At 63.2% G+C, this 53,167-nt stretch carries 46 protein-coding genes, 1 pseudogene and 1 riboswitch (1 of these 48 running past the window's edge); of the genes and pseudogenes, 29 read left to right on the top strand and 18 right to left on the bottom strand.

Going from position 1 to position 53,167, the window contains the following annotated elements:
- Together HV770_RS38225 and HV770_RS23360 are read left to right on the top strand one after the other, a co-directional pair.
- The coding region (locus tag HV770_RS38225; protein WP_217468637.1) for a hypothetical protein at positions 1-208 on the top strand (208 nt) is incomplete at its 5' end.
- A gap of 134 nt (positions 209-342) precedes the next feature.
- Entirely contained in the window at positions 343-1,287 is a 945-nt protein-coding gene (locus tag HV770_RS23360; RefSeq protein WP_175163398.1) for a flagellar brake protein, read from the top strand.
- A 35-nt stretch (positions 1,288-1,322) separates the two neighbouring features.
- Here HV770_RS23360 and HV770_RS23355 read toward each other — a convergent pair whose 3' ends face one another.
- The 4 genes from HV770_RS23355 to cobW are packed head-to-tail and all read right to left on the bottom strand — an operon-like array spanning position 1,323 to position 8,046.
- Positions 1,323-1,949: a vWA domain-containing protein gene (locus HV770_RS23355; RefSeq protein WP_246291107.1), complete on the bottom strand. Its 627-nt coding sequence runs from the start codon at positions 1,947-1,949 to the stop codon at positions 1,323-1,325.
- Between the two features lie 56 nt (positions 1,950-2,005).
- Positions 2,006-3,118, bottom strand: a complete 1,113-nt coding sequence (locus HV770_RS23350; RefSeq protein ID WP_175163396.1) for a magnesium chelatase ATPase subunit I — start codon at positions 3,116-3,118, stop codon at positions 2,006-2,008.
- Positions 3,115-6,945, bottom strand: a complete 3,831-nt coding sequence (gene cobN, locus HV770_RS23345) for a cobaltochelatase subunit CobN (RefSeq protein WP_175163394.1) — start codon at positions 6,943-6,945, stop codon at positions 3,115-3,117. Before cobN ends, HV770_RS23350 begins: the two co-directional genes overlap by 4 nt.
- Positions 6,946-6,951: 6 nt before the next feature.
- Positions 6,952-8,046 carry a cobalamin biosynthesis protein CobW gene (gene cobW, locus HV770_RS23340; RefSeq protein ID WP_281366227.1) on the bottom strand — a complete coding sequence of 365 codons (1,095 nt, stop codon included), beginning with the start codon at positions 8,044-8,046 and terminating at the stop codon, positions 6,952-6,954.
- Positions 8,047-8,255: 209 nt separating this feature from the next.
- A riboswitch (cobalamin riboswitch) is annotated at positions 8,256-8,535 on the bottom strand.
- A 640-nt stretch (positions 8,536-9,175) separates the two neighbouring features.
- On the opposite strand from cobW, the gene HV770_RS23335 reads away from it, so the two are divergent.
- The 8 genes from HV770_RS23335 (at position 9,176) to HV770_RS23300 (ending at position 19,483) form a co-directional block, all read left to right on the top strand.
- A complete protein-coding gene (locus HV770_RS23335) occupies positions 9,176-10,576 on the top strand; it encodes a TolC family outer membrane protein (protein ID WP_175163390.1) in 1,401 nt (466 codons plus the stop codon).
- Between the two features lie 10 nt (positions 10,577-10,586).
- Positions 10,587-12,305, top strand: coding sequence for a type I secretion system permease/ATPase (locus HV770_RS23330; protein WP_175163388.1), 1,719 nt, complete (start codon positions 10,587-10,589; stop codon positions 12,303-12,305).
- Positions 12,230-13,687: an HlyD family type I secretion periplasmic adaptor subunit gene (locus HV770_RS23325; protein ID WP_246291105.1), complete on the top strand. Its 1,458-nt coding sequence runs from the start codon at positions 12,230-12,232 to the stop codon at positions 13,685-13,687. The genes HV770_RS23330 and HV770_RS23325 overlap by 76 nt, the downstream gene beginning before the upstream one ends.
- Before the next feature lie 13 nt (positions 13,688-13,700).
- Entirely contained in the window at positions 13,701-14,495 is a 795-nt protein-coding gene (locus HV770_RS23320; protein WP_175163386.1) for a hypothetical protein, read from the top strand.
- Positions 14,496-14,688: 193 nt separating this feature from the next.
- Positions 14,689-15,384: a hypothetical protein gene (locus HV770_RS23315; protein WP_175163384.1), complete on the top strand. Its 696-nt coding sequence runs from the start codon at positions 14,689-14,691 to the stop codon at positions 15,382-15,384.
- 85 nt (positions 15,385-15,469) lie between these two features.
- Positions 15,470-16,030, top strand: coding sequence for a hypothetical protein (locus HV770_RS23310; protein WP_175163382.1), 561 nt, complete (start codon positions 15,470-15,472; stop codon positions 16,028-16,030).
- Positions 16,031-16,036: 6 nt separating this feature from the next.
- Positions 16,037-16,663 (top strand): hypothetical protein, encoded by a 627-nt coding sequence (locus HV770_RS23305; protein WP_175163381.1) that lies wholly within the window; start codon positions 16,037-16,039, stop codon positions 16,661-16,663.
- Positions 16,664-16,789: 126 nt separating this feature from the next.
- On the top strand, positions 16,790-19,483 hold the full coding sequence (locus HV770_RS23300) for a hypothetical protein (protein WP_175163379.1): 2,694 nt from the start codon (positions 16,790-16,792) through the stop codon (positions 19,481-19,483).
- A 231-nt stretch (positions 19,484-19,714) separates the two neighbouring features.
- Here HV770_RS23300 and HV770_RS23295 read toward each other — a convergent pair whose 3' ends face one another.
- Positions 19,715-20,065, bottom strand: a complete 351-nt coding sequence (locus HV770_RS23295; protein ID WP_175163377.1) for a hypothetical protein — start codon at positions 20,063-20,065, stop codon at positions 19,715-19,717.
- A gap of 648 nt (positions 20,066-20,713) precedes the next feature.
- Here HV770_RS23295 and cobA point away from each other — a divergent pair.
- From cobA to bluB, 5 genes are all read left to right on the top strand, one after another.
- Positions 20,714-21,559, top strand: a complete 846-nt coding sequence (gene cobA, locus HV770_RS23290; RefSeq protein ID WP_246291118.1) for a uroporphyrinogen-III C-methyltransferase — start codon at positions 20,714-20,716, stop codon at positions 21,557-21,559.
- On the top strand, positions 21,556-22,110 hold the full coding sequence (locus HV770_RS23285) for a cobalamin biosynthesis protein (protein WP_175163375.1): 555 nt from the start codon (positions 21,556-21,558) through the stop codon (positions 22,108-22,110). The genes cobA and HV770_RS23285 overlap by 4 nt, the downstream gene beginning before the upstream one ends.
- Complete coding sequence (gene cobO, locus HV770_RS23280) at positions 22,107-22,709, top strand: cob(I)yrinic acid a,c-diamide adenosyltransferase (RefSeq protein ID WP_175163373.1); 603 nt, start codon at positions 22,107-22,109, stop codon at positions 22,707-22,709. The genes HV770_RS23285 and cobO overlap by 4 nt, the downstream gene beginning before the upstream one ends.
- Before the next feature lie 171 nt (positions 22,710-22,880).
- Positions 22,881-24,155: a cobyrinic acid a,c-diamide synthase CobB gene (locus HV770_RS23275; protein ID WP_246291117.1), complete on the top strand. Its 1,275-nt coding sequence runs from the start codon at positions 22,881-22,883 to the stop codon at positions 24,153-24,155.
- Complete coding sequence (gene bluB, locus HV770_RS23270) at positions 24,139-24,798, top strand: 5,6-dimethylbenzimidazole synthase (RefSeq protein WP_175163369.1); 660 nt, start codon at positions 24,139-24,141, stop codon at positions 24,796-24,798. The genes HV770_RS23275 and bluB overlap by 17 nt, the downstream gene beginning before the upstream one ends.
- Before the next feature lie 8 nt (positions 24,799-24,806).
- On the opposite strand, the gene HV770_RS23265 is transcribed toward bluB, so the two are convergent.
- From HV770_RS23265 to HV770_RS23230, 8 genes are all read right to left on the bottom strand, one after another.
- Positions 24,807-25,400, bottom strand: coding sequence for a DUF4136 domain-containing protein (locus tag HV770_RS23265; protein WP_175163367.1), 594 nt, complete (start codon positions 25,398-25,400; stop codon positions 24,807-24,809).
- A 30-nt stretch (positions 25,401-25,430) separates the two neighbouring features.
- Positions 25,431-27,929, bottom strand: a complete 2,499-nt coding sequence (locus HV770_RS23260) for a CHASE2 domain-containing protein (protein ID WP_175163365.1) — start codon at positions 27,927-27,929, stop codon at positions 25,431-25,433.
- 66 nt (positions 27,930-27,995) lie between these two features.
- Positions 27,996-29,432: a FecR family protein gene (locus tag HV770_RS23255; RefSeq protein ID WP_175163419.1), complete on the bottom strand. Its 1,437-nt coding sequence runs from the start codon at positions 29,430-29,432 to the stop codon at positions 27,996-27,998.
- A 14-nt stretch (positions 29,433-29,446) separates the two neighbouring features.
- Positions 29,447-30,184, bottom strand: coding sequence for a response regulator transcription factor (locus tag HV770_RS23250; RefSeq protein ID WP_175163363.1), 738 nt, complete (start codon positions 30,182-30,184; stop codon positions 29,447-29,449).
- Between the two features lie 832 nt (positions 30,185-31,016).
- Positions 31,017-34,511 carry a DEAD/DEAH box helicase gene (locus HV770_RS23245; RefSeq protein WP_175163361.1) on the bottom strand — a complete coding sequence of 1,165 codons (3,495 nt, stop codon included), beginning with the start codon at positions 34,509-34,511 and terminating at the stop codon, positions 31,017-31,019.
- 543 nt (positions 34,512-35,054) lie between these two features.
- A complete protein-coding gene (locus HV770_RS23240) occupies positions 35,055-35,594 on the bottom strand; it encodes a cytochrome b (protein ID WP_175163359.1) in 540 nt (179 codons plus the stop codon).
- Entirely contained in the window at positions 35,591-36,682 is a 1,092-nt protein-coding gene (locus HV770_RS23235; protein WP_175163357.1) for a catalase family peroxidase, read from the bottom strand. The genes HV770_RS23240 and HV770_RS23235 overlap by 4 nt, the downstream gene beginning before the upstream one ends.
- A gap of 110 nt (positions 36,683-36,792) precedes the next feature.
- Complete coding sequence (locus HV770_RS23230; RefSeq protein ID WP_175163355.1) at positions 36,793-37,065, bottom strand: DUF4148 domain-containing protein; 273 nt, start codon at positions 37,063-37,065, stop codon at positions 36,793-36,795.
- Between HV770_RS23230 and HV770_RS23225 the strand changes: the two genes are divergently transcribed.
- The 4 genes from HV770_RS23225 (at position 37,064) to HV770_RS23210 (ending at position 39,599) form a co-directional block, all read left to right on the top strand.
- The gene (locus tag HV770_RS23225) at positions 37,064-37,288 is read left to right on the top strand and encodes a hypothetical protein (protein WP_175163353.1); all 225 of its coding nucleotides are present in this window, start codon (positions 37,064-37,066) and stop codon (positions 37,286-37,288) included. The two genes, HV770_RS23230 and HV770_RS23225, sit on opposite strands and share 2 nt — an antisense overlap.
- An 81-nt stretch (positions 37,289-37,369) precedes the next feature.
- Positions 37,370-38,095 (top strand): anti-sigma factor family protein, encoded by a 726-nt coding sequence (locus HV770_RS23220; RefSeq protein WP_175163351.1) that lies wholly within the window; start codon positions 37,370-37,372, stop codon positions 38,093-38,095.
- A 164-nt stretch (positions 38,096-38,259) separates the two neighbouring features.
- Complete coding sequence (locus HV770_RS23215) at positions 38,260-38,778, top strand: RNA polymerase sigma factor (protein WP_175163349.1); 519 nt, start codon at positions 38,260-38,262, stop codon at positions 38,776-38,778.
- Positions 38,775-39,599, top strand: coding sequence for an anti-sigma factor family protein (locus HV770_RS23210; protein WP_175163347.1), 825 nt, complete (start codon positions 38,775-38,777; stop codon positions 39,597-39,599). The genes HV770_RS23215 and HV770_RS23210 overlap by 4 nt, the downstream gene beginning before the upstream one ends.
- Positions 39,600-39,613: 14 nt before the next feature.
- Here the strand turns inward: HV770_RS23210 and HV770_RS23205 are convergent.
- Positions 39,614-39,724: pseudogene (locus tag HV770_RS23205) on the bottom strand (IS110 family transposase); the annotation flags it as partial.
- 545 nt (positions 39,725-40,269) lie between these two features.
- Complete coding sequence (gene ribA, locus HV770_RS23200) at positions 40,270-40,920, bottom strand: GTP cyclohydrolase II (RefSeq protein WP_175163417.1); 651 nt, start codon at positions 40,918-40,920, stop codon at positions 40,270-40,272.
- A 278-nt stretch (positions 40,921-41,198) separates the two neighbouring features.
- Between ribA and HV770_RS23195 the strand changes: the two genes are divergently transcribed.
- A complete protein-coding gene (locus HV770_RS23195; protein ID WP_175163344.1) occupies positions 41,199-41,642 on the top strand; it encodes a CBS domain-containing protein in 444 nt (147 codons plus the stop codon).
- 372 nt (positions 41,643-42,014) lie between these two features.
- Here HV770_RS23195 and HV770_RS23190 read toward each other — a convergent pair whose 3' ends face one another.
- A complete protein-coding gene (locus HV770_RS23190; protein WP_175163342.1) occupies positions 42,015-42,356 on the bottom strand; it encodes a DUF4148 domain-containing protein in 342 nt (113 codons plus the stop codon).
- A gap of 289 nt (positions 42,357-42,645) precedes the next feature.
- Positions 42,646-43,275, bottom strand: coding sequence for a DNA-3-methyladenine glycosylase (locus HV770_RS23185; RefSeq protein ID WP_175163340.1), 630 nt, complete (start codon positions 43,273-43,275; stop codon positions 42,646-42,648).
- Between the two features lie 445 nt (positions 43,276-43,720).
- On the opposite strand from HV770_RS23185, the gene HV770_RS23180 reads away from it, so the two are divergent.
- Both HV770_RS23180 and HV770_RS23175 read left to right on the top strand, forming a co-directional pair.
- Complete coding sequence (locus HV770_RS23180) at positions 43,721-44,071, top strand: BON domain-containing protein (RefSeq protein ID WP_175163338.1); 351 nt, start codon at positions 43,721-43,723, stop codon at positions 44,069-44,071.
- Between the two features lie 430 nt (positions 44,072-44,501).
- A complete protein-coding gene (locus tag HV770_RS23175; RefSeq protein ID WP_175163336.1) occupies positions 44,502-45,584 on the top strand; it encodes a calcium:cation antiporter in 1,083 nt (360 codons plus the stop codon).
- A gap of 37 nt (positions 45,585-45,621) precedes the next feature.
- On the opposite strand, the gene HV770_RS23170 is transcribed toward HV770_RS23175, so the two are convergent.
- Complete coding sequence (locus tag HV770_RS23170) at positions 45,622-46,515, bottom strand: LysR substrate-binding domain-containing protein (protein ID WP_175163334.1); 894 nt, start codon at positions 46,513-46,515, stop codon at positions 45,622-45,624.
- Positions 46,516-47,075: 560 nt separating this feature from the next.
- On the opposite strand from HV770_RS23170, the gene HV770_RS23165 reads away from it, so the two are divergent.
- The 7 genes from HV770_RS23165 to HV770_RS23135 form a co-directional block, all read left to right on the top strand.
- The gene (locus HV770_RS23165) at positions 47,076-48,170 is read left to right on the top strand and encodes an ABC transporter substrate-binding protein (protein WP_175163333.1); all 1,095 of its coding nucleotides are present in this window, start codon (positions 47,076-47,078) and stop codon (positions 48,168-48,170) included.
- A 5-nt stretch (positions 48,171-48,175) separates the two neighbouring features.
- On the top strand, positions 48,176-49,129 hold the full coding sequence (locus tag HV770_RS23160; RefSeq protein WP_425497469.1) for an ABC transporter permease: 954 nt from the start codon (positions 48,176-48,178) through the stop codon (positions 49,127-49,129).
- A complete protein-coding gene (locus tag HV770_RS23155) occupies positions 49,126-49,998 on the top strand; it encodes an ABC transporter permease (RefSeq protein ID WP_175163329.1) in 873 nt (290 codons plus the stop codon). Before HV770_RS23160 ends, HV770_RS23155 begins: the two co-directional genes overlap by 4 nt.
- Before the next feature lie 34 nt (positions 49,999-50,032).
- Entirely contained in the window at positions 50,033-51,103 is a 1,071-nt protein-coding gene (locus HV770_RS23150) for an ABC transporter ATP-binding protein (protein ID WP_175163327.1), read from the top strand.
- A 76-nt stretch (positions 51,104-51,179) separates the two neighbouring features.
- The gene (locus tag HV770_RS23145; RefSeq protein ID WP_175163325.1) at positions 51,180-52,004 is read left to right on the top strand and encodes a transporter substrate-binding domain-containing protein; all 825 of its coding nucleotides are present in this window, start codon (positions 51,180-51,182) and stop codon (positions 52,002-52,004) included.
- A gap of 42 nt (positions 52,005-52,046) precedes the next feature.
- The gene (locus HV770_RS23140) at positions 52,047-52,793 is read left to right on the top strand and encodes an amino acid ABC transporter permease (protein WP_175163323.1); all 747 of its coding nucleotides are present in this window, start codon (positions 52,047-52,049) and stop codon (positions 52,791-52,793) included.
- A 2-nt stretch (positions 52,794-52,795) separates the two neighbouring features.
- Positions 52,796-53,167, top strand: the 5' portion of a protein-coding gene (locus HV770_RS23135; RefSeq protein ID WP_175163321.1) for an amino acid ABC transporter permease. The gene runs 285 nt beyond the window's last position; only the first 372 of its 657 coding nucleotides appear in the window; it begins with the start codon at positions 52,796-52,798; its stop codon lies off the right edge, out of view.

Genomic DNA, 53,167 nt, shown 5'->3' with positions numbered 1-53,167 from the left:
CGCCCACACTTATCGGCTGTTAATTTTTAAAGATCGATCCGCTCACGCACAGCGCCCACTTCAACCACCCGGCACCGCGTCGTTCTGCGTCGCTGCATCAGCAGCAGAGAAGCGAGATTATGGAGACCGGCCGCCATGGCGTCAAGCCCCTTCGGTGAATTTTCTTCTGGCCAGCAAAGTCACGCCTCCGGGCACAGCGAAAAATTAGTTAGTTATCCGATTTTATCGAACACCCCGTTTGGAACCGCCGACGCGTAATCGACCGCAATAGCCTCGCACTAAAGTTTTCACTCCCGCCGCCGTCAACCAAGATATCCCGCCACTTAAAATAAACGTCCGACTATGGATGATCCTGTCGAGGAACACGTCGTGGAAAACTCGCCCGTCGCGCTATCTCCGGTGCTTGCCCCGGATGCGGTGCCGGTCGGCACGCCCCTCGCCTGGCCGATCGTCGACAGCGACGGCACACTGCTGTTCGCCAGCGGCACTACTCTCGCGAACACGGACGAGCGCAACTTCCTGTTCGGCCACTTTCACCCGCAGCGCGGTAATTTGCCGGGCACGGCTAGCCAACCGCCGCCCACGGCAGCACCATCCGCGGACTCCGCCGGCGAACTGACGCTCAAGGACATGCACCTCGAAATAGGCGCGTTGATCGGCGTGCGTTCACAACTCGGCAGCGGCGCGCCAATGCATCCATGCCGCATCATCGGTTTCGCGCCGAATCACACGCTCTTCGTCACGCCGCCGTTGCAGCAAGGCCGCCAGCTATCGCTCGGGCCGGGCGAAAACATCGAGATCGTCGCCATCGCCAGCCAGGCCGTGTTCCGCTTCGTCTGCACGGTCGAAGCGGTCTGCCGCGCGCCGTTCGACTACGTCGTGCTGTCGAAGCCCGGCGTCGTGCGTCGTCTGCGCGAGCGCAAATCGATCCGCGTTCAGGCGCATCTGGCGGTACGTTTCGGTATCGGCGAAACGGGCGATACATATGAAGGACTCGGTCTGGCAAAGGGCATCAGCGCGCTCGGCATGTCGTTGAGTGCCTCGTGGACCCTCGGCGCGGTCGGCGAACGGTTGCGTATCGCGTTCCGCCTGAAGTCGGCGGAATTCGATACGCAGATCGAGACCAGCGCCATCATCCGCAACGTGCAGAAAGGTAACGCGCCGGGCGCCCCGTCGAACCACGGGCTCGAGCTGGATCGGCTCGACGCGTCCCAGCAGATGGCGATGAAAGTCTTCGTATTCGACCGGCAGGACGACGTGCAGCACTGGTCGAACGGCCTGAAATAAGCGTATCGAAGCGGACGCACAGACGCACGCGCAGCTCAGCCGATCAACTCTTCGGGCCTGACACGCCGCGCTCCCCAGGCATCCGCGAGTGCCTCACAACGGCCGAGCCGTATCGGCCCCTGCTCGAAATCGACGAATATGACTTCGTCCGCGTCGAGCGGGCGCGTGGGTTCGTCGCGCGTGCGGCCATCGGTGAAAATCCACAGCCAACGCTGCTGGGCGGGCTTCACACGCGCACTCTGCGCGAGCAACTGTGCGGCGCGCCGGATGCCGGACATGAGCGGCGTGCCGCCGCCACCACCCACCGGCCGGAGCCAGCGCTCGTTCCACCAGCGCGGCACGGCCGGGCCAAAACGCACGTCCGCATCCGTGCCGCCGAAACAGATCAGCGCAGCTTCGGCGCGCGCGGCGCTCGCGCGGTCGAACAGCGCGATCAGCAAGCCCTTCGCGAGCGGGAGACGCTGCCCGGCCAGCATCGAGCCGGAACAATCGAGCACGAAACAATGCAGCACGCCGCCGCGCGGTGCCTCGCGCACGAAGCGCAGATGCTCCGCACGCAGCGGCGCCGCGCGCTTCGCGGCAAGCGTTAGCGGCCAGGCGATGCACGTACCCGACTTGCCGCGCGGATCGCTCCGCAGATGACTGCGCGAATTCGCACCCACGCCTTGTCGCCATCGAAAACCGCTGCGCGAGTCAGCGGCGGCGCCCTTCCGATGGCTCAGCGTTTTTTTGCGCCAAGCGGTATGACGCCTTTGACTTGCGTGGTCGGGGCCGGCTCGGGCGGCAGGTAGCCCCAGTCGTTCTCGTCGGCGCCGGGAGACGCCGACGCCGCATCCGCACCGGACCCTGCCGGTCGATCCGCAGCGCCGCCCGCATCGGCTTGCCGCTGCGCTTCGCTCTCATACGCATCGCCACCTGCCTGCCCATCACGCTGATGACGCCGATGAATCAGCACCGCCCCGGCGACCCGGTCGACATGCTCCGCCGTTACCGCGACCGCCTGCTCCAGCGCGGCCAACGCCCGCGCCGCGCGCAGCATCACGAGATCGGCGCGCAGACCATCCACGGCCGCTTCGATGCACAACGCGCTGACGTGCGCGTGCACGGCATCATCGAACGCGAGCTGCGGCAGCGCTTCGCGCGCGGCACGAATCCGCTCGACGTACGCCGCCTGCCGCCCCGCATAGCCCGCGCGAAAACCCTGCGGGTCGAGATCGAACGCGAGCCGCGCCTTCACGATCGCCTGACGCATTGCCGGCTCGAAACAGTTCTGCAACTCGAACATCAAGCCGAAACGGTCGATCAATTGCGGCCGCAGTTCACCCTCTTCGGGATTCATCGTGCCGATCAGCACGAAGCTCGCGTCGTGGCTATGCGAAACGCCATCGCGCTCGACGGTGTTCACGCCGCTCGCCGCGACGTCGAGCAATGCATCGACGAGCGCATCGGGCAGCAGATTGACTTCATCCACATACAGCACGCCGTGGTGCGCTTTCGCGAGCAGGCCCGGCGAGAAGCGCACTGAGCCGTCGCGCAGCACGGTTTCGATATCGAGCGTACCGATCAGACGGTCTTCGCTCGCGCCGAGCGGCAAATTCACCAGTTGCCCTTGCGGCAGCAACTCGGCGAGCGCGCGCGCCGCGGTCGACTTGGCCGTGCCGCGCGGCCCGGCGACCAGCACGCCGCCCAGCCCCGGATCGATCGCGGCCAGCAGCAGCGCCTGCTGCAACGGCGCCTGGCCGATCAACGCGGCAAACGGAAACGCGGGCCGCTGATCAGGCCGCGGATCCCCGGCCGCCTGGTGGCTCACTGCTGGTGTCGCTGCATTCATGTCTGCATTCCTTCGATCTGCTGCTCGCTCGCGAGCAGATGCCCTTCGACTTGCGCGCGGTATTCGCCCGGCGCCTGCCACAACCCCCGCTGCATCGCTTCGAGCAGACGCTCGCAGACCGAATGCAATGCATGCGGGTTGTGCCGCTGCAAGAACTCGCGGGTATTAACGTCGTTCAGATAAGCATCGGCGACGAGCGCATATTGATGATCGGCGATCACCCGCGCGGTCGCATCGTAACCGTACAGATAATCGACGGTTGCGGCGATCTCGGCCGCGCCCTTATAGCCGTGGCGTTTCACGCCATCGATCCACTTGGGATTGACGACACGCGAACGAATCACGCGCGCGATTTCCTCATGCAGCGTGCGCACTCGCGGCGCGCTCGGGTTGCTGTGATCGGCGTGATACACGCTCGGCTGAGTGCCGGTCAGATGCCGCACCGCCGCGACCATGCCGCCCTGGAACTGATAGTAGTCGTTCGAATCGAGCAGGTCGTGCTCGCGGTTATCCTGGTTCTGCAGCACCACGTCCAGCGCGGCGAGGCGCGCACCGAACGCATCGCGCGCTGCTTCGCCCGAGTGCTTCTGCGTGTACGCGTAGCCACCCCAGGCCTGATACGCGTTCGCGAGATCGGCGTCGGTCTGCCACTGCTGCGAGTCGATCATGTCCTGCAGACCCGCGCCATACGCGCCGGGCCGTGCGCTAAACACGCGCCAGCCGGCGCGCCGGCGTGCCTCGGCAGCATCCATGCCGCGCGCGATCAGCGCATCGCGCTCGCGCCGCACGCGCGCACGAATCGGATTCAGCGCTTCGGGTTCGTCGAGTTCGGCAACGGCCTGCACGGCGGCGTCGAACAGGTGCATCACGTTCGCAAAGGCGTCGCGGAAAAAGCCGGACACGCGCAACGTGACGTCGATACGGGGACGGTCGAACGCTTCGATCGGCATGATCTCGAAGTCGGTCACGCGATGGCTGCCCGGCGCCCACTTCGGCCGCACGCCGAGCAGTGCGAGCGCCTGGGCGACGTCGTCGCCGCCGGTGCGCATCGTCGCGGTGCCCCATACCGAGAGCCCGATCGCGCGCGGATAATCGCCCTTGTCCTGCAGATGCCGCTCGAGCAACTGCTGCGCGGATTTCAGTCCGAGCGACCACGCGGCTTGCGTCGGCACTGCGCGCGTGTCGACCGAATAGAAATTTCGGCCGGTGGGCAGCACGTCGGGCCGCCCGCGCGACGGCGAACCGCTCGGCCCCGGCGGCACGAAGCGCCCTTCGAGGCCGCGTCTCAGATGCAGCATTTCCTGTCGACCGCAGGCGTCGAGCCTCGGCAGCACGTCGTCGCGCAAGCGCTCGATGACCTGCTCCGCTTGCGGCAGCGTACCGGCTGGCGTTATCGCGCGTGATATTCCGCCGTGCAGCTCGCTCAGATCGCCCCGGTCGCCACACACGCCGCTCAACATTTCCGCCGCCAGCAACTCGAGCCGTTCGCGCGTGTCGCCGCCATGCCGCCACGGCGCATCGCTCACCTGCTGCAACACATCGGGACGCGGGCCGTCCCACACCGCCGACCAATCCACGGACAGCGGATCGAACAGATGATCTATGCGCAGATCGCGCGCCAATGCGTCGATCAAGCCGGCCTTAGCGCCTTGCCCGTCGCCGACAGGAAAGCGCCCCAACGCCAGCAACGTGTCACGCCGTTGCACGCCGTCGGGCGATTGCCCGAACGTATGCAAGCCATCGCGAATCTGCGCTTCCTTCAGTTCGCACAGCCACGCGTCGACGCGCGTGAGCAGCGCGTCCTCGTCATCCTCGCCGCTCGGCTCCGCGAGACTCAGCTCCTCATGCAGCTTGTGCTCGACGATCGTCGCCAGAATGCTGCGCCGTAGCAGCTTCGAGCGGCGCGGATCGACCATCAGCGCTTCATAGTATTCGTCGACCTGACGCTCCAGATCCTGCAACGGCCCATAACTTTCGGCGCGCGTGAGCGGCGGCATCAGGTGATCGATGATGACCGCCTGGGCGCGCCGCTTGGCCTGGCTGCCCTCGCCCGGATCGTTGACGATGAACGGATACAGATGCGGCATTGGCCCGAGGATCAGATCGGGCCAGCATGCGTTGCTCAACGCGACGCTCTTGCCTGGCAGCCATTCGAGATTGCCGTGTTTGCCCACATGCACGACCGCGTCGATACCGAACTGGTGACGCAGCCAGAAATAGAACGCGAGGTACGCATGCGGCGGCACCAGATCGGCGTCGTGATAGCTCGCATAGTCGCCTTGCTCGCGCGAACGCGAAGGCTGGATGCCGACGAACACCTGCCCACACCGCCAGCCCGCGATCATGAAGCGGCCGCGCCGCAGCGTCGGATCCTGCTCGGGCGTGCCCCAGCGCGCATTCAGTGCTTGACGCGCGCCGGCCGGCAACGCGTTGAAATGCCCGAGATAGTCGTCGAGCGCGAGGCTTTGCAGCGCGGGCCGCAGATCGCGCATCACCGGATCGTTGGTTACGCCTTCCGTGAGCTTCTTCAGCAGCGCATCGCCATCGGCGGGCAATTCGTCCGCGAGACGATAGCCCTCGTCGCGCAGCATCGCCAGCATGCCGACCACCGACGCGGGCGTGTCGAGTCCCACGCCATTGCCGATGCGCCCTTCGCTCATCGGATAGTTGGCGAGAATCAGCGCGAGTTTTTTGTCCGCGTTATCGAGTGAACGCAGACGGCACCAGCGGCGGCTCAGTTCGGCGAGAAAGCCCACACGTTCAAGGTCCGGCTGATAACGCACCACGTCGACCTGGGTGTGCGCACAGCGATACGCGAGCCCCTTGAAACTGATCGCGCGCGTGATGATGCGCCCGTCCACCTCCGGCAGCGCGACATGCATGGCGATATCGCGCGAATTGAGGCCGTGGTTGTCCTTGAGCCAGTCGTCGCGATTGCCGCCGCTCAGGATCACCTGGAACACCGGCGCGTCGCCGGCCAGCGCGAGCGGCGCGGGGTCGTCGATCGCGGACGCGGCGAAGGCCGTCGTGTTCAACACCAGCGCGACCTCGTGTTGCGCGCATAGTGTCTGCACGACGTCGCGGCTCATCGCATCTTTCAGCGACGTGATCGCGATCGGCAACGGATTGAGGCCCTGCGCTTCGAGCGCGTCGATCAGCGCGTCGAACACCGCCGTGTTGGCCGCCTGCAGATGCGCCTTATAGAACAGGATCGCCGCGACCGGCGCGCCGGCTTGCCAGCGCGCCTGCCAGTCGGCGACGCTCGGCACGTCGTGCCGCGGATGATAGAGCGCGGCGGCCGGCAACGCGCGCGGCGGCGCAGGCTCGCGCGCCCAGCCGAACGCGCGGTGCGCGATGCAGCGCAAAAACGCCTCGGCGTTTTGCGGCCCGCCTTCACGCAGATAGCGCCAGAGCTGATGACACAGATCGGCGTCGGCGGTGCTGCGCGCGAGCAGGTTCGGATCTTCCTGCAAGTCGCCGGAAAACATCGCGAGCGTCTGCTGTTTACGCTCCGCCAGCGCGACCACCTGCTCGATCCCGTACGGCCAATACGCTTCACCGCCCAGGTGATCGACCACCACCACGCGCGCGTGCTGCAGCACATCCTCGAGATAGAAATCGACCGAGGCCGGTTGCCGCAGATACGTGACGTTCGCGAGCCGCACGCTGGGGAAGCCCTCCCCCAGCCGCGGAAAAACACTCGCGAGCAGCGACAGCGTGGTGTCGGCGGAACTGAGCACGACGATGTCGGCGGGCTGCTGATCGATACGGATCACGCCCTGCGTATCGTCGACGAAACCGCCCGGCGTCGTGCGCAGCAGATGCATGAGCGCTTACGCCTCGCTGGCCGCGGCGCTCGACGACACGACGCCGAGCGCCGCGTCGAACGCGCGTTGCAACGCGGCCTGGTCGAGGTCTTCGCCGATCAGCACGAAGCGGCTTTGGGTCCCTTCGCCGGGCTGCCAGCGCCGATCGAAATAGCTGTCGAAGCGCCGGCCCACCCCCTGGATCACGAGACGCATCGGTGCGCCCGGCAATGCAGCGAAGCCTTTCACGCGGTAAATCGTGTTCGCTTCGACGAGCGCTTGCAGCGCGGCGATCACCGCTTCGCGCGACGGCGCGCTCGCCTGCACCACCACCGAATCGAATTCATCATGGTGGTGATTGGCGTCCTCGGCGGAACCGTGATGATCGTGGCGCAAGTGGATCGTTTCCTCCGACGCCGCTTCGAGACCCAGCAGCGTATGGAGATCGAGCTGGCCCAGCTGCGCGCGCACGATCTTCACCTGCGGTGCAATCTCTTCGCGGATCACCGCTTCGACCGCGCCTTGCTGCGCGTCGTCGAGCAGGTCCGTCTTGTTCAGGATCACGAGGTCGGCCGCCGAGAGTTGATCTTCGAACAGTTCGTGCAGCGGCGACTCGTGATCGAGATTCGGATCGGCCTTGCGCTGCGCGTCGACGGCCACGGGGTTGTCGGCGAACTGGCCGCTGGCGGCAGCCGGGCCGTCGACGACCGTGACGACCGCATCGACGGTGAAGCTGTTCCTGATCTGCGGCCAGTTGAACGCCTGCACCAGCGGCTTGGGCAACGCGAGACCGGAGGTTTCGATCAGCACGTGATCGATCTGCTCGCGGCGCTCGACGAGCCTTTCCATCACGGGAAAGAACTCTTCCTGCACGGTGCAGCACAGGCAGCCGTTCGCGAGTTCATACAGTTGCCCTTCCGTTTCGACGCCGTTTTCATCGCAACCGACGCCGCAGCCTTTGAGGATTTCGCCGTCGATGCCGAGCTCGCCGAACTCGTTGACGATCACCGCAATGCGCTTGCCGCCCGCATGCTGAAGAATATGCCGCAGCAGCGTGGTCTTGCCGCTGCCGAGAAAGCCCGTGACGATGGTGACGGGGATCTTGCGCATTTGAGTTTGCATTGTGAGGTCCATCCGTAGGCGTTGCACGGGGCCGTCGGTACGTTCGCGCGTCTGTCTGCATGGCCCGGCCGGGCGCACACGCACGAGGCGCACGCGCTGCCGAAGCCGGCTCGATCACAACACACGGGGACGAACGGCGGCGTTGCCGCGACAACAGTAAACAGAAAGCGGGTGTGAGGTCATGAACGCACCGTCGCATCCCCGCGACGGGCGTCCTGCGTATTCTGGCCGGTATCCGGGCTGGCGAAAGCGCCGCTTCCCCTTCCCGGACGAGTGATTTCTCGCCCAGTGGTGATATGCCGACGCGGCCTTGCGCGTGGACATCGAAGCCGGCTCCGCAGCGTCGGTCAATCCAGCCGACGCCACTTTTCGCTTACCGTTGCGGGGGCAGCACAGGTTGACCCGGTCCAATGCAGGCGGGCACCCTGTTTCCCGTTTAACTGCATGCGCACGAGCGCGCACACGAGCACCAAAGTGCGTGCGAGTGTAGGCCCGCGGCCCCGCGCAGTCAAGGAAACGCCGGCCGCAGGCGCTTATCGGACCGGGTGCCATGTGCTAACGTATGCGCGCGTTTGGTACCCGCACATGCGTTCGCGTGTGCAGTTAAGCGGGAAACAGGCAGCGCGTCATGTGCTCAACCTGTGCTGCCCCCGCAACCGGCATTTTACGTGAGAACCCCTATCGGAAGCCTTGTCAGGCAAGGGTTGCAGCCAGATGTGTTGGAGCCCTGTGGGGCGACTGCCTTGCCGTGGGGAGCGAGTGGGGAAGTTGCGGGATGTTTGCGGAAAGAACCCCAGCCGTCTGGGGAAATTCGTAAGGACCACTTGTCATTGGCGGCGGTTATGAGGCTGGGTCACCGGACACGCGCGAACGACACAGCGGGAACGCACTCACTCGTCATCATCTACCCGGCGAGGCCAGTTGACGGACGGCGGACGATTTTCCGGTTTCACAATTACCGGACGCAAGACAACTCCCGGACTCTTCTCGGCTTCGACAACATCGGCATTTGCATTTCAGATTCGTCCGACTCTTAAAAAGGGGACGAAGCAGTAGCCTCTTGGTCAATTGTCCAGGAGGAAATTTAGCGAATGCCAACGAATCAAATCAGCGTCGCCGTGAGCCTGTGATGGTCACCAGGAATTGTTCACGATGTCGTCTGACCAGACAGACCGCGCGTCTGTCGAAAAACTGTGCGATTTTGCTCGGCCTCCTCACGCTACTGTCTGGCAGCGTGCCAACGTATGCGGCAGGCCTGCTGCAACTGGCCGACGACGCATTCGCCAACGACGCCAAACTTGCGAGCGCCGAAGCGGCCTATCGGGCAGGACTTGAAAAGGAACCCGAGGCGCGCGGCGCGCTGCTGCCTCATCTCTCCTTCACGGAATCCACATTCAGGAACACCGTCAATGTCCCCGGCCAGCCTGCGGCCGGCTATTCGACGGTCGGGTCAACGCTGTCGCTGAACCAGTCTGTTTTCAAGTGGGACGACTGGCAAATCTATCAGCAAAGCACCCTATCCGTGATGGCGTCCGGCCTCGCCTTCGCAAGTGCAAAACAGGATGCGACACTTCGTGTGTCGCAGGCATACTTCGACGCGCTGGGCGCAAAGGACACTTTCCTGCTGGCCCAGGAGCATCAGCGTTCAGTCGCCGAACAACTGGCGCTCACACGACGAACATTCTCGCTAGGCGCTGCCACCGTCGTTGACCTTGATGAAGGACAGGCAGCCGCGGACGCTGCCGTGGCTGACCTTGCACATGCACAAGGCGACCTCGCGACCCGATACGCCGCCCTGCAAAAGATAGTGGGGCATCCTGTCGATGGCCTGGACCCACTCAATGACGATGCGGCGTTATCGCTTTCCATACCTCAGCCAGTTGAGAACTGGGTGTCGGATGCCGAAACGTCAGGGCTGGACGTCAGACAGCAGCAGATCGCCCTTGAGATTGCACGACGCGAAGTCTCGAAGGTCAATGTGGGATTCATGCCGAGCATATCGATTGTCGGCAATGTCAGTCACGGTAATGCGGCATTCATCAACGGACAGACAAACTTCAATACCGGCGCGAACCGGGCAACGTCCGGCGAAGTGGGAATTCAGATCAGCATTCCCCTGTTCGACGGATTCTCCACGACGAGCAGAAAGCGCGAGGCGCTCGCACTGCGCGACAAGGCAGACCACGATCTTGAAGACGCGCGCCGTTCGGCTGCGCTGGAAGCACAACAGGCGTTCTTTGGTGTACGTGATGGACTGGCGCAGGTTTCCGCGCTTCGCACCGCGCAGCGGTCGGCTGAGACCGCCCTGCGTTCGAATCGCAAGGGCTTCAAGGTGGGTGTGCGGATCAATGCAGATGTCCTGAATGCCGAGGACAAACTGTTCAGCACCCGGCGCGATCTTTCAAAAGCGCGCTACGACACGCTGATGCAATTTCTCCATCTCAAGGCAAGCGTGGCCCAGCTCGACGGCACGACGCTCGCGCAACTCGTCGGCAGCAGCGACGGACAACCCGACCAGCCAAACAAATAAAAAGACCTTCATGTTTCATGCAATCAAGCGACACGCGTGGTTTGCCGCGCTGTTCGGTGTTGCCAGCAATCTGCTGGTTCTCGCCCCCACGTTGTACCTCTTACAGGTCTATGACCGCGTGTTGCCAAGCCGAAGCCTGGAAACACTCGCCATGCTGATGGTCTTTATGGTCATCGCATTGCTGATGATGCTGGCCGTCGATGTGGTGCGCAGTCGCCTGTTGAGCGACCTCGGCCGGCAGCTTGCTGACCGCCTTGACCGGCTCTCACTGGCCGCGCGAATCGAAGCGCATGCGCGGCGCGTTCAATCGCTCGACGTTGCAACGGCGCAGGACGTCGCTGCATTGCGGGCTTTCCTCTCCGGATCAGGGATCACGGCGTTTCTGGATATGCCGTGGCTTGTCGTTTATCTCGTTCTCATGTTCCTGTTTCACTGGTCGCTTGGCCTGATTGCGATTGCGAGCGCGGTGCTGCTTGTGAGCGTGGCGCTGCTCAATGACCGGCTGACGAAAAACACCGTGCGCGCCTACACCGCACATCAGCGCGAGACAGACCAGCTATACACACAGATCAACCGTAACGCGGAAATCGTGACGGCGCTCGGCATGAATACGGCCGTGCTCGATGCGTGGTCGTCGCGTCGGCGCATCGATCTCGACGCGCAGGCGCAAGCGGCCGACACTTCAGCCCTTAGCCGGAACATCAGCAAGACGCTACGTCAGGCGATTCAGGTCGTGATGATGGCGGCCGGTGCATGGCTAGTCATTAACCAGATTGCGACGGGCGGCGTCATGCTCGCCACCACCATCCTGTTAGGCAAGGCGCTCGCGCCAGTCGAGCATATGCTTGGGAGCTGGAAGCAGTTTATTGAGGTGCGTCAAAGCTGGAAGCGGCTCGACGCGCTCTATCGTCGCCCACCGGTAACGCGACCAGTTGAATTGCCGCGACCTCAGGGACGGCTCACGGTCGAGTCACTAACGTTCAACAGTCGCGGCGTGGGTGATCCGCGTGGGCGCATGTTACTCAGGGGTATTCATTTCGCGCTGACTCCGGGGCAACTTCTGGTGATCGTCGGTTCAAGCGCGTCTGGAAAGTCAACGCTCTTGCGGTTGCTTGCCGGCTTGTGGGCACCACAGTCGGGCACGGTTCGCCTTGACGGTGCTGATATCGCGCAGTGGCCGCGTGAATCACTCAGTCGCTTTCTCGGTTACGTGCCTCAGGACGTGGAACTGTTCTCCGGGACGGTTGCAGGCAACATCGCCCGCGACCCCGATCTGGCGAAAGCGGACGCGGGCGCTATCGTTCGTGCGGCGCAGCGGGCGCGCGTTCACGAGTTGATCCTTACCTTGCCAAATGGCTACGAAACGCAGATTGGCGAGGCGGGAGAGACCTTGTCAGGCGGCCAGCGCCAAGCCGTTGCCCTCGCCCGCGCGCTCTATGGCGAACCCCGGCTTGTGCTTCTTGACGAGCCGAATGCCAATCTCGATACCGACGGCGAACGGCTATTGAACAATGCCGTGCTGCAACTGAAGCGGGACGGCGTGACGGTCGTCGTGGTGAGTCACCGGCAGACCGTCCTGTCGATTGCCGACCGCGTACTGGTGATGCGCGGCGGCCAGATGGAGTGTTTCGGAACCCGCGAGCAGGTCGAAGCGTGGATGCGATCACGCACAAATCCGGCTGGACCACCTGCCGACAGGCCGCAACTCCGAAAGGCTCCGACGTCATGAAACTAGGAACAGCTATCCAGACCGTTTGCGCCAGACTGACGCACCCTTTTACCAATGTGTCCGACCTTCATCCGTTCGACGATGGCCCGCGCTTGCCGCGCAGGACGATTACGGCTGGTTGCATTGTGCTGGTCGTGGGAATGGGCGCACTCGGTCTGTGGGCCACGCTTGCGCCGCTATCCGGTGCGGTCGTCGCCGAAGGCGTCGTGCGGGACGATGGTGAACGCAAGACCGTCCTGCATCAGGAAGGCGGCATTATCAAGGCGATCCATGTGAAAGACGGTGATCGCGTCAAGGCTGGCGACCTGCTGATAACGCTGGACAACGTGCGCCCCGGCGCGGAAGTGGCCGCATTGCAGTCGCAACTGGATGACGACGAAGCGAAAGCGGCACGGCTCACCGCCGAGCGCGATATGAAAAACGCCGTCACGTTTCCGGCCCGCTTTACGGACAACTCCTTGAAGCAGGGTATTGCAGAGTTGATGCAGCGGGAAAAGACGCTATTCGACTCCGAGCGCAAGGCGCTGGCAGACCAGCTGGCGTTGCTTCATGAACAGGCGGCACAGACGCGTCAGGAGATTACCGCTGTCAGTGCACTCGTGAACACCAGTGAACAAAGCCTGGGCATTTCAAGGCAGGAATTGCAGGTCAACCAACAGCTACGCAGCGAGGGTTACGTCACCGAGACCAAGATGATGGAATTGCGTCGCGCTGCGGCCGACTATCAGTCGCGTCAACAGTCGGATGCGGCGGAACTGATTCGCGCAAGGCAGAAGCAGACCGATCTCGATCTGAAGATTGCCACGTTGCGCAACGACTATGTGAAATCAGCCGATGGTCAGTTGAAGGACACCACGGCGAAAATCTTGCAGATTACGGAGCAATTGCGCCCCGCACAGGACACCGATGCACGTACACGCATCACGGCACCGGTAGCTGGCGAGGTCGTGGGGCTTCGGCTGCATACGCTTGGCGCGGCTATCGGTCCACGCGAGCCGATCCTCGATCTGGTGCCAACAGACGCGCCGCTGATTATCGAAGCGAAGATCAAGCCCGACAACGTGCGGGAGATCATCCCGAACAGTCATGCCGATGTGAGGCTGACTGCGTATAACCCGCGTACCTCGCCAGTGCTGGAAGGCACGGTGACCTATCTGTCCGCCGATTCGCTGAATGACAAGGAGACGCGACAGCCGTTCTATCTGGCGCATATCGAGATTCCGCCCGATGCGGTGGCCCGTGCAAACCGGATCGCGAAAGAACCGATAGTGCTTGGGCCGGGGCTGCATGCGCAGGTCTTTATTAAAACCCGGCCGCGCAGCGCGTTCGATTACCTGTTCGAGCCGGTATGGGATGGTATTCAGAAATCAATGCGGGACTGAAAAATAGAAACATATGAAATACAAAAAAACTGCTTTTTCAATTGTACTTGCCAGCTTATTGGTCGTTGCCTGCATCCACGTGTCGGGCACAAACAGAAAGATTGATCCCAATTCGCCGACATTCGGCAAACTGAATGGTATGCCGATGGCTGTTCCGGTGAAATACCAGTTCTTCCCCATTGAGTACGAGGGTGATGATATCTGGAATGCCGAATGGCTGAGGAAGAATCGCAATCGCGTCCCGACACCCGACATGAAGATTCGTACCTTTTCATTACTGCTGCATCTCCCGGACTATGCGCCGTTCAATTCTGAAAATGGAGATAGCTGGCATCATCAGAAAAACCGTTACGGGTTCAATCAGGACTGGATTACGGTTGGCATTATGTGGAATAACAACAGGGGGAAAATACATGAAAAAGGCTGGTTCAAGCATTACATTGACGACGTCAGGGAAAGCAATGTCAAATTTTCTTCAGCCGCATCTCACTATGAAATCGCACAAAATATTTACGGTCTCCACCATGAAGTGATGGTCGGGGCTTCCTCAAATGATCGCCAATTTTCCTGGCAATCAATGCATAAAGATTTTTACGCTGATATTCAAGACCAGTCGGCCAAAATTGAATGTGAACAAATGGTCGTTCCGCCCTATGTGCCGACAACCTGCGAACAAACATTCATCATTCCGGAATTGGATTCCTTTGTCGATATAAAGTACAACCCACAACACCTAAAAGATTGGAGGCAAATACAAAAACAAGTAACTTCGATGGTAAAAACATTTGCATCCTCGGGTATTTATTAAAACGCGGTCGCGTAGCGCTTTAGGTTAACTGTTCGAGCCGGTATGGGATGGCATTAAGAAATCAATGCGGGATTAAAAGAACCTAAATTTATGAAATACAGAAAGACAGTCCTCTGTATCGTGCTTACCTGCGCACTGGTCGCCGCCTGCATTCACGCGTCGGGGACAAAAAAAAAGATTTGATCCTGATGCCATGGCACTCGGCAATCTGAACGGAATAACGATGGCCATTCCGGCAAAATATCGGTTCTTTCCCGTCGTGTATGAAGGGGACGATATCTGGAATGCCCAGTGGCTTGAAAAAAATCGCGATCGCATCGCGACACCGGCCATGAAAATCAGTAGTTTTGGGGTGCTCTTGCATATGCCGGATTACGCACCTCGCAGCGGTGAGAATCTGGACAGTTGGTTTCACGAGAAAAACCGCTATGGATTCAATCAGGACTGGATCTTGATCGGCATTCGATCGAATAACCATGAGGCGAAAATCGGGGAAAAAGGCTGGCTCAGGCATTACATCCATCGGGTGAAGGAAAGCAATTCGAGCTATCCAGCAGCCGCGTGGCACTACGAGATTACGGACCAAAATATATATGGCTTGCGGCATGAGGAGCTGGTTGGCTCGACGCCAAATGAAGCCAGTTTTATTGCTCAGTCAGGCCATAAGGACCTTTACACCGACACGTCTGAGTGGACCACAAAAATCGAATGCCATCGGATGATTGCGCCCCCATATGTACCAACCCAATGCACACAAATCTTTGTCATGCCAGATCTGGATTCCTTCATCGAGATGACATACAACCCGCAACATCTCAAAGATTGGAGGGAAATGCAAAAACAAGTAACTTCGATTGTAAAAACATTTGCATGCACGGATTTTTATTAAAACGCGGTCGCGTAGCGCTTCAGGTTACTGTTTGAGCCGGTGTGGGATGGCATCCAGAAATCAATGTGGGACTAAAGGAGTGGAAATGCGAAACATCACCATTACTGCCATTGCAACCCCTTTCGTTTGCGCTTCAAGTGTTGGCTGCGCACAGTTGTCTGCGGAACAAGATGAACTTGCGCATGTTCACTGGCTTTACGGGATAAAAGAAATTGTCCGGACGGGAGATTTTTCTGATTATAAAAATGTTGCGAGCAAATTAAATTTAACTTTGGAAATCCAACCCCCGTCGCAGGTTAAAGATTTGAAGGATGTAATCACGGGCGAGGATTTTGAAGTGGAAACGGTTCCACGCGTCAATAGTTCCTTGCGTCAGAAAATTAGATTTCGCTATGGCATCTATGTGCCCAACGATCAATCCTATCGCAGAGTCATCATTTTAGTGCGCAATATTGCTTTGCATGAGTGCATCACGGAATCTGAGTTATTCAAAGAATTCGGCTACGTCAGAAGAACAACATATGCCCACGCGCCCGTTTACAGTGTTAATTACCACTTCAAAGGGGCTAATGATATCGAGTTAATTTTCCGATTTGATGGCCTCGATGCGAAATGCACAAATGAAATAAACATTTTCCAAGTTTGAGCCGGTATGGGATGGCATTCAAAAATCAATGCGAGACTGGGAATTCATTCAACCAAAAAATTTCACGAAAAATTTATGTTTAGAAAGCTCATTAACATCATCGCCTCGACTGGTTTCGCGGGGTTTATCGCAGCCTGCGCAATTGTTTCCGATAATGGGGAAAAAATAAATTTTGGGCCGATTAGAAATGGTGGCGACGCGGCGGGCAAATGCGCGATCGATAGAAAACCACTTGATAGCTTCCGGCCTAAACGAGGAATTATCGAAGGAAGCAGTTCCTTCTTAACTCCGGCGTGGGACATGTACGTAGTCGATCTGGATGCCGGAAAGCTTTCAAAAGTTGAAAGCGTTTGGACTTTCGAATCGGGAAAACCAGTAAGCAAACCGGCTAAGGCTGAGTCGATAACCCTAAATTTTGAAGAACTGCAATCCGTTGTTGCGCCAGCTAATGCCATGTGGGCGAGTCCCGAAAAAAACCCGAGTCTATCGGCTACTGATGTCGCCTGGCACATCGAACTTGTTGATGGGGCCGAGAAGCGCTGCGAAACCGGTTTAGGGCGAGCAGCGGGAAACGGTGATTTGCTGAGCAAAGCTATTTATAGGATTTGGAAATCTCACAAAAATACAAGATGAAAATCGCAACATGCTGAAAAGTATTCACCAGAAATCTCATGGGAGGGGAATCTATGACCTGATCGGGCGTAGTGACAATTATCCTTGGTACTAATAGCGTAAACGTAATTTTTCTAGGATTTATATATGGCAAATTCCACCACCCTTACCGGCAATGAAGCCTTTTGGGGCAATGTCAAAATCACGCCACAAGCCCTCGCGCTCATTAACAAAAGCCCAACCTTGGTGGCTGAGCTGCAAGCCTATGGAGCTGCGGTCATCGCCGGAACGATGGGAGCGATGCAGCAGGGAACGACCGGAGCTATCGCATTTGAGCCTAATGGCGTGGTTTTCGCAAACAACTATCAGAGTTGGACGCCAGAAATCCTAGTCGGAAACCTTGCCCACGAAATCGGTCACTTCATGAATGCCGGAGCCGATGCCGCATTTCGCGCCGAATACACCGTTAGTCCGGGTGATCCAAATGCGTACGGACTTAACGCGATGATCGGATTACATCAAGAAGGCGAGGCCGCCTACAACAATTGGGTCGTTCAAAACGAAATCAAAAGTAACGGCGGCTCGCAAATCTATCTTGCGGGACAGTGGGCCACAGATTCAAACGGCAATACTTTAAGCACAGGACTGCAAGAACTTCTCGACAAACAACACGCGCTCGATTTAACTGGAGGTGTCGCGAGCAGCGCGGATAAGCAATGGATGATTGAAGACGCGATGGGGGTATTTGCGACCATTCCCAACAGCGTCTCCGGGGAGAACTACTTTACCTATTACGGCGAAGCCAACGGCGCTAAACCTCCAGCTCCGGGAGACCTAACAGGCGCTACGTTTGGTGATGCAAACGGAACCGGAAATATCGGGTCCATCCGTGAAACATTTTCCTCCGGCGATTCTGCGACACAATACTTTAGCGGATCAACCATTACCTCCTCTGTGACCACAGATCAGTTCGGCAACGTTCTGACTCAAACTGTTTATAGCCATAACGCTGATGGCAGCTACGTTGCCAATATTTACGATGCCCACGGCGATCCGACAGGCCAGGAGCAGTTTCATAGCGACGGTTCCGAGACTGCCGTTCAGTTCAATAGGGACGGCTCGCAAAACGCAACTGTTTATGACTCTCACGGCAATAAGTCGGAGTATGCGAGTTTCGGCACCAACGGCAAGATCACGCAGGATATTCTCTATGACGCCACGACCGGCCGCGAGACGCAGGAAATCGACTGGAACGCGGACGGTAGCTGGACCACTCACCTGTTAAACGCCAATGGCTCGGAGAACGCAATCGCGTACGATGCAGCCGGCCGCGAAACCGAGTACGCAACGTTCGGCACTAACGGCAAGATCACGCAGGATACCTTCTATGACGTCGCGACTGGCCGCGCGACAGAGCGGGATGACTACAACGCGGATGGCAGCGCGGTGGCGAACCTGTTCCATGCCGATGGCTCGCAGGACCAGGTTTACTTCAACGCTGCGGGTCACCAGACGGAACAGGCAAGTTTCGGCACCAACGGCAAGATCACCCAGGATATTCTCTATGACGCCGCGACCGGCCGCGAGACACAGGAAAGGGACTGGAGCGCGGACGGCAGTTCAGTTGCGCACCTGTACAACAGCAACGGCACGCAGAACGCAATCGCGTACGATGCAGCCGGCCGCGAAACCGAGTACGCAACGTTCGGCACCAACGGCAAGCTCACGCAGGATACCTTCTATGACGTCGCGACTGGCCGCGCGACAGAGCGGGATGACTACAACGCGGATGGCAGCGCGGTGGCGAACCTGTTCCATGCCGATGGCTCGCAGGACCAGGTTTACTTCAACGCTGCGGGTCACCAGACGGAACAGGCAAGTTTCGGCACCAACGGCAAGATCACCCAGGATATTCTCTATGACGCCGCGACCGGCCGCGAGACACAGGAAAGGGACTGGAGCGCGGACGGCAGTTCAGTTGCGCACCTGTACAACAGCAACGGCACGCAGAACGCAATCGCGTACGATGCAGCCGGCCGCGAAACCGAGTACGCAACGTTCGGCACCAACGGCAAGCTCACGCAGGATACCTTCTATGACGCTACGACCGGCCGCGCGACAGAGCAAGACGACTACAACGCGGACGGTAGCGGGACCGCGCATATCTTCAACGCGGACGGCACGCAGAATTCCGCCATGTTTGATCCGTCTGGACATGTCTCCGAATACGCAACGTTTGCAGCGAACGGCGCGCTGACTTCGGATGCCTTTTTCGACAAGAACGGCCGGGAGACCGAACTAATCGAGTTTTCAGGCAATCAGCAGATTGTCCACCTGTTAAATGCCGACAATTCGCAGACGGCGATTGTCTACAACGGCAATGGTCAGGAAGTCGAATACGCAAGTTTCAATACGAGTGGCCAGAAGACCGATGACTGGTTCTGGGACGGGCCATCGGGCCGGCTGATCGAATACGATCAGTACGGCAGCAACGGCAGCATGACCGCGCATCAGTTCAACGCCAATGGTACGCAGGACGCCATCATCTTCAATGGCAATGGTCAGGAAATGGAGTACGACTCTTACGACACCAACGGCAACCTGACGGGATTCACGCAGTTCACCTATGGCGTGGGCGGCGGTTATAACGCGGTCGCATATGGTCCGACCGGATATGAGACAGGATGGGCCGACTACGGCAGCAATAACATGCTTGTCTCGTCGGGTGGCAACCAGTACAACTTCACCCTGGACGACAGTTACGACAGCGGAAGTGACGACTACGACTTCGGATGGTTTGACGACATGTCCTACTCGAACGAATACGGGTTTTACATTTAGCTGTATTTATTAGTAGTCCGTTGTAAGTAACATCCTACATCCGGTCTATTTTGTAGTACGAGGTTCATTGCAATGGAAAGCAAAAAAGGCGCGATGGAAATCGCGCCTTTTTCATCAGGACAACGGGTGTCGCGTATCGGTCAGTGGGGGGGTCGCTGACCTTGAATCTGCTTTCGCGCGGGACGGTCGGCGCGGCGCGACTCTATCGACTGCATCGCTTTCTGAAGCGCTTCACACAGCATCGGACAGCAGGCTAGCCGTATCACGGGCCGTGATACGGCTGTGCGCCACGCCCTTGGCATCGAGCGCGATGACCTGGAACAGTTCACTATCGCACTCGTTGCTCCGCTGATCCGCCTCGCCCGTATCGACCAGCAGTTGCAGCAACGTCCGCTGTTTCGCCCTTTCTTCGTTCGTTACAGCGGGGCTCCAGCATACGGACGCCGCGAGCGTGACCAGCTTGTCGAGTTGTTCTCTCTGCCGGTCGCACAGACGGAAAGCCGCGAGCGCGAGCTTTTCGTATTGAAGGGCATCAACGGCCGGGCGCGAGGTGCATTGCGAATGCTTGCTGGCATCGGTCATGTGCGATTACCTTATCAGCGTTTTCTGGATCGCCCGACACTCGCCTGGTAGGCGGATCGAGTCAAGCAGTTCTCGTGTGATGACGATGCGTTGCATAATGCTGTTCCTTCTGGTCGCCTTGCGGGAGCCCCATGGGAAACCGTGGGAAACCGCGGGGCGTTGCCATACGTTGCATTGCGGTGCCATACGCTGATAACCCTTTGATTTAAAAAGATATACGTTGTTATATGTCACCCATGCGCGGTATGCTAATTACCCCCAACGGTAAGCGACCTGCGGCGCGCTGTTCGATCAGCCCTGCCGCGCATGCGTATTTTCGATGCCACTGTCCGGCGAATACTGCACGGGAAGGCAAAGCGCATGAGGCCGCCAGCCCGGATACCGGCCAGACACAGAGGCGGCGCACGTCACGCCGCCAGCCGCCGGAATCCGCGAGGGACGGATATGAAGGCGCTGAAGCACGACGTGACGCGTCCATTCGCGTATTCCGTATGAGCCGTACTCTCGCTGGATTCGCCAAGAACCAGCCGCGTTTTCACCGAGCCCGAATCCGTTGCACCGCATGATTTCAATCTCCGCCATGGGACACCGCTGCCCGCTTCCCCCCTTCCCGCCGGTTACGACATGGCGCGCGTCGTGCCCGCCGCGATGAGCCGCGCGTGGCTGATCGGCGCGGGCCCCGGCGACGTCGAACTGATGACGCTGAAGGCCACCCGCGCGCTGGCGCAAGCCGACGTGGTGCTGGTCGACGACCTGGTCAATCCCGACGTGCTGCAATTCGCACGCGATGACGCGCTGGTCGTGTACGTGGGCAAACGCGGCGGGCATCCGTCCACGCCGCAAGCCGGCATCGTCGCGCAGATGCTCGGGCACGCGCGGGCCGGACGCAGTGTGGCGCGGCTCAAAGGCGGCGATCCGTTCGTGTTCGGCCGCGGCGGCGAGGAACAGCAGGCGCTGCATGAAGCGGGCATCGAGGTCGAAGTGATCAACGGCATCACGGCGGGGATTGCCGCGCCCGCGGCAATCGGCATCCCGGTCACACATCGCGATTACGCACAGGGCGTCGTGTTCGTCACGGGACACGGCGCGGGCAGCGGCGAGCCGGATTGGGCCGTACTCGTCGCTACACGGATGACGCTGGTGATTTATATGGGCATGCGGCGCCTGAACGAGATCGCCGCCGCGCTGCTCGCGGCCGGCATGCGCGCCGACACGCCGTGCGCGGCGATCGAGTCGGCTACGCGTGCCGAACAGCGTCACGTGCTGGCGCGGCTCGGCGGATTCGTGGATGCTGTCGCCCACGCGGGGCTTGGCTCGCCAGCGATTGTGGTGATTGGCGGGGTGGCGTCGCTGGCGCTGGCTCGTATGGCGGCGGAGACGGACATGGCTCATGCGGCGGCGGCTGCTCGCAGGGGCGGCTCCGACGCTCAGGGCGATTCTGTTGCTGGTGCCGCTACCGCCGCGGCCTCGACTCCCGGAACGGACCCCCAATGAAAACGCTGAGCGTCGGCATTGGTTGCCGCCGGAACACCTCGCCCGCGCAGATCGAAGCGGCCGTGCGCGCCGCGCTCGGCCCACATGCAATCGAACGGATTCGTGCGATCGCTTCAGTCGACACCAAAGCTGACGAGCCGGGTCTGCTCGAATTCTGTGCGCGTCACGCGCTGCCGTTGCTGCTCTTCAGCCGTGAGCAGATCGCGGCAATCACCGTTGCGACACCGTCGGACGCCGTGCGCGAGCATCTCGGCGTGGACGGCGTCTGCGAACCGTGCGCGCTGCTAGCGGCGTCGTGTGAGCCTGCCGCGCTTGTAGCGGCGACTGTGCGTGGCGCATGCGCGGCGCACACCGCACCGGACGCAATACCGCCTGCCGCTCCTGCTACGTCCGCCGCACGTGCCGTACCCATTGCACCGACTGCTCCCACCGCCCGCCTCCTCGTCTCCAAAACGCACCACGGTGACGTCACCGTGGCAATCGCCACGGCCGCAACCGCCGCCAGCGTCGAACCACCCGACCACGCCCCTCACCGACAGGACCTTCGATGAAGACCGACCCCGAATCGCATCAACGCATGACCGAGCGCCGACGCGAAGGCCACGAGAAGAAGCAGGCCAACGCGACCGTCGAAAAAGGCCTGCTGATCGTCAACACCGGCACCGGCAAAGGCAAGACCACCGCCGCGTTCGGCATGGCCGTGCGGGTGCTCGGACACGGCATGCGCCTCGGCGTCGTGCAGTTCATCAAAGGCGCGCTGCATACGTCGGAGCGCGATTTCCTCGGCGCGATCGCGAACTGCGATTTCGTCACGATGGGCGACGGCTACACCTGGAACACGCAGAACCGCGACGCCGACATTGCCACCGCCCGCAAGGGCTGGGACGAAGCGCGCCGGATGATCGAAAGCGGCGACTACCAGATGGTGATCCTCGACGAGTTGAACACCGTGCTGAAGTACGAATACCTGCCGCTCGACGAAGTACTGTCGGTGCTGAATGCGCGCCCCGCGATGCTGCACGTGGTGGTCACCGGCCGCCACGCACCGGACGCGCTGATCGAGGCCGCCGACCTCGTCACCGAAATGCGCATCGTCAAGCATCCGTATCGTGAGCAAGGCGTGAAAGCGCAGCGCGGCGTGGAGTTCTGAGCGATGTCCGAGCGGCTCGACGGCACTTCATCAGGAGCGGCCCAACAGGGCGATGCCTGCGCTTCGCACGGGGCGCCCTCCCAGGGAACGTCTACCGGGGCGTCCGCTCAGGAGACTTACTCCGGAGCGCGCCCGAAGGAGAGTTCCTCGCGCGCCTGCCCCGCACTCTTCATCAGCGCTCCCGCTTCGGGCCAGGGCAAAACCACGATCACTGCCGGTCTCGCGCGCTATCACCAACGCTTGGGACGGCGCGTACGCGTGTTCAAAACCGGCCCGGACTTTCTCGATCCGATGATCCTCGCGCGCGCGAGCGGCGCACCGGTTCTGTCGCTCGACCTGTGGATGGTTGGCGAAGCCGCGTGCCGCAATCTGCTCGCCCAGGCGGCGGCCGAAGCCGATCTGATCCTGATCGAGGGCGTGATGGGTCTGTTCGACGGCACGCCGAGCAGCGCCGATCTCGCAACGGTCTTCGGCGTGCCGGTGCTCGCAGTGATTTCCGCGAAGGCGATGGCGCAGACCTTCGGCGCGGTCGCCTTCGGCCTCGCGCACTTTCGCCCGCAGGTACCGTTTCATGGCGTGCTCGCGAATCGCGTCGGTTCGGCGCGGCACGCGCAGATGCTCCAAGAGGCATTGCCCGCCGGGCTGCGCTGGTGCGGATATATCGCAGCCAGCGATGAAATCGCATTGCCCGACCGCCACCTCGGGCTGCACCAGGCCGCCGAGATCGACGATCTGGACGCGCGTCTGAACCACGTCGCCGACACGCTCGCCCAGACCGCGCTCAGCGCCTTGCCGCCGCCGGTCGACTTCGGCGCGCCGGTGCCGCAAGCGTTGCCGCGTCTGCTCGACGGGAAGCGCATCGCGATTGCCCGCGACGCCGCGTTCTCGTTCATCTATCCGGCCAACGTCGCGCTGCTGGAAGCGCTCGGCGCGCGGCTCGACTACTTCTCGCCGCTCGCCGACGAGGTCTTGCCCGACGACGCCCACGCGCTCTATCTGCCCGGCGGTTACCCGGAACTGCACGCCGCGACGCTCGCCGCCAGCACACGCAGCGCCGCGTCGATCCGCGCGCACGCGGCGGCGGGCAAACCGCTGGTGGCCGAATGCGGCGGCATGCTCTACCTGCTCGAGCGGCTGACCGACACGCACTGCGTCACCACGCCGATGCTCGGCCTGCTGCCCGGCCATGCGACGATGCAAACCCGCTTCACCGCGCTCGGCATGCAGCAGATCGACGGCCTGCATGGGCCGCTGACCGGTCACACGTTTCACTATTCGAAGCTGATCAGCCCCCTCACGCCACTGCGCTTGGCCACCCGGCCGAACGGCGACGGCCCCGGCGAGGCTATCTATCGCGCGGGCTCGATCGTGGCGACCTACATGCACGCTTACTGGCCCTCCAACCCGGCCTTCACGGCCGCCCTGTTCCATGGCGAAGCCTTTTAACGACTCCGAGCGCGACGCCGTCTATCGCGCGATTTACGAACGCCGCGACATGCGCCACTTCGTGCGCGATCCGGTCGATCCCGCCGTGCTCGCGCGTCTGCTCGACGCGGCGCATCACGCGCCGAGCGTCGGCTTCATGCAGCCGTGGCGAATCATGCGGATCACCGATTCCGCGCTGCGCACCGCCTTGCATGCGACGGTCGAAAGCGAACGGCTCGCCACCGCCGACGCGCTCGGCAAGCGCCGCGAAGAGTTCATGAAGCTGAAAGTGGAAGGCATGCTGGAGTGCGGCGAACTGCTGGTGATCGCGCTGATGGACGGGCGCGAACGCCATATCTTCGGGCGCCGCACGTTACCGGAGATGGATCTGGCATCGGTGGCGTGCGCGATCCAGAACATGTGGCTCGCCGCGCGCGCCGAAGGGCTCGGCATGGGCTGGGTGTCGCTGTTCGACGTCGACGCGGTTCGTACGCTGCTGCACATGCCCGAGGGCGCGCGGCCGGTTGCGATACTGTGCCTCGGTCATGTCGACCAGTTCTACAGCGAGCCGATGCTGGAAACGGAGCGCTGGGCGACGCGCCTGCCGCTCGCCGATTGCGTGTTCGACAACCGCTGGCCGCAAGCCGACGCGCCGCCGCAATAACGCGCCCGTTACTGCGCCAGCGGCTTCACCGAAATCACGACCGGCACGCCGCGCGCCTTGTCCTGCCGGAGCTTGACACGCCAGTCGGACGCATCGAATGGAAACTTCGCCAGCGCGCTTTTCACGAGCACCGGCATGGCGTGCAGCGCGTTCGCATCGCGATCGGCGATCACCGCGCGAACCTTGTAGCGCTCTTCGCCGCTCGTGCGCTCGAAAAAGCGCAGCGTCAGCGAATGCCGGTAAGCGGTGCCGCCGAACAGTGCGAACGGCGCGTCGGCTTTGGCGCAGTCGCTCGGCGCGCAATCCTTGCCGCCGACGCCGACCGTGGCCGGCCGCGTGTCGTACGCAATCGACAGCAGATAATGCGCGGCGTTGCCCGTCGCGGCGGCGAAGCCGCGTTTGGCCAGTTCGTCGCGCAGCAGCGCCTCGAATTGCGGATGATCGGCGCTGGCATCCTGCGACGGCATGCGCGTGATCGTATAAGTCGGCTCGCCCGGCAGCCCCGCCGCCGGATTCGCGCTGTGCACGTCTGCATTCAGCCCCGCGCATCCGCAGAGGCTCACCGCGGCCAGCGCGGCACACATCAGAGTGGTTGTGTCCATCTTCTCTTCCGAACATTGCGTGTTGGTCCGTCATGAACGTGACGTGACGGATGCGTCGAGCTGCGCGTCGTCGAGCGCCGGCAGCCAGATCGTAAAAGCCGTACCCTCGCCCGGCGCGCTGATCACGTCGACGTCGCCGCCATGGCGCGTCACGACGGTCTTCACGAAGGCCATGCCGAGCCCCGCGCCGCCCACCTCGGGCCGCTCGCTCGCGTGAAAGCGGCGAAAGCGCTCGAACAGCCCCGCCTGCTGCTCCTTCGGAATGCCGTAGCCCTGATCGCGGATCGTGCACGACACGCGCCGCGCCGCGCCCGGCACGATCGCCGGCGTTTCGCTTCCGACGCTGCACACGATGCGCGTATCCGGCGGACTGTACTTGACCGCGTTGTTCAGGATGTTGACGAGCGCGCGCGTCATCAGCGACCGGTCGACGCAGATCCAGTGGCCGTCGTCCTCGTGGCCGCCGCCGGTGTCCGTCTGCAGCGTGATGCGCTTCGCGTGCGCCTGCGGCCAGACTTCGTCGCTCGCGTCGATGATCAGCTCGGTCAGGCTCACCGGTTCGAGCACATAGGCTTGCGATTCGGCGCGCGCGAGTTGCACGAAGTCGTCGGCGAGCGTGAGCGCGCGTTGCGCATAGCGCTCGATGCGCCCCAGCAATTCGCGCGCAAGCGTGGGCTCCGTGCGGGCGCGCTCGATCTCGACCAGCGCCAGAATCGACGCCTGCGGCGAGCGCATGTCGTGCGACAGCAGCCGCAACGCGTCTTCGCGCTGACGCTCGGCTGCATGCAGCGCCGACACGTCGACGAGACCCGCGATCCAGCCGGTCGGCTCGCCTTGCGCGTTGGTGCAGGTCGCGTAGCGTAGCAGATGGTCGCGCCCGTTGGCGTCGCGCACCTCGACGCCGTGCTCCATCAGCGCGGCGAATTCGGCGCGCGCGGGATCGAGCAGCGCCGGCCAGTGCGCATGCGCGTACTGATTGTGCTCGGCGTCCGAGCTTGCGTCGCCGTCGATCGTCTTGACGAGCGTCAGGCCGTCCAGCACCGCCTGCATGTGCCGCCCTTCGGGCAGCGGCGCGCCGAGCCGCGCGAAATGCGCCTTGGCAGCATGGTTCGCGATCAGCACGACGCCGTGCACGTCGCTGACCAGGATCGGCTCGGGCATGCTGTTGAGGCTGTCCCAGACGAAGCGCTTCATGTCCTGCACCCGCTGCGCGGCCTGCGCCATCAGCGCCATGTGCTGCTCCAGCACATCGCCGCTGAACTCGCGGCCGCGTTGCGGCGTTTGCGGCAAGAGATGAGGCTCGTCGGCGAGGCGCTGCAGTTCTTCGCGCAGATAAGCCATCGTCATTTCGAGTCGCCGCCAGTTCCAGATCGGATACACGACCACCAGGCCGATCATGGCCGGCGCCGGCGACATCCAGAACCGCGCGCCGTACAGCCACCCCGCGCTGGCGGCCGCCGAGAGCAGCACGAGGCCGACCGTCAACAGCAATGAACGACGCGGCGACAGCACCAGAAAGCCGGCCAGCAGCATCGCGAGCGGCAGCAGCGACACCGCGAACACTATCCAGCGCCCGGCCGGCTGGATCTCGCGGCCGGTGAGCAATGTGTCGAGCACGTTCGCGTGGATGTACACACCGGGCAACGGTCCGAGCTCACCGGACACCGGCGTAGCAAAACGGTCGTACAGACCGGACGCGGTCACGCCGATCACCACAACGCGTCCGCGCAACTGGTCGGCCGGTACCTTGCCGGCGAGCACACTCGCGAAGCTCAGCCTCGTGTAGCTCTGCGCGTTCGGGCCGAACGGGATCAGGAAGCGGTCTTCGCCGCCGTCATCGCGGGCAGCCAGGTTCGCGGCCGCACTGACCGGCGCTTGCCGTGGCGGCCGCCCACTCAGGTGCACGGTGTCTCGCCTGACCGCATCGGCGAGCGTCACCATCAGTTGCGGCCAGCGCGAGCCGGCGTCCCCCTCGAACTGCGCGACGCTGCGCACGATGCCGTCGCGGTCCACTTCGAAATTGATGTGGCCAAGGCCGGCCGCCGCCTGCGCGAGCGGCGCGACGGGCTCGACCGCCACACGGCGCCCCGAGGCGTCGGGCGCGGTGAGCAGCACCGGCAGGTAGGTCGGGCTCAGCGCGAGCGCGTGGGCCAACTGGGCGTCTTCAGGATTGGCCTCGGTGAACAGCACGTCGTAAACCACGGCGGCGGGTTTCGCCCTGGCGATCTGTTCGAGCAGCGCCGCATGGACGCTGCGCGGCCACGGCCAGCGGCCGAGTTGCGCGATGCTCGCGTTGTCGATTTCGACCACGACGATGTCGGGCAGCGAAGGCTGCGCGCGCGCACTGAGAAAATAGTCGTAGACCAGCAGATCGACGCTCGCGCTCAGCCGGCCGAGCGAAGCAAGCAGAATCACCAGAATGCCGAGGCAACCGACGCTCACCCATTCGATCAGGAAGCGCAGGCCGGCGCGCCTGCCAAGACGGGCACGCGGGTCGACGAGGCTCAAGCGCGTAGGAGTGGTCGGCAAATGGGTGCGGGGTGAGGGGCCAGAGAATGGGCCGGCACGCGGGCCGGCCTCGCCAATCTATCAGCGTCAGCGCGCGATCGTAAACGAGCGCACCGCGCTGCCCGTTTCGTAAAGGCGGCCGTTCTGGAACTGCTCGGCGATGATCGTCCAGTAATAGACGCCGGCCGGCAAATCGCTGACGACGAATTGGCCGCCCGACAGATCGGTACGGTCGACCACCGGCTGACGCAGATCGGGCGTCTTGCCCAGCACGAAGCGAAAACGCGTGTCGACGCGCGCCCGGCTGACGAACCAGCGGAACTCGTAGTCGTGACTGTTGGCACGCGGCCCGGCCGACGCCTCGAGCCCCACCTGACGCCGCTCGAATGCGTACACCTGCGGCAGACCGTCGAGCCCGTTGGCGGCGGTCGCGGCGATCCGTACGAAATACGTGCCGTCCGGCAGATCGCCGAAGTCCGCATGCGGCGCGCTCACGCGCAGATCGCGGATCAGGTCGAGCTGATCGGCGTCGCGCGCGATCTGCACGCGGTAGCCGACGGCGTGGTCGGCCGGAACGAGATCGAACGCGACCGTCTGGCCGTCCTGCACCCGTGCCGGCTGGACTAGCGCCGGCGCCGGCAGCAGTTCGACCGGACCACCGACTGCGCTGCCCGAACGCGTGACGTTACCGAAGCGCGCCTTCACGAGCTGCTCGGACGCCTGCAGTGCCGCGCCGGGCGGCGGTGCGGCGTCCCGGCCGTTCTGCGCGGCCGGATCGACGCCGACTGCGCCGTCGAACACCGTCACCATGGTGGTCTGCGCGTCGCCGCTGTAGGTCACCTTGAAACGTGTCCCGCGCACGCCCGCCACCACCGATGGCGAACGGATCTGGAAGCGGTCGTCCGGTTTCTTCGCATGCGTGACCTGGCTCTCGACCTCGCCGTGACGCAGATCGAAGACGCGGTCGCCCGCGCCGGTGAGCGTGGTGCGCCGCAGCTTGCCGATGTCGAGCTCGCCATCCTGCGAGACGGTGACGAACGACCCGTCCGGCAACTCCAGCGTGACGAAGCCGTTCGGCCCGGTACGGATGCGGTCGCCTTCGACCAGCGTCGCGTCCGGTCTGAGCGGCGCATAGGGGTTCTTGCCGAAGGCGCGCTCGGCCGGACCGCTGGTCGCCACCACGTGAGCCGTCTCCCAATCCTGCTTCAGGCGGTCGGCGGGCAGGCGCAATACGATGCCGGCCGGCATGCGGCGTGGCGCGGGCACGTGGTTCAGACGGCTCAGGGTCGCCCAGTCGGCGGTGCCGTCCAGATAACGGTTGGCGATGCCGTACAGCGAGTCGCCTTCGCGCGTCGTGTACCGCACGTAAGCCGGCGCCGTGGCCTTGGCGCGCGGATTGAGCGTGCGGGGTCCCGCCGGCCCGGCCGATGCAGACCCGCACCAGCTCATTGCAATCAGGCCGGCCATCAACAGCCAGCCGGCGGCACGACGGCCCGGCACGGGTACGCTGCAGCGTACCGTCATAGTCGGGGAAAACATCACGCCTGCCCCGCTTCCGGCGTTTCGTCCGCGGCGGCCGGCGGCTCGTTGGTCTCGATCCGTTCGAGCCGGTAGCCATAACCGTAGATCGGCGTGAGACGATAACCGCTCTCCGGCCGCAGCCCGAGCTTGCTGCGCAGCATCGACACGTGGGTGTCCATCGTGCGCGAAGGGATGTCGGTGGCCTGCTTCCAGATCACGTCGAGAATGTGAGCGCGCGACAGCGGCCGGCTCAAGTGCTGGAACAGCAGCAGCGCCAGTTCAAATTCCTTCTGCGTGACGGCGACCGGCGTGCCCCGCACCGTCACGTGCTTGGCACCCAGATCGAATTCGAATTCGCCGAATACTTCTTTCGCCGCCGGCGGCTTCAGGTAGTAGGCACGCCGCAGCAGCGAGCCGACCCGCGCCAGCAATACAGCGGCCGATACCGGCTTGACGAGATAGTCGTCGGCGCCCGTGTTGAGGATCGACGTGATATCGGTTTCGCGGCCACGGCTGGTCATGAACAGAATCGGCAAGCGCTCGGAGAGGCTCTCGCGCACCCAGTGCAGCACCTCTTCTCCCGACATGTCAGGGACATTCCAGTCGAGCACGAGCAGATCGAAAGTCTGGCGCCGCAACTGCCGCACCAGTTCCCGCCCCGCGCCGTATGCGTGACAGATATGGCCCGCCGCCGACAGCGTTTGGCAAACCAGATCGGCCTGAGCCGAATCGTCATCCAGAACTGCAATTCTCATAAAACCCCGCAACGCGAAATCGTTCTTCGTAACCGGTGGCCGGCTAGCCGGCAGACGACCGGGATGGCGGTGCTCGCACCGGCGATCCGGCTTCCCATTCGATCTGGCCGCAGCTTTTCGACTAGTGGTTCTTCCTCGCCCCCGTTTTCAGCATTGCCTCGGCCGGTTCCGAAACAACGCTTATAGCGACCGACTTTATCCTACAGATTATTCAGAACAGGTCATCATAATCGAAACCGCCATGCGTTTTTCGGACGCAGTTCAGCCGCTATCCGTGGCGACTTCCGATTGAGTGCCGCTTTCACCTGTTTTCTTGAAGTCTCTCCGGCCCCGCCGACTGTGGATCGCGTCCGCGGCCAATCGGCGCTCACATCGGCTGGTCTCGCTCGCGCGCCGATTGGAGCGGGTCTGCCTGTGATTGCAGATTGATCCGTACTCGCCGCTCACCGATTTAACAATTTTCGAGTGAGTATAAGAATGATCTCAAAATAAATCGTTTAAACATTGTCAAATCGCGACAAAAGGCAAGCGGGAACGGATTGATTGGGGGTATCCGGCCGTTGTTGTCAGCGAGCGAGCTTTATCTCAAAAAAGATCGCATTTGGCGACTATGGCGACTACGCCCCACTTTTATTGAGATAGCAATGCGGCCCAATAAAACCCGGCGTTGAGGTTGAAGTGGGCTGGCTGCGCAAAAAAAAGCGGCGTCACCTGACAGAGGCCGACGCCACTCAGAACAGACTACGCTCGCCGGACTACAGCCCTCACTTGCCGGCTTTGAGATGTATCCCGCGACAGTGCGGCCACAGCGCGCCCACGCGCCCAACGAGGGTCACCTCTCGCCTTCAATTTCCGGCATCGGCGCGAACAGCGCGTCGAGATCGTCATCCGAAAACTTGGCGGCGCCCGCCGCGTCTTCAGAGAGGATGCTGTCGGCAAGTCCCGCCTTCTGCTCCTGCAACTCGACGATCTTTTCCTCGATACTGCCCGCGGCAATCAGCTTGTAGACGAACACCGGCTTCTCCTGCCCCAACCGATGTGCGCGGTCGGTCGCCTGGTTTTCGGCGGCCGGATTCCACCAGGGGTCGTAGTGGATCACCGTGTCGGCGGCAGTGAGGTTCAGGCCGACGCCGCCCGCCTTGAGGCTGATCAGGAACAGCGGCACCTCACCCTGCTGGAACCGTTCGACGGGTGTGATGCGATCGGCCGTGTCGCCGGTCAGGATCACATAGGGAATCGCGGCTTCGTCGAGCGCTTCGGCGATCAGCGACAACATGCCGGTGAACTGCGAAAACAGCAGCACGCGACGGCCTTCCTCGATCAACTCGGGCAGCATCGACAGCAGCAGATCGAGCTTGGCCGAACGCATCGCGCGTGCGCCCTTTTCACCTTTCTCGATTTTTTCCCTGTCCGGCCTGGCGGAATTTCCAGCCGCCTCATCGTCTGCCTGCGCCGCCGCACCGTTTGCCTTCAACATCCTGACAAGCCGCGGATCGCAACAGACCTGGCGCAGCTTCAGCAACGCATCCAGCACGATGATGTGACTGCGCGCGAGCCCCTGAGCGCTGACCGCGGCGCGCACCTTCTCCTGCATCGCCGTGCGCACCGTTTCATAGAGATCGCGCTGCGCGCCCTCCAGATCGACCGAACACACGATGGTGGTCTTGGCCGGCAACTCCTTCGCGACCTCGTCCTTGCGACGGCGCAGCATGAACGGCCGGATGCGGCGCGCCAGCAGCGCGCGGCGCACATTGTCGCCGTTCTTCTCGATCGGATTGCGCCAGCGCCGCGTGAAGTCTTTCTGAGTGCCGAGGAAACCCGGCAGCAAAAAATCGAACTGCGACCACAACTCGCCGAGATGATTCTCCAGCGGCGTGCCCGTCAGGCACAGCCGATGTCGTGCGCGCAAACCACGGATCGCCTGCGCGGCCTTGGTGGTCGCGTTCTTCACGTATTGCGCCTCGTCGAGAATCAGCAGGTGATACTCATGCTCGGCGAGCACCTTCTGATCGCGCCATAGCAGTGCGTAGGTGGTCAGGATCAATTCGTGTTCGCCGATCTGCTCGAAGCGCTCCTTGCGCTGCGGGCCATTGAGCACCAGCACCTTCAACTCCGGAGCGAAGCGCCGCGCCTCCTCGCGCCAGTTGTGCACGAGCGTGGTCGGCACGACGATCAGCGCGGGGCGGCTCAGACGTCCCGCTTCCTTCTCGACGAGGAGGTGCGCGAGCGTCTGCACAGTCTTGCCGAGCCCCATGTCGTCGGCAAGCACGCCGGCGAGATCCTGTTCGCGCAGAAACTGCATCCAGTTGAGGCCTTGCTGCTGATACGCGCGCAGCTCCGCCTTCAGACCGCGCGGTACCGGCACTTCGCGCAGGCCCGGACCGGCTTGCAGACGCCGCGCGAGCTGACGGATCGAATCGTCGCCGCGGAATTGCCAGCGGCCGGTGTCGTTCAACGCCTCCAGCCGGCCGGCGTCGACCGACGGCACGCGCAGCGGCGCGCCTTCGGCGAGCGTGCCGCCGAGCGAGTCGAACAGATCGACGAGCACCCGCACCACCGGCTTCAGACGATCGGCGCGCAGGCGCAGCCGCTTGTTTTCCTCCGTCTTCAGTTCGATCGGCTCATGGTCGGCGATGCTGTCGAGCCCGCCGTTCAACCAGCGCCGGTCGCGCCGGAACAGATCGGCGAGCAGCGGTTCGAGCCGCACATTGCGCTCGCCGACCCGGATGCCCATCTCCAGATCGAACCAGCCGTCGCCGGCCTGATGGGCGGTGCCGTCGATCGCATCGATCTCGATCACGTTGTAGCGGAACGCCGGCGCCATCGTCACGCGCCAGCCTTGCCGCACGAGTTCCGGCACGGCATCGTTGACGAAGGCGGACCACGCGTCGGCGTCGGGCAGGCCGAGCATCGTGTCGGGCAACAGCCGCGACGCGGAGACCCGGCTGGTAGGGACTTTCTGCAGGCCGGTCTTGCGCAGTTCGAGCAGACGCTTCTTCTCGGCCTCGTAGCGCCGGCGGATATGGATCACGTCGCCGCCCGGCATCGGCACCAGCGTGACGCTGCTGTCGACGTTGATGCTCACGCCGTCGTAGTCGAAGCTCACGCCTGCCAGTTCGACCGCCTGGAGGTTGCGCTGCTCGCCCTTCCTCGCGGACGGCAGCGCGTGGCTGTTGAGCGTGAGCACCGGCACCGGCTCGACGTCGATCACGCGGATCGCGGACGCGTCATGGGTGGGCGGCAGCGGCAAGTCGGGCGCGATCTCGCGCAGCACCGATGCGACGAGCGGCGCTTCGGCCAGCGAGATCGGCGGCATCGCGAGGTAATCGGGCAACTGCTGGAACGGCAGCGACGACTGCACGATGCCCGCTTCGTTCGCGACGCCGTCCACGTACCAGACCGGCTCGGTCGGCAGGACCATCGACGCACGCGGTTCGGTGCACAGCACGGGCCGCAGACGCTGGTCGGCGAGCGGCTCCCATTCGATCCGGCCGGGGCGGTCGGCGGCGCGCGACAGCGGCACCGGCCCGGCGCCGCCCGGCGCGGCTTTGAAGTCGAAGAACAGGCGTCCCGTCGCGATCAGCTTCTGCAGCATCTCCGCGCCGTTGGTGCCGCGCAGGATGAATTGGCCGAAGTCCTCGCGCGAGCGGCCAAGCCAGAGGCCGCGCAGGATCGACAGGTCTTCGTCGGAGACGAATTTCGGTTGCTTGAGGAGCGCGGCTTCCACGTTGTCCCAGGGTTCGTCGACTTCGACGACCATGCCGTCCGGATTGCAGCGCGCGCGGTACAGCACGACCTCGTGGCGCATATGAAAGTTCGACCAGTTCAGCCGGTACGCAAGCGTCTGAGTGCTCCCGGCGCCCGTTTTTTGCGTGATCGCGTCGGCGGCCTCGGCGCGGGCACGAAAACGCTCCAGCCAGCTCACCAGTTCAGGGCGCACGCCGGCCGGCCGGGCCAGGTTCGCGAGGGGTTGCGGCGGCTGGCTGCGTGGCGGCTCGCCGTCGTCCGTCTCTTCGTTCGGCTCGATGTCGATGATGTGGTCCATCTCGTCGTGATACTCGAGTTCGGCGAGCAGCAGCGCGGCGACGTGCTTGCAGTCGCGGCCGACCGGGCAGGTGCAGTCGCTTTGCGCCCACGGCGAAGCGCCATCGGTGCGAAATCGCACTCGCGTTCTGTACGGCCGCGGCTGCGTGCCCTGGACGTCGCCGCTGAGCGTGGCGCCCTGCCACTGCACATGAGTGACCGCGCCCACCGAGCGCGCTTTGGCCATGGTCCGATCACCGAGCCATTCCGCAATCCGTTCCCGATCAAAGAAAACTGACGACATCAGCGTCCATTCCTATTCAAGCCGGCCGAGGCAATCGCGCGTGGATCGTGAGGCTCGCCGGAGCGTGCGTCGATGCGGGTGTCGGCGATGGTCCGCGCGGCTGCGATTGCATGTGATAGCCGGCCATTTTACGCGTTGGAGGGGATTGGCTGTGGGGGGCGGAGTTGGGGCTTGGGGCTTGGGGCTTGGGGCTTGGGGCTTGGGGCTTGGGGCTTGGGGCTTGCGGCTTGCGGCTTGCGGCTTGGGGCGTGGGGCTTCGGGCCTCGGGCTTCGGGCTTCGGGCTTCGGGCTTCGGGCTTCGGGCTTCGGGCTTTGGGCTTCGGGCTTTGGGCTTCGGGCTCACGGCTCGCGGCTCACAGCTTCGGACCAGTGGGCGTTCAGACTCCGGCTTCCGGCTCGGAGCCGCCGAGGTTCGGAGTGTCACGCCGTAACCCCGCTACGCGTAGCGAAGGCCGCATATCAAAGCACCATGCGCGGCGCGCCCCGTATCACCAGCCATCTTCCGGCGGCCCCCTCACATCAGCAGGCCCCAGTCACAAACCACTACCGCCCTCCACGCGCCATACTCGAAAACACTCCATCCCGCCGGATCAACCCATGAAACAGCGCAGCGGCCAGATGCAGCAACACGGCCGCAAACAGCGCGAACGCCAGCCACGTGTGCAACGCACGCAGCACCGCGAACAACTCGACGTTATGCGGCGTGATCGGCGGCAAATGCAGCGGTCCGTATAGCGTGACGGGATACCCCGCCGCGGACAGCATCGCCCAGCCGATCAACGGCATCGCCGCCATCAGCCCATACAGCACGAGATGCGAGGCCTTAGCCGCGATGCGCTGCGGCGTCGCCATGTCGGCGGGCAGCGGGGGGCTGCCACGAGTGAGACGCACGCCCACGCGCAGCACCACCAGTAGCAGCAACGCAATGCCGAGCGGCTTGTGGATGGCGATCAGCGTGTTGTGGGCGCGCGAAACGCTCGCCACCATCCCCACGCCGATGAACAGCATTGCGACGATCAACGGCGCCATCGTCCAATGCAGCAGCCGTGCGAGCGGACTGAAATGGGTAGGCGTCGGGCTCATGAGCGATCTCCGTGGGTCTGTGTTTGATGAACGGCGGGATGCAGCGTCTCTTCGCGCGTGCGTCGCTGATACGACAGCGCATACGCCGCCGAACGCGCGGCGAGCAACGGATCGTCCGATGACGCGATGCCCGCCGGCAGGATCGTCGGATCGAAGTTGATGTCGCGGCACGCGCCGTCTTCCTGCGAGCTGGCGCGCTCGAGCACCAGTGTGCCCGCATCGACCTGCTGCCGATCGTCGGGCCATTGCAGCGTGGCGTCGTCGGTGGGGTCGCCCGGTTGCGCGACCGTCAGGATCAGATGCCAGCGCAACGGTCCCTTCCCAAGACGTTCATCGAGATCGGCCTGGAGGAAATTCTTCGCGGCCTTTTGCGCATCGGTGATCGGCGCGTACCGCGTCTCGGGCACCATCGCCCAGCGCACGGCGCGCGTCGTGTTGGAACCGTCGGTGAAACGGAATGCGTTGATGCCATAGTAGGCGGCATTCGCGAGACTCGACGAAGGCGGATGCGCCTTCACCCAGTTCTGGAACGGCACAGTCTCGGGATTGGCCGCATAGAACGCCTTGAGTTTCGCCGGGTCCGCCTTGCCGGTCGCCGGGTCGGGCCGCGCGGCGAGCAGCTGCTGATAGAACTGCGCGGGCGTGTGGACCGCAAAAACGGGCGTCGAATTCATGCCGGTGCGCCATTGCTCGCCATTCGCCAACTGGAACTCCAACGCGAGGCTGCGCACGGGCGAACTGATGTCCGGCGCGAACGGGTTGCCGCCCGGCACCGCGAAGCGTCCCGTGACCGGCGTGCGCCCCGGTGTAAACACGGCTGCGCGCGACAGCGCGGCGCCGTTGCCGTTGCTGTCGAAATACCCTTCGACGCACAGGCCCTTCGCATGATTGCGCCGGTAGCCCGGATGCGGCCGGCCGGCCACTGTTTCGAACGTATCGATGAAGCGCGATGCGCTCAAACGTGCCGGTGTGAGCCAGCCGGCCGTGTAGGCAAAGCCACCGGCCAGCGCCAGGACGACCGCGCCGATCGCGGCGAGCCGGCATGGCACGCAGCCACGCCCGGATTGAGGAACGGGAGGTTGGGTCACGAGGACTCCTTATCGGATAGATGCACCTACCGGCTAACACGCGCAGCGGCGATCTATTCCGCTCGACACCGGCGCGCCCGTTCCAGCCGCGCGCCGGCGCTGCCGATACGTCAATTGACGCTGCCTGCCGACGCGCCACCACCGTTCGCCACGCTGCTCGCCGCCGCCGCTTTCGCGGCGAGCGCTTGCTTGCGCTGCTGAACCTGTTGCGCAAAGATCGGGTTGACGTCCGGGTACGACGCATCGGTGATGTAGTCGAGGCCGTTCTGCTGCGCCTCGATCAATTCCTGATACACCTCGGCCCGTGTCTTGCCTTGCGCAAAAGCGCTCGACGAAGCAGCGAGAACGACGACGGACAAGGCGGCAAATGCGAGCTTCTTCATGATGGACTCCAATGAGTGTTGTGCGGGTTCGCATCAGGGAGAACTACGGCGTGGCGGCTTTTATTCCTGTGTCGACGGCACGAGAAAAACATATCTGGAAAGCGGAATAAAAGCCTGCTCACCGGGATTTGCACGCACGCTTATTCGCGATTCGGCGGCCGCAGGAAAGCGCAAAGGATGCCGCACCGTTCGTCATCGCGCGCTTCATGGCATCGAAAAATGACCCACGGCCTGGTGGCGCGGAATAAACCCTCGCCTGCCCGTGTTCGCCCTCGATAGCAGCACTCCGACCACCACCGACACCATGACCTCCACCGACGTCCCTCCCGACTCGCCGCTTTCCGAGGCCGACATCCAGGCCTACGCCGACGGCACCCTGACGCCTGAGCGCGCGGGCTCCCTGCGCGACTATCTCGGCAAGGACCCGGCGGAAGCGCGGCGGGTGGCGTTTTACGGCCGGCTGAACGCGCAGATCCAGCAGACCTTCCCCACCGCCGACGAGCCCGTGACGCGCCCCGCCGACCGATCGCGCCGCGCGTTGGGGCGCATCAAGCCTGCGGGACGCCGGCGCAAACTGGTCGACGCATTGGTGGCGCTCGCGCTGACGCTGGCGGCCGCGAGCGGCTGGCTGGCTGCGACCCAGGTATCCGCCCAGGCGCTCGACAACGCCGCCGTGATGGCCCTGGCCGAAACGGCGGCGACGCCGTTTTCCGCGGCGTCGCCGACCTCCGCGGACCCGGCCGCGCCCGAGCTAGGCCCAATCGGCCTGCGGCTGGTCGGCCAACGCGTGCTGTCGCTTGGCCCGTTGCAGCGCGCGAGCGAGTTCATCTATCTGAACGCCGACAACCAGCCGGTGGTGGTGATATCGACGCTCGCGCTGCTCGCGCCGGCGCAGCCGCAGTGGTCCGCGCGCCGCATCGGCGAGATCCGGCTGTTGAGCTGGACGGCGCAGCGCCAGCGCTTCGTGGTGGCCGGCGACGCCCGCACCCACGGCCTGATGCGCGCCGCCGACTTGATGACCGCGCGATGATCCCGGCTGCGCGCCACTATCTCGCGCACTGAAAGGGAATAAAATGCACTCCCCCGTGTTTGCCATTGGAATGCGCCTGGCAGTCCGCGCGACAGCCGCCGGCCCTACGCCCGATCGATGCCCTTTCATCGGACCCGCGATCGGACTCACCATCGGGATCAAAAATGGATGTGCGTGACGAGTTGATGGAGCATGTGCCGCGCTTGCGGCGCTATGCGCGAGCGCTGATCAACAACCGCGATCTCGCCGACGACCTCGTGCAGGACACGCTCGAACGCGCGCTCGGCCGCACCGGCATGTTCCAAGCCGGCACCGACCTGCGCGCCTGGCTCTTCACGATCATGCACAACGTGTTCGCCAATCAGGCGCGCAAGGCGTCGGCGCGCGCCGTTCACGTGGCCGTCGATGACGACAGCGTCGCCGAGAGCGAATTCGCGGTGGCGTCCGAGCAGGCCCGTTCGCTGGAAATGCGCGACCTCGACTACGCGTTGCAGCGTCTGCCGATGGAGCAGCGCGAAGTCGTGCTGCTGGTCGGTCTCGAGGAAATGAGCTATGCGGACGTGGCGCTCGCGCTGAACATCCCGATCGGCACGGTGATGTCGCGGCTGTCGCGCGGACGCGAGCGGCTTCGGGCATTGATGGCGGGCGCGCAGCCCGGTGCGAAATTACAGGTGGTGCGATGAGCGACCAACAGACGCCGATCGGCGAAGAAGATCTGCATGCGTACGTGGACGGCACGCTGTCCGACGAACGCCGTGCCGAGGTGGAACGCGCGCTCGAACAGAACCCCGAGCTGGCCGCACGCGTCAGCGATTATTTTTCGCTCAACAGCATGTTCCATGAGCGCTATGACCGCGTGCTCAGCGAGCCCGTGCCGAAGCGCCTGCAAGCAAGCGCGCCGCGCCGCTCGCGCATTGCCGCCAACTGGCCGCAGTTCGCCGGCATGGCGGCGGCGCTGGTGCTGGGCATCGGCATCGGCTTTGGCACGCACATGGGCCAGGACGCCGTCGGGCCGGTGACGATGGGCCGCCCCGACACGCGTCCGGTGAGCGCGGACAGCAGCGAAATGTTCGCGCGGCAAGCGGCGCTCGCGCACGTGGTCTACATGCCGGCAATCGACCGGCCGAGCGAGATGAGCGCCGATCACGAACAGGACTTCGTGCAGTGGCTCGCCGACCGGCTCGGCACCAACGTGCATCCGCCGGTGCTGTCGAAGAGCGGCTTCAACCTGTCGGGCGGCCGCCTGTTGCCCGGCGCCGATGGGCCCACCGCGCAATTCATGTATCGCGGACCGAATGGCGAGCGCGTCACGCTGTGCATCTCGCATCGCAAGGTGAACTCGAACACCACGGCATTCCAGTTGTATCAGTCCGGGCCGGTGAACGTGTTTTACTGGGTCGACGGCGATTTTGGCTACGCGGTGTCGGGCGGGATCGATCGCAAGCAGTTGCTGCAACTTTCGCACGACGTGTACTCGCAGTTGACGGGGGCGGCGCCCGGCTGAGCCCGGCGTGCCGCATCATCGGCGAGTTGCGGTGCCGGCTCGCGATCGATCTCAACGATCTGCTGCTGGAGATACGTGAAGTGCTCGTGTAGCCGCTCGAGGATCGCGACAAGCCGGGGCGGGAGGGGAAAAACGCGTCCGAGTCCCGACCATTTAGATAAGCATTCCTATCTTTACAAAACCCTTTATCGCTACTTTACTCAGCGTATGTCGCTGAGCAATTGATTCATGCAATCGTGCGAGTAAGTGCCTCCACGCCGGGAAGCGTGGCGAGCAGATCACTCTCCCGGGTCGGTGGCATCGCGACGATGAGAAAGGGCGCTTGATTCCCGGCATAGGTTCTTGCGGATAAAACACATGGCGCAGGTTCTCTCCCAACAGGAAAAAAACCTACACCAGCGCAGCCGGCTCAAACAGAGGAAGGTTGGCGGAGACTAATCGACCCAGCGCTCAGCACCCGACAAAATACAATTGAAATCACATACTTATATTGAATACCAGAACACCATGCCGCTCCTCACGGAGCCGGATATTACCTGCCTCGAGTTCGTTCATTATTTTTTCGGATATGCGACGAAGCAGCCGGTCATCGCACTACAGAATTTTAAAAAATCCTTATTTTTCAAACATCCAAGCAAATACACCGGCGTTCACCCGAATGCCAACCGAACTATTCGTTTTCGTCGAAGTAATGCCCGAACTTGAGTTGCTTCGTGCGGATATAACGCTCATTTTCCTCGCGCATCGGAATCGCCAACGCGACCCGCTCGGACACCGGAATGCCGTGCTTCGAGAGCGTGTCGAACTTCTCCGGATTGTTGCTCATCAAGCGCACCGACGTGACTTTCAACGTGCGCAGAATGCCCGCGGCTGAATCGTATTCCCGCGAATCGTCCGGCAAGCCGAGGTCGAGATTGGCCTCGACGGTGTCGCGCCCCTGCTCCTGCAGCGCATACGCGCGAATCTTGTTCGACAGGCCGATACCGCGCCCTTCATGGCCGCGCAGATACAGCAGCACGCCGCAGCCTTCGGCCGCGATGTAGCGCAGCGCGAGGTCGAGCTGCTCGCCGCAATCACAACGATACGAGCCGAGCACGTCGCCCGTGAGGCACTCGGAATGCAGGCGCGTCAACACGGACGACTGATTGGCGACCTCGCCCATCACGAGCGCGAGATGTTCGGCGCCGCTTTCGCACACGCGAAACACGTACGAGGTGAACGTGCCGTAGCGCGTGGGAAGCGTGGCAGTGGCGTCGAGAACGACGCATTCGCCGTTGATGGCGCCGTCTGCTGCGGGCGATGGTTCGTGAGACGTGAGCATGGCGTTGGACAGTATTGCTGACATGAACCCGATCAAATCGGGGATAAGGGTTGGACTGGGAGTTTACCGCTAATCCGCACGGCGCACCCGGATGTCCCTGCACGGTGCAAGGCGCGCGGCCAAAGATTGTCGGGCCGGCCGCTACCCGAATCGGACGCGCGACGCGCCCCAGGTATTCCCGGAGTACCGCGCCGCCGCGTCGCGCCTATACTGCAATGGCCTGTCCCTCACGACAGCGCGCCGCACCGGCGTGCTGCACTGCGAAACGGAGCCGCTCCATGACAAGCGTTGCCCAGCTTCTTAAAACGAAACCGAACAACACCGGTGTCATCACGATCGGCGTCGACGATTCCGTCTACGAGGCGATCCGGTTGATGGCCGAAAAAAGCATCGGCGCACTGGTCGTGACGGACGGCGACAGCATCGCCGGGATCATCACGGAGCGGGACTACGCGCGCAAGGTGGTGCTGATGGATCGCTCGTCGAAGGCCACGCCGGTGCGCGACATCATGAGCAAGGCGGTGCGTTTCGTGCGCCCCGACCAGACCACCGAAGACTGCATGGCCCTGATGACCGAGCGCCGCATGCGCCACCTGCCGGTGATCGAGAATGACCGGCTGGTCGGTATGGTGTCGATCGGCGACCTGGTGAAGAACATCATCGCCGAGCAGCAGTTCACCATTCAGCAGCTCGAGTTCTATATTCACGGCGAGCGGCCCTGATGCGCGCGGCATGCTCAATGCCGCGACCGGCCACACGACGCCGACTACCCGTTGCGTAAAACGACGCAAAAAAAGCCCAATCGTTGAAACGGTTGGGCGAAGCTACCTTGCGGCAGCGGAGGTTCTTTGAACTGGGAAACGTGCCACGCGCGCTTCGGTGCCAATGGGTGCGCGCGGCGTTGCATGCGTGGATCGCGAGGCAACTGAATCACTTGGCGATCGCATGCGGACCGTCAATCTCAAAAGCGCACACGCCGCTGGGACGTCAAATGGCTTGGCCGCGGCAGCGAGGCGGCTGCGAGCGCGCCTGCCCCGCTTCGTCCGGCAGCCGGCCGGGCCTGCCGGCCAGCTCTTGAACGCGGCTGCCTCGCCTTAGTTGCCGAAATACACCGACTTCGGACCGCTCGTCGGCTGGAGCATGCCGCCCGCTTGCGACGAGCCGCTCATCGGCGCACCGTAACCACTCGTGTCGGCGACCGGCTGCGTCTGCGCGACGGCCGGGTTCTCAGCCTGTACACGGCGTTCGGCAGCCTGAATGTCGGCGGGATAGTTTGTGTCGTTGCTCGTAGCGGGGTTGTAGCCTGCGCGCTCCAACTGGATCAATTCGTTGCGAACATCCGCGCGGGTCACCGGTTGCTGACTTGACTGAGCGAACGAAACGACCGGGGCGGCAAGAACGGCTGCAATGGCGACTGCCTTGATGAGTGATTTCATGATGACTACCTCCAGACTTGTTTTATATGCATCGCTGACCACACCATGTGAGAAGCGAGTGATCTCAGTCTAGTCACCAGATGGTCGAGGGAAAACCCTTAATTTAGAGATACATAATTGCTGGATTCGAAAAAAGCGCCGAAATTACGGCACGATGCGATTTACATTTCCGCATTACGGTAACAATTGTCGAGGCCGTAATCGACGCGTCCGCCGTTTCAGAATAACGTCTGATCTGAGCAGTTTTTGCCACAGTGCGTCGCGGCATCAGTCGAATTGACGCGCGTTTTTATGCGCCGGAGTGTGGCATCAGAAGCAGCTTTCGCGGACCACTCACGAACGCACTGCCCGGTTCGAAAAATCGCAGCGGCCTATGCATCTCGCGCGACAAGCCAATGCGCGTCGTCACGCCGACGGGCGTTTCGCCTGTCTCGATCACGCCGATCCACAGACCGCTTCCAGTACACAGATCGCGGCCATCGAACGACTGGCCGATGCCGAGCGCCATCGTGAGCCGGCCCGGACCCCGCGCGAGATCGCGCAGTGGCACGCCGGGACGCCGCGCTTCCATCAGCGGCAGGCCTTCGAGCGGCTCGATCGCACGAAACAGGATGCCGGCGCCGATCTCGGCCTCTTCCGCCGACATGTTGAGCATGTACGACAGACCGTAGGTCAGCCGCACATAGGCATGGCCGGGTGCGAGAAACATCGCGCCGTTATGCGGACGCCGGCCGATAAACGCGTGACTGGTCGAATCGCCGACCGGATAGGCCTCCGTTTCGACGATCCGCCCGCTAAGACGCCCTTCGGGCAGATCACGCACGAGATATTTGCCGATCATGAAGCGCGCCAGTTCGATCGTATCGACCGGAAGATCGGCACGCTGTAATGGCCGGATAGGCAGCAGCTCATTTCGCATGCATTCGATTCCTGATTTTAAAGCAGGCGGCATAACAGCATTCAAGAGTTCACAAAGCGCGAATACTGCGTCATTCCCAACCATTGGGATAAAACCACGTCGCATAGAAAAGAATAACGACATCACGAGCACAACAGCTTGGCTAATCAGCGTTACAACGCCATCGAACTGTTTCCATCAACCGAATCGTTGTAGCAAAGCCTCATTTCGGGATAGCCCGCGTTCAACATGGCACTAATTGCTGTATCGTTCTCTGCGGCCTGTTACACAGCCCTTTGAGGGCGTGGACGCGCTTGTCTCGGTCCGCCCAAATCGGCATACAGATTGAAAGCTTCCGCAGGACCTGCAGTTCGGTTCCATTCAGATTTGATTCCGATTCACTCGTTGGTGTAGCAAATGGTCCCCGTCCGGGGACTGCGTACTTATGACAATAGGAGAAAGTCGAATGAAAGCATTTCCGGCAATCAAGGTGATCGGCGGCGCGCTGATCGTTCTGGCGTCCATCAATGCCTACGCCCAAACGGCCGATGCCGCGTCCCCCGCGTCTGCAGCGCCGACCGCCAAGCAGACGAAACAGGCTAATCGCGCTCTGCAACGCAAAGTCCGCAGCACGCTGGCCAAGACGAAAGGCCTGAGCGTCTCGAACATCACCGTGCGCGCGCGCGGCGGCGACGTGACGCTGGCCGGTTCCGTGCCGGAATCAGCGCAACTCGACATCGCCACGAATGCGGCGAAGTCGGTGGCCGGCGTGACGTCGGTGAAGAACGCGCTGACGATCCGCGCTGAAGGACAATAAGCAGATCGATCTGTTGTAAAGCAACAAGCGGGCGCCGGTGTCACTTCGCATGATATTGGCCCCGCGCCCGGCTTGAACCCCTGTTCGTCCGTACCGCGCCGGTGCGGTCCGCCCAGCGCCCCGTGTCTTGCGGCCCAGCCGCTGCGCACGCGACATCCCATCACGCGGTCCCGCGTAACGAAATCCTGCTACAAGAGAGAAGTCGCCGTTCGCGCGCTGACAGCCCGGCCCTTGGGCAACGCGGCGAGCATCCCTCATGGGTTGACACTCGTTTGATGCAAGTTCAAACGGTCTCTTCGATTTATCCTTTATAATTTAGTATGTTAGCGCGCGTTGTTGATCCATTGGTTTAGCCTTCCTCAGCTTTGCCAGCTTCAATTCCGGGCGACACGGATCGCCCGGCCACGAACACGCATGACAGGACGCCCGAATGACCAAGCCCTCGACCGTTTTGCCTCGCTGGACCATTGCCGCGCCGTTCGCCGCGTGGATCGTGCTCGGCGCCGCGTATGCGATGCCGGGCAACGGGTTGCTGCTCGCGCTCGTGGGCGTCGCGCTGTGCGTGGCGGTTTTCACCGCGGTCCATCATGCGGAAGTGGTCGCGCATCGCGTCGGCGAGCCGTTCGGCACGCTGGTGCTGGCGGTGGCCGTCACTGTGATCGAGGTGGCGCTGATCGTTTCGGTGATGCTGACGTCCGGCCCCGAGAAAGCCGGTCTGGCACGCGACACGGTGTTCGCCGCGGTGATGATCGTGTGCAACGGCATCGTCGGCCTCTGTCTGCTGGTGGGCGGTATCCGCCATCTGGAGCAGGATTTCCAGAGCCGTGGCGCGGCGGCCGCGCTGGCGGTGCTCGCGTCGCTGTCCGTACTGACGCTGGTCATGCCGAACTTCACGACGACCAGCGTCGGCCCGATCCTGTCGTCGTCACAACTGGCGTTCGCCGGGATCTCGTCGCTGGTGCTGTATTGCGTGTTCGTGTTCGTGCAAACCGTGCGTCACCGCGATTACTTCCTCGCCGGCGTGCCCGACGAAGACGTCCATGCCGCGCCGCCGAGCGTCAGCCTCGCGCTGGTGAGCGGCGCACTGCTGCTGGTTTGCCTCGTCGGCGTGGTGCTGCTGGCGAAGGTGCTGTCCCCGGTCGTCGAGACCGCGGTGCAGAACGCGGGGGCGCCGCCGGCCGTGGTGGGTATCATCATCGCCGCGCTGGTGCTGCTGCCCGAAGGACTCGCCGCCGTGCGCGCAGCGCGCGCCGACCGCTTGCAGAACAGCCTGAATCTCGCGCTCGGCTCGGCGCTGGCGAGTATCGGACTGACCATTCCGACTGTCGCCGGCGTGTTTCTGTACACCGGTCAGCCGCTCGTGCTCGGCATCAACGGCAAGGAAACCGTGCTGCTCGCGCTGACCCTGGTGGTCGGCACCCTTACGCTGAGCACCGGCCGCACGACGATTCTGCAAGGCGCCGTGCACCTGTCGCTGTTCGCGGCGTATCTGTTCCTGTCGTTCGCACCCTGATGCGGCGACAGGCGGGCGGCGGCCGCTGTGCCGCGGCCTACTCTTCCCAATGCGCGGCGATCCAGTCGCGGAACAGATTCAGCTTCTGCTGATGCGCTACTGAATCCGGATAAACGAAGTAATAACGCCAGCCGGTCTTGAGCACCATCTCGAAGGGACGCACGAGGCGCCGCGCGGCGACATCCTCGTCGATCAGCGCGAGATCGCTGATCGCAATCCCGAAGCCTTGCAAGGCGGCGTTGGTCGCCATGTCGAGCGTATCGAAACTCGGGCCGTGTTCAGCGTCGACCACCTGGGCATTCGCGTCATCCGCTTCGGCCATCTTCGCGAGCCACATCTTCCAGTCGCGGTGATCGCGGGTCGGATGCAGCAGCGTGTGCCGCGCGAGGTCGGCCACCTGCGCGAGCGGCTTGTCCTTGAGCAGGTCGGGCGCGCAGACCGGCGTCAGACGCTCCTCGAACAACGGCACCGCCTGCACGTCCGCACCGGGCGACGACGCGTAGATGATCGCAGCATCGAACGGCTCGCTCTGGAAGTCGACCGCGTGCTGCCAGGTCGTGGTGATCTGCACGTGCAGATCGGGGTACTCGGTCTGGAAGCGCATGATCTTCGGCAGCATCCAGCGCATCACGCACGTCGGCACTTTCAGCGCGAGATCGGTGCGCTGCCGCGTGAGGCGCAGCGAAATCTCCTCGATGCGGGCAAAGCTCTCCTTCACGGCCGGCAGCAGCATTTCGCCTTCGGCGGTCAGCGTCAGGCCTTTCGCGTGGCGTCTGAAGAGCGGAAACTTGTAGTAGTCCTCGAGCGCGATGATCTGCCGGCTGACCGCGCCTTGCGTGAGGCACAGGTGGTCGGCGGCGCGGGTGAAGCTGCGATGGCGCGCGACAGTTTCGAAAATCTGCAGCGCGTTGAGCGGCGGAAGACGTCGCATCGTGGTATCCGGAATCAGAAAAAGTCATTGCACGGGCGTCGCGCCGCGGCGTGTGGGTCTGCCCGTCCAGCCCACAGGATACGCGATCGGCACGCGCTACACGAGACGCCGGCGGGCAAACCGGCATGCGTTCGATGCATGGCGCGGGCGGCTGCGCGAGGTCGTCGGCGCTGTCTGCACCGCGACGGGGCAATGCGCGGGGTCACCCGCACCAGAACCGAGCTTTCCTCATACCTCCGCGCGAACCCGAGGCAGCGCGCAAAACATGGACGTTAACCCGCATGCGCCGCTGTCGCGGCGCCGCCGGCGGTTGGGCCGAGATCCGCACCACGATCACGCCAGCGCCCGCGCATGAGCTTACGTCATACCGCCCATGCGCATATTTCGTTTGGCGAGGGATTTTGGCAAACCTAGAGTGCATCCACACACGACACACGGCGCATAGGCAGGCAACGTGTGCCGCCGAGTGCGCAAACTGGCAACGCCAACGAGCGGCGCTCTAAATGGCAGCGGTCACAGCGACTATCACCAGCAACAGGCGTTCATCACAGGAGACCGCCATGCAAGAGATCAAACGGGCCAGAAGGCAGGTCATCAAAACGATCGGCGCGGCGCTGGCGGCGTCCACATTGCCGATGCCGTTCGTCAACCTGCGCGCCCAGGAGCAGAACTTCAGCGGCAAGACGCTGCGCCTGCTGACCTGGTCGGACGACACCGGCGCAGCCGCGCTGCGCAACATCGCCGCCAGCTTCACGGCCAAAACCGGCGCCAAAGTGATCGCCGATCGCGCCGACGGCACCTCCGGCATGGTCGCCAAAGTCAAGGCCGCGGGCGAGCGCCCCACTTACGACGTCATCACGCTGGCCGGCGTCGGCGCGGCGGGGCTCGGCGACGCCGGTCTGCTGATGAAGCCCGATCTCGACAAGCTGCCGAACCTCAAGGAAGTCGCGCCGCAATATCGCACCGGCGCGAACGGCTTCGGCGTCGGCTATCTGCTGTGGTCGGACGGGCTGATCTACAACACGGCGACGGTCAAGACCGCGCCCACCTCGTATGAAGCGCTGTGGGACCCGAAGTACGCCGGCCGCATTTTCCTGCCGCCGCCCGAATGGGCCGAAGCGGTGGACCTCGCGATCATCGCCGCGAAGATGAACGGCGGCTCGCAGCAGAACATCGAGCCGGGCTTCAAAAAGCTCATGCTACTGAAAGACCGCGTGATGACGCTCGGCGAGAACCCGAACCAGGTGGCCGATCTGTTCCGCACCGGCTCGCTCGAGCTTGGCGGCATCTATTCGCCGGCCTTTTTCCCCGACCAGATCCGCAAGCCCGAGTACAAGATGGGCGTGACCTACGGGATGAAGGAAGGCTTCGCCACGCAACTGATGTTCACGGTGATTCCGAAATCGCATCCGGGCGACAGCGACCTGATCCACGCGTTCATCAATCATTCTCTCGACGCGGGCGTGCAAGGCCGCATGGCCGCCGACGTGCTGAACGGCCCGGTCAATTCGAAGGCGGTGATTCCCGCCGCGAGCCGCGCGTTCGTGCCGAGCCCGCAGCAGATCGCCGAGAAAGCCGTGCTCCACGACGACAAGGCGCTCGCCATGGTGCAGCCGGCGTGGATCAAGCGTTACACCGAAATCTTTTCGGCATGACTGCGATGCTCGCGCGCTTTTCGCGGCGTGCTTCGGCGGCATCGGGGCCGGCTTTGGAGGCGACGCCCGGTGCCGGCTTCAGCGGTCCCGAGCAACCCGCCGCCACCGCCATGGCGAAGGCGCGGCCGTGGCTGCTGCTCACGCCGATCCTGCTGTTTCTCGCGTTGCTCGGCGCGGCCGCGCTGGTTGTGTTGCGCATGAGCTTCGGCACGCCGGGCCATGAATGGCGCGGCTTCACGCTGCAAAACTACGCGGACCTGCTCGACGGCTATTTCATGAAATCGCTGTGGCTCACCTTGCGGCTCGCGTTCCAAAGCATGCTCTGCGCGGTCGCACTGGCAATTCCCGTCGCGCTGGCCATGGCGCGCACGAAGTCGCGGCTCGCGCGCCGGTTGCTGCTCGCTGGCGTGCTGCTGCCGCTGCTCGTCAATCTGCTGCTGCAAGGCTATGGCTGGCTGATCATTCTCGGGCCGGCGGGTCTGCTCAATCACGCGCTGCTCGCGAGCGGCCTCGTCGAGCGTCCGGTGATGTGGCTGTATCGCGAACATGGCGTGTTGCTCGGCCTGATCCAGACCGCGTTTCCGCTTGCCGTGCTGCCGCTCTCTAGCGCGATGCGCGCGGTCTCGATCTCCTATGAGGAAGCCGCCGCGACGCTCGGCGCGACGCGCTGGCAAACGCTGCGTCATGTGCTCTTGCCGCTGGCGATGCCCGGCCTCGTGTCGGGCGCGCTGCTGGTGTTCGCCTACAACGCGAGCGCGTTCGCCGTGCCGCTGCTGCTCGGCGGACGGCGCGTGCCGATGCTCGCCGTGCTGGTCCACGACCAGGTCGCGCCGTTGCTCAACTGGCCGGCGGCGTCCGCCTCGGGCGTCGTGCTGATGATCGCCACGCTCGCGGTGATGGCGCTGTCGCAGCGCCTCGTGCGGCGCACCCAGCGTTTCTCAGGGGAGTCCCACGCATGAGCACGCCGCTGCCCACTGCGCGTTTCGCGTTCCTACCGCGTCTGCCGGACACGATGCCCGGCCAGCTCGGCCGCGCCACCGCCCTGCTCGCCGCGCTCGTGCTGTTCCTCGCCGCGCTGCCGATCCTCACGATGATCACGATGTCGTTTAGCGCGGCCGACACGCTCGAATTTCCGCCGCCCGCGTTCGGCCTGCACTGGTATCGCGCCGCGTGGCACAGCTTCGTGTCGCCAGATGCGAGCGACTCACTGTCGATGGGCGCGGCGCTGACCACGAGTCTCGTCGTCGCGCTCTCGACGATGCTGATCGCCACGCTCGTCTCGGTGCCGGCCGCCTACGCACTGAGCCGCTACCGCTTTCGCGGCAAACCCGCGGTCGAACAGCTGGTCGCGCTGCCGCTCGTCTATCCGCTGGTGATGCTCGGGCTGTCGCTGCTGCTGGTGTTCAACGTGCTGCCGGTCGAACTCGGCGTGTTCCGGCTGATCATCGCGCATGTAATTCTGGCGCTGCCGTTCACCGTGAAAAATTGCGCGGCGTCGGTCGCGTCGATCGGCCCGGAGTTCGAGGAGGCCGCCTGCGTGATGGGCGCAAGCCCCGGCCGCGCGCTCGTCGACGTGATCCTGCCGCTGATGCGCCCCGGCATTCTCGCCGGCATGCTGTTCGCGTTCATCGTCTCGTTCAACGAGTTCACCGTGACCTTCTTCCTGTATGGCATCGATACGATGACGCTGCCGGTGTGGCTCTACAGCCGCACGGTGTCATCGCTCGATCCGACCGTGTTCTGTTTCGCCGTCGTCATCGTCGCGATCGACTTCGCGCTGATCTGGCTGCTCGAAAAGCTGATCGGCGACGAAGGGGTCGCACTGTGAACGCACGCCCGACGTCACTTTGCTGGAGCCTCCGATGACCCATCTGACCTTGCAGGCCGTGACCCGCCGCTTCGGCGCGGCGCACGCCGTCGACAACGTCGATCTGAGCGTGCCCGACGGCAAGCTGGTGTGCTTTCTCGGCCCGTCCGGCTGCGGCAAGACCACGCTGCTGCGGATGATCGCCGGCCTCGAAACGCCGAGTTCGGGCAGCATCCAGTTCGCCGGCCGCGACATCACGCGTTTGCCGGCCAACCAGCGCGACTTCGGTATGGTGTTCCAGTCGCTCGCGCTGTTTCCGCACATGACGGTCGCGCAGAACGTCGCGTATCCGCTCAAGCTGCGCAAGACGGCGAAGGATCAGCAGACGCGCCGCGTCGCCGAACTGCTGGAGCTGATCCAGCTGCCGCATATGGCGAACCGGCCGGTCACGCAACTCTCGGGCGGACAGCGCCAGCGCGTGGCAATTGCGCGCGCGATCGCCTCGCAGCCGAAACTGCTGCTGCTCGATGAGCCGCTCTCCGCGCTCGACGCCAAGCTGCGCGAGGCGATGCAGGTCGAAATCCGCCTGCTGCAGCAGCGCCTCGGCATCACGACGATCATGGTCACGCACGACCAGCGCGAAGCGATGACGATGGCCGATGAAATCGTCGTGATGGAAAAAGGCCGCATCGCGCAGGTCGGCAAGCCGCTCGACATCTATCGCGAGCCGGTCAGCGAGTTCGTGGCCGACTTCATCGGGCTCGGCAATATCCTGCCGGTCTCGTACGATGGCGCCGGCAGCGTGCGCCTGCCGGGCGGCCGGCGCATCGCGCTCGCACCGGGCGCGCGCGTGCCGGAGTCCAGCGCCGGCTTGCGGTTGCTGATCCGGCCTGAAGACATCTGCGTGAAGCCCACGTCGGCAGCCGACGACGTCTCCCCCAACCGGCTCGCTGGAACCGTCACGTTCATTCGCGACGTGGGTGCGTCGCTCGAAGCGACCATCGACTGCGCGGGCTTCACGCTGACCGCCGCGACCACGCCGCGCGAAACACCGGGGCTCGCGCCCGGCCTGCGGGTGTTCGCGGAATTGCCACCGCACGCGTGCAAGCTGATCGCCGCGCACTGAGTACACACGCGCCGGGCCGCTTGCCGCCACCCATTCCAACATCAACGCATCACACGCTTTCGACAGAGGACACATCATGAACCAGCGCCCCGTTGCCCGCTCGACCACCCGCCGCGTGTTCGCCACGCTCGCCGCGACGCTCGCCTTCACCGCCGCCGGCGCGCTGTGCGCGTTGCCGTCGGCCGCACATGCCGACGCCCTCGACAACATCGCGAAGTCGGGCACGGTGCGCATCGGCGTGTTCGAGGACTATCCGCCGTTCGGCTCGATCGGTCCGGACATGAAGCCGATGGGCTACGACATCGACGTCGCGAACCTGATCGGCAAGACGCTCAACGCCAAGGTCGAACTCGTGCAGGTGACCGGCGACAACCGCATGGCCTACCTCGCCGACCACAAGGCCGACATGCTGCTGTCGGTCGGCCAGACGCCCGAGCGCGAAAAGGTGATCGACTTCTCGCAACCGTACGCGCCGTACTACCTCGCGGTGTTTGGCCCGAAGGCGCTGCCGGTGAAGAGCGCCGCGGACCTCGCGGGCAAATCGATCTCGGTCGCGCGCGGCACGCTCGAAGACCTGAGCGTGACGAAGATCGCGCCGCCCAGCGCCACCATAAAACGTTTCGACGATCCGAACGGCGCAATTTCGGCGTTTCTTTCTGGTCAGGTACAGTTGATGGTGGTCGGCAACGACGTGGGCGCGACGATTCTCGCGCGTCACCCGGCGAACGATCCGGAGCAGAAGTTCTCGCTGTTCAGCTCGCCGGATCACGTCGGCCTGAACAAGAACGAGCCGCGTCTGAAGCAGAAAGTCGACGAGACGATTGCCAAGGCGCGCAAGGACGGCACGATGAACGCGATTTCGCAGAAATGGCTGCGCGCGCCGCTGCCCGCCGACCTCTAAACCATTTGCGCGGAGTTTCGACATCACGATGAGCGCCACCTCATGACCTATGCGTTCGATTTCAGCGGCTTCGACCTCTATGCGGGGATGCTCGTGCGCGGCGCCGCCGTCACGTTGGGGCTCACCGCCGTCTCCACCGTGCTCGGCGGCCTCGTCGGGATCGGCGGGGCGAGCATCGCGGTGGCGGGGCCGAAGTGGGCGCGCTGGCTGGTGGCGAGCTATGTCGAACTGATCCGCAATACGCCGTTCATCGTGCAGTTGTTCTTCGTGTTCTTCGGCTTGCCGAGTCTCGGCATTCACATCGACGAAATCCAGGCCGCGATTCTGGCGATGACCGTCAACCTCGGCGCGTACGCAATCGAGATCGTGCGCGCCGGCATCGATTCGATTCCGCGCGGCCAGGTGCAGGCGGCCGAGGCGCTCGGCCTGCACGGACGGCAGGTGTTCCGCCATGTCGTGCTGCCGCAGGCGATCGCCAACGTGTTCCCCGCGCTGCTGAGCCAGGTGCTGATCGTGATGCTCGGCTCGGCGGTGGTGTCGCAGATCTCGGTGCCCGATCTGACCTACGCGGCCAACTTCATCCAGTCGCGCAACTTCCGCTCGTTCGAGAGCTACGTGATCATCACCGTGGTCTATCTGCTGATGTCGATCGTGTTGCGGCAACTCATCAACCGTTTTGGACGCGGCCTGTTCGCGGGCCGCACCGCGCGCGGCAACGACACTGCGCCGCGTAGCTGGCGCAGCCGCCTGATGTGGCGCGGCGCCCGCACCGTGCCGACGGAGCGCTGATCATGATCGAATTCACGCTGTGGGACATTGCCCGCAATCTGTTGCTCGCCGCCCGCTGGACGCTCTTGCTGTCGTTGATCGCGTTCGTCGGCGGCGGCGTGGTCGGGCTGCTGTTGCTCGCGATGCGCGTGTCGCCGATCGGGTGGCTGCGCCGCATCGTCGTGCTGTACGTGGAAGTGTTTCAGGGCACGCCACTGCTGATGCAGTTGTTTCTCGCCTTCTTCGGCTTGCCTTTGCTCGGCGTCGATGTATCGCCCTGGGTCGCGGCGACCGTCACGTTGACGCTTTACACGAGCGCGTATCTGGTCGACATCTGGCGCGGCTGCGTCGAAGCGGTGCCGCGCGGCCAGTGGGCCGCGGGCGCGAGTCTCGGC

The organism is Paraburkholderia fynbosensis (genome assembly GCF_902859935.1).
Taxonomy (GTDB): domain Bacteria; phylum Pseudomonadota; class Gammaproteobacteria; order Burkholderiales; family Burkholderiaceae; genus Paraburkholderia; species Paraburkholderia fynbosensis.
This window is presented reverse-complemented; position numbering and strand designations above follow the sequence as displayed.

Coding starts and splice junctions, on each gene's coding strand:
- HV770_RS23360 (WP_175163398.1), top strand. CDS start 343: ATGGATGATCCTGTCGAGGAACACGTCGTGGAAAACTCGCCCGTCGCG.
- HV770_RS23350 (WP_175163396.1), bottom strand. CDS start 3,118: ATGAATGCAGCGACACCAGCAGTGAGCCACCAGGCGGCCGGGGATCCG.
- cobN (WP_175163394.1), bottom strand. CDS start 6,945: ATGCATCTGCTGCGCACGACGCCGGGCGGTTTCGTCGACGATACGCAG.
- cobW (WP_281366227.1), bottom strand. CDS start 8,046: ATGCAAACTCAAATGCGCAAGATCCCCGTCACCATCGTCACGGGCTTT.
- HV770_RS23335 (WP_175163390.1), top strand. CDS start 9,176: ATGGTCACCAGGAATTGTTCACGATGTCGTCTGACCAGACAGACCGCG.
- HV770_RS23330 (WP_175163388.1), top strand. CDS start 10,587: ATGTTTCATGCAATCAAGCGACACGCGTGGTTTGCCGCGCTGTTCGGT.
- HV770_RS23320 (WP_175163386.1), top strand. CDS start 13,701: ATGAAATACAAAAAAACTGCTTTTTCAATTGTACTTGCCAGCTTATTG.
- HV770_RS23315 (WP_175163384.1), top strand. CDS start 14,689: ATGGCACTCGGCAATCTGAACGGAATAACGATGGCCATTCCGGCAAAA.
- HV770_RS23310 (WP_175163382.1), top strand. CDS start 15,470: ATGCGAAACATCACCATTACTGCCATTGCAACCCCTTTCGTTTGCGCT.
- HV770_RS23305 (WP_175163381.1), top strand. CDS start 16,037: ATGGGATGGCATTCAAAAATCAATGCGAGACTGGGAATTCATTCAACC.
- HV770_RS23300 (WP_175163379.1), top strand. CDS start 16,790: ATGGCAAATTCCACCACCCTTACCGGCAATGAAGCCTTTTGGGGCAAT.
- HV770_RS23295 (WP_175163377.1), bottom strand. CDS start 20,065: ATGACCGATGCCAGCAAGCATTCGCAATGCACCTCGCGCCCGGCCGTT.
- cobA (WP_246291118.1), top strand. CDS start 20,714: ATGAGCCGCGCGTGGCTGATCGGCGCGGGCCCCGGCGACGTCGAACTG.
- HV770_RS23285 (WP_175163375.1), top strand. CDS start 21,556: ATGAAAACGCTGAGCGTCGGCATTGGTTGCCGCCGGAACACCTCGCCC.
- cobO (WP_175163373.1), top strand. CDS start 22,107: ATGAAGACCGACCCCGAATCGCATCAACGCATGACCGAGCGCCGACGC.
- bluB (WP_175163369.1), top strand. CDS start 24,139: ATGGCGAAGCCTTTTAACGACTCCGAGCGCGACGCCGTCTATCGCGCG.
- HV770_RS23265 (WP_175163367.1), bottom strand. CDS start 25,400: ATGGACACAACCACTCTGATGTGTGCCGCGCTGGCCGCGGTGAGCCTC.
- HV770_RS23255 (WP_175163419.1), bottom strand. CDS start 29,432: ATGACGGTACGCTGCAGCGTACCCGTGCCGGGCCGTCGTGCCGCCGGC.
- HV770_RS23250 (WP_175163363.1), bottom strand. CDS start 30,184: ATGAGAATTGCAGTTCTGGATGACGATTCGGCTCAGGCCGATCTGGTT.
- HV770_RS23245 (WP_175163361.1), bottom strand. CDS start 34,511: ATGTCGTCAGTTTTCTTTGATCGGGAACGGATTGCGGAATGGCTCGGT.
- HV770_RS23240 (WP_175163359.1), bottom strand. CDS start 35,594: ATGAGCCCGACGCCTACCCATTTCAGTCCGCTCGCACGGCTGCTGCAT.
- HV770_RS23225 (WP_175163353.1), top strand. CDS start 37,064: ATGATGGACTCCAATGAGTGTTGTGCGGGTTCGCATCAGGGAGAACTA.
- HV770_RS23230 (WP_175163355.1), bottom strand. CDS start 37,065: ATGAAGAAGCTCGCATTTGCCGCCTTGTCCGTCGTCGTTCTCGCTGCT.
- HV770_RS23220 (WP_175163351.1), top strand. CDS start 37,370: ATGACCTCCACCGACGTCCCTCCCGACTCGCCGCTTTCCGAGGCCGAC.
- HV770_RS23215 (WP_175163349.1), top strand. CDS start 38,260: ATGGATGTGCGTGACGAGTTGATGGAGCATGTGCCGCGCTTGCGGCGC.
- HV770_RS23210 (WP_175163347.1), top strand. CDS start 38,775: ATGAGCGACCAACAGACGCCGATCGGCGAAGAAGATCTGCATGCGTAC.
- ribA (WP_175163417.1), bottom strand. CDS start 40,920: ATGCTCACGTCTCACGAACCATCGCCCGCAGCAGACGGCGCCATCAAC.
- HV770_RS23195 (WP_175163344.1), top strand. CDS start 41,199: ATGACAAGCGTTGCCCAGCTTCTTAAAACGAAACCGAACAACACCGGT.
- HV770_RS23190 (WP_175163342.1), bottom strand. CDS start 42,356: ATGAAATCACTCATCAAGGCAGTCGCCATTGCAGCCGTTCTTGCCGCC.
- HV770_RS23185 (WP_175163340.1), bottom strand. CDS start 43,275: ATGCGAAATGAGCTGCTGCCTATCCGGCCATTACAGCGTGCCGATCTT.
- HV770_RS23180 (WP_175163338.1), top strand. CDS start 43,721: ATGAAAGCATTTCCGGCAATCAAGGTGATCGGCGGCGCGCTGATCGTT.
- HV770_RS23175 (WP_175163336.1), top strand. CDS start 44,502: ATGACCAAGCCCTCGACCGTTTTGCCTCGCTGGACCATTGCCGCGCCG.
- HV770_RS23170 (WP_175163334.1), bottom strand. CDS start 46,515: ATGCGACGTCTTCCGCCGCTCAACGCGCTGCAGATTTTCGAAACTGTC.
- HV770_RS23165 (WP_175163333.1), top strand. CDS start 47,076: ATGCAAGAGATCAAACGGGCCAGAAGGCAGGTCATCAAAACGATCGGC.
- HV770_RS23160 (WP_425497469.1), top strand. CDS start 48,176: ATGCTCGCGCGCTTTTCGCGGCGTGCTTCGGCGGCATCGGGGCCGGCT.
- HV770_RS23155 (WP_175163329.1), top strand. CDS start 49,126: ATGAGCACGCCGCTGCCCACTGCGCGTTTCGCGTTCCTACCGCGTCTG.
- HV770_RS23150 (WP_175163327.1), top strand. CDS start 50,033: ATGACCCATCTGACCTTGCAGGCCGTGACCCGCCGCTTCGGCGCGGCG.
- HV770_RS23145 (WP_175163325.1), top strand. CDS start 51,180: ATGAACCAGCGCCCCGTTGCCCGCTCGACCACCCGCCGCGTGTTCGCC.
- HV770_RS23140 (WP_175163323.1), top strand. CDS start 52,047: ATGACCTATGCGTTCGATTTCAGCGGCTTCGACCTCTATGCGGGGATG.